This window comes from Streptosporangium sp. NPDC005286 (assembly GCF_040607515.1).
In the GTDB taxonomy this organism is placed as follows: Bacteria; Actinomycetota; Actinomycetes; order Streptosporangiales; family Streptosporangiaceae; genus Streptosporangium.
On sequence record NZ_JBEXGU010000029.1, the window covers coordinates 1 to 55,946 of the forward strand.

The window sequence follows — 55,946 nt, forward strand, 5'->3', positions numbered from 1 at the left end:
CCGGAGGGCAGGTCGAAGGCGACCGACCAGCCGTTGATCGTGGTGGTGCCGCCATTGGTGATCGTGTACTTGCCCTCGAAACCGGTCCCCCAGTCGGAGACCTTGGTGAAGACGGCGGTGGCCGAGGCCGCCTGGGCGGGTAGTGCGACCGTCATCGCCAGGACGAGGGCCGCCAGGGCGACGAGAGAACGAGCGATGGCGCGTAATTTCACGTTAACCTCATGCGTTCTGTGGGGGGTGTGACCGTACGGCCCGCGCCACGCGGGGAGGTGCGCGGGCGCGAACGTGGGCGCGAGCCGTACGGCGAGGTGGGTGCGGTCTCGCCGTGGTGAGACCGTTCCGTTGATCAGCGCGGTACGCCGGGGACCGCCGGGCTCATCGAGTCGCGGGTGCCTCCGCCGTCGCATGCTCCGGGCATCGCCGATCGGCGGGTGAGAGTGCGGCGACGGCGGCGCCGAGAGCGGCCGGGACGGGGGCGCCGGGCAGGGCCGGGGCGAGGGCACCGGGCGCGGGCAGGGCGCGACCAGGGTTTGCAACCGCAGTCAGGACGAGGAGGGGAAAGGTGCGCCGCATGATCGCTCCCATGGACGTGGAACCTGGGGGGGTGAGGCGTCCGGACGGTCGGACCTTCGGTTGCGGCGGCTCACGCCGCCGAGTTTTCGCAGCTCATGATCTGGTCACAGGGGGCGCACGAGCCAAGGGCACCCCCATTCGGCACTTCTTTTAGGAAAGTTTCCTAAGAGTTGTCGTGATCGTAGCCTTGACAGAGTCCTGCCACAAGGCCCAAAAACGTCAGCCGCCGCGCTATCGGACAGGAACGTTCCAAAGCGCGCGGCGATCACCTTGTCGGCCGTTCCCCGGCACGACTAAGGCGCCCGGTACGGCGAACCGCACCGGACGCCCGCTCACCCGACTCTCAGGCGATGTCGAAACCGCTGAAGAGCAGAAGCGCCAACCCGAGGGCGACCACCACGTTGACCAGGGTCGCGGCGGCGAAGACCCCTACCGGACGCCAGCCGGCCTCCCTGAGCGAGGCCACCCGGAACTCCAGGCCGATGCTGACGAAGGCCAGGATCAGGAACCAGACCCGCAGGTCGTTGACCACCCCGATGGTCGCCTTGCCGTCCGCAGCGGTCACCGTGGACAGCCACCAGGTGGCGATCACGGAGGCCGCGACGAAGCCGAGCACGAACTTCGGGAAACGCCGCCAGAACTCTCCCGGCCCTGGGCGCGCCGCGTCGGCGCGGCGCTCGATCCGGAAGGCGAAGTAGGCGGTCAGCGCGATGGTCACCACGCCGATCAACGCGTTCTGGGTGACCTTCACGATGCTCGCCACCGCGAGCGCGTCGTCCCCGACGATCGCGCCGGCGGCGGTCACCGCGGCGGTGGTGTCGATGTTGCCGCCGATCCACGCCCCCGCCACCTCCGGGCTGAGCCCGAAGACCCCGGCCAGCCAGGGCAGGATGAAGATGGACGGCAGGGCGAAGGCGATCACCAGGCTGGCGCTGTAGGCGAGCTGCTCTCGCCTGGCCTGGACGGCGCCCGCCGCCGCGATGGCCGCGCTCACCCCGCAGATCGACACCGCGGCCGACAGCAGCGCGCGGAGCCTGTCGTCCAGGCCGAGCCTGCCGCCGAGCCACCAGGTGAACAGGAAAACCGCGGTGATCAGCACGATCGCCTGGATGATCGCGGGACCGGCGGCCGTGACGATCACCTTGAGGTTGATCGAGGCGCCCAGCAGGACGAGGCCGGTCTTGATGAAGAACTCGGTGCGGAAACCTCCGGCGAGGCGGTCGCGCAGCCCGGTCGCGGTCAGGACCGCGTTTCCCGCCAGTCCCAGGATGATCGCGTACACCGGATACTCGACGGCGGCCCCGATGTCCCCGAGCGCGGTGCCCTCAAGCAGGTCCGGCACGTTCCTGTCCAGGTAACGGGTGGCCGCGGCCAGCAGCAGGACGACCAGGACCCCGAGCAGCGCCCACCCCAGGCCGCTCCCGGAGGCGGCCGCGGGACCGCCGGCCGCGCCGACCTCTACGTTCTCTCGCTTCCCGGTGCTCATCAGGGCACCAGCCCGACGGGGATGACGCCGACGAGCACCAGTGCCAGGAGCACGAGCCCGACGACCGTCGCCGCCCAGTCCTCGTTGATCGCCGTCCGGCCGTCGTCCGCGGTAGGGGGATCTGTCTCGCTCATCTCACGACCTCACTCGTTGTTTCGCGGTACACCCCCCGAGCGATTTCATGTTAAGCCGATAGGGATTAAAGGTAAACCGGTCGAGCTCGCCCGTTGACCATCGGACCCGCGGGTCGGCGAGCACACTTCCGGCGGTACGGTAGCGATGCATCCCGTAACGCCCCCTGGAGCACCACCATGTTCTTTGGCATCACCGACATCTGGACCTACGTGGTCGGCGCCTTCTTCATCATCCTGCTGCCCGGCCCGAACTCGCTGTACGTGCTTAGTACCGCCGCCCAGCGCGGGGTACACCAGGGGTACCGAGGGGTCATGGGGGTCTTCCTCGGCGACACCGTCCTGATGGTGCTCGCCGCGGCGGGGGTCGCGTCGCTGCTGAAGTCGACACCGATCCTGTTCAACGTCGTCAAGTACGCCGGGGCGGGTTACCTGGCCTGGATCGGGTTCCAGATGCTGCGGGGGGCCTGGCGCTCGTGGCGCTCCCCCGAGGCCGCGCGGGCCACGACCCCCGTGGCGGAGCGGATCGCGGAGAGCCCCTTCCGCAAGGCCCTGGTCATCAGCCTGATGAACCCGAAGGCGATCCTGTTCTTCATCTCGTTCTTCATCCAGTTCGTGGACCCCGCCTACGGCACCCCCGCGCTGTCGTTTCTGATCCTGGGCGCGATCTGCCAGTTGTTCAGCGTGCTCTACCTGTCGGCGCTGATCTTCGGTGGCACGTTCCTGGCCGGCCAGTTCCGGGCCCGCCGCGGCGTGTCGACGGCGCTGCGGACGGGCGTGGGCGCGCTCTTCATCGGCTTCGGCGTGCGGCTGGCTACCGCGACCCTTGGTTGACCTTGATCGCGACGCTGACCAGCGAGAGGAACAACTCGGCGTCGGCCCGCCCCTCGATGGTCATGGCCACCCACCCGGCGTCCGCGCCGGGAGTGACCCGCCGGCAGTCGGTGAGCACCCGGGCCCACCGGTCGATCACGTCGGTGGTGAGGAGCAGTTCCGCGGTGTGATCGCCGGACATCCTGACGATCTCCCGGCCACCGGACCGGAATCCCAGCCCCCTGCGGGTGCGTTTCAGCGCCAGGTCGGGCCAGCCGATGAGCTGGGCCGCCACATTCGCAACGCCCTCGGTGGAACGGCTGGACGCGCGCGTGCTCAGCACTGCCATGTCTCCCATGGTCGCGGACCGGACCCAATCGGGAAAGCTTCCGTTTCTCAACCGTTACCGGGCAAGTGATCCTCTTCATTAATCGTAATAATTCACACCTCCATCGCACCCGATTGAGATGGTAATAAGCGGTTTTCACGAGATGCTGGACCTCGGTCAGATACGGTGAGTGGCCGGTGAACAGCCGGAGACGGCAGTCTCCGCGATCGCCCTCGACATGGCCGGCATGCATACGGCGTGCCGGGGTAGGCGCGAACATCCAGCGCCCACCACCGCACCAGCCCGTGGAGCGTCATGAGCCATCAGCCCATCGTCCTCCCCCGCCTCGCCGCCCTGGCCAGACAGGCGGCGCCGAGACTGCTTGAGGGCGTCGTCGCCCCCCTGGCCGTCTTCTACGCCGCGCTGGCCGTCCTCGGCCTGCGGGGCGCGCTGGTCGCGGCGGTCACCTGGGTGTACGCGGGAGTGGGGTGGCGGCTGGTCCGGCGGATCCCGGTGCCCGGGACGATGATCCTCGCCGTCATCGCGATCACCGTCCGGGCGCTGCTGGGGTTCTGGACCGGGAGCGCGGTGCTCTACTTCCTCCAGCCCGAACTGGGGACGATCTGCATCAGCATGGTCTTCCTCGCCTCGGTCCGGCTCAACCGCCCACTGGTGCAGCGGCTGACCCTCGACTACATCCACCTGCCGTCGGCGGTGCTGAAACACGAGCGGGTCCGCCGGTTCTTCGCCCGTATCACCCTGCTGTGGGCCTTCGTGCTGCTGGCCAACTCCGCGGTGAGCATCTGGCTGCTGCTTCACGAGTCGATCGGCACCTACCTGCTGGTCCGTACCTCGACCGTGGCCGTGATCAGCGGCCTGGCCGTGGCCTTCTCGCTGTACGCCTTCCGCCGGGTGTTACGCCGCCTGCACTACGACCCCCTCGCCACCCCGCCCGCCTAGCGGGGCAACCGCCGTGCGGTGGACGCACGAAAAGAGGGCGGGGAGGTTCGCATGGTCATGGGTCGGATGCCAAAACGCTGGGCCGGGCTTCCGGTGTTCGTCATCGCGCTCGTGCTGGTGGCTGCGGTGGGGTCACTGGCGGCGGTCAACGCCGGCGGTGAGTATCTGTCACTGAAGCGCCCGCCGTGGGCGCCGCCGCAGTGGCTGTTCGGCCCGGCCTGGACGGTGCTGTACGTCATGATCGCCCTGTCCGGCTGGCTCGCCTGGTCGGCGCGCGGCCTGACCCCGGCGCTCGGTGTCTACGCGGTCCAACTGGTCCTCAACGCGGCCTGGACACCGCTGTTCTTCGGCGCCGGGCAGTACGGCCTGGCGTTCGCGGAGATCGTCGTCCTCTGGCTGGCCATCGTGCTCAACATCGTGCTGTTCTGGCGGATCAGCCGCCCCGCCGCCTGGCTCCTGGTCCCCTACCTGCTCTGGGTGACCTACGCGTCCTCGCTGAATCTCGCCATCTGGCAGCTCAACTGAGCATCCCCGCTTCGTGCGCGGGGACCTCGAGCCCGGTCACTCCCCGACGAAAGTCGGAGGTGGTGGGGGCCATTCGGAGGATGTGGCGGGCCCCGCCCGGTTCCTAGGGTCGGTGGGACGGATCTCGTGGTGATCTCAGGGACATGACCGGAGACCCCGGGGGTTCTCCCGGATACCCGGGGATCACCAGGGATGTCAGCGTTCCGTGCGAGACATCCCCGCCCCCGACTGGAGCCCGGTGTGACACAGGCAATCCTTGACACCCTGCACGATGCGATGGCATCTCCCTGGATCTATCTGGCGCTGTTCGCGCTGGCGTTACTCGACGGGTTCTTCCCCGTGGTGCCGGCGGAGACGTCGGTCATCACCGCCGGGGTGTTCGCCGCCGCCACCGGCGCCCCCGACCTGCCGCTGGTCATCGCGGCGGCCGCGCTGGGCGCGTTCGCGGGCGACCACGTCTCGTACGCCATCGGGCGCGGCGCCAACAACCGGCTGCGCAACGGCAGGCGCAGCCGCAAGACGTTCGCCTGGGCGGAGCGGGCGCTGGCGGAGCGGGGCGGGCTGATCCTCGTGGTGGCCCGCTACATCCCGGGTGGCCGGACCGCCTGCACCCTCACGATGGGCGCGGTCGCCTACCCGCGGCGCTCGTTCGCCCTCTTCGACGCGGTGGCCGCGCTGTCCTGGGCGCTCTACTCGGGACTGATCGGCTACGTGGGCGGCGCGGCCTTCGAGAACGACCCGGTCAAGGGCCTGCTGCTCGGTCTCGGGATCGCCGTGACGATCACCGCCGTGGTCGAGGCCGTCCGCTACCTGCGCCGGCGCCGGGTCCCGGCGGAACCGCAGGCGAGCCTGGTCACCTCCGGTGACTGACGGCGAAGGGAGCCCCCGGACGCCGAAGCCCCCCGGCGGCGGCGTTCATGATCGCTTCCAGATCAGGGTGTGCCACCGGCCGCCCTCCTCGGCCGCCAGCACCAGACGGTCGCCGTCGGCGTTCAGCTCGCGGATCTGGACGGTGCCGGCGAAGGCCGGGTTGAGCGACAGCTCGACGTCGTGGGCGACGTGCCCGTCGCGGATCTCGTAGCGGCCCGCGTAGGCGAAGAACGAGGTGAACGCCTCGGCCAGCGCCTCCGGGGGCGCCTTCCGCGGGCTGGCACCGGGTAGCGGGGATCGCCCGGCGCGCGCGATGGTCGCACTCATGTGGCCGTCGGGGGTGTAGCAGAGCAGCCCCACCGCGTCGGTGCCGAAGGGGTGCGAAACCCTTCCCCCGGCACTGACGATCCGCCACTCGACCAGGCGCCAGGCGCCCACGAGATCCATGCCCGTGAAACTATGATAAGAGAAGCCAGCCAGTCAACAGCCCCGATGCGAATCTCGGGGAATTCCCTGCGAAGTCAGGGTTAACCCCGATGGCTCCGGCACCTCCCGCCAGGGGACGCTTCCACTGTTCATCGCGAGACCCCCACCGGACGCCTTCCCGAGGCGATCCGGTCATCTCGCCATGGCTTCATCTGGTTGGGAGGAGTGCGCATGACCGTGCTGGCGGCAGGCCTGGCGTTGCTGGGCTCCCTGTTCTTCGCACTCGGCGCCGCGCTGCAGCAGTTCGAGGCGTCGAGCACCTCCCGCGCCATGCTGAGGCACCTTGTCCGGCGCCCCAGGTGGCTGCTCGGCGGCCTGGCCATCGCGGCGGGCACGGCCCTGCACGTCGTCGCGCTGAAGTACGGCCCGCTCACCGTGGTGCAGCCGATGGGCGTGGCCAGCCTGCTGTTCGCCCTGCCCTGCGCCGCCGCGCTGCGACATCGCAGACCGCGGCCGGGCGAGCTGGCCGCCGCCGCGGTGATCTCGATCGGGCTGATCGGCCTGGTGCTGGTCGTGCCCGATCAGAGCGGCGACCCACACCTTGGCACCGGGGAGGCGGTGGCCCTGCTCGCGGGGGCGGCCACCGCCTCCCTGGCACTGTGGGCCGCCGCCAGGCACGCCTCCCCCGCCGCGAGAGCCTGCCTGCTCGCCATGGGCGCGGGCGTGCTGTACGGCGCGACCGCCACGCTCACCCGGGTCCTGGTCGAGGGGGGCGGGGAGTTCTGGTTCCTGCTCGCCGTCCCGGTGCCCGCTCTGCTCGCACTGGCCCTGCTCCAGCGCGCCTACGCCGTCGGCCACTTCGGCGTCGCCTTCGCCGCCCTCCAGGTGTCCGACCCCCTCACCGCCGTCGTCTTCGGCGCCCTCCTGCTCGGTGAACCACTGCCGACCGGCGTGGCGGCGGTGCTCACCGCACTGGCGGCGTCGGCGCTCACCGCCGCCGGAACCGTCTCACTGGCCCGTACCACCCCGATGTCCCCGTCGCCCGACGCGACAGCACGATGAACAGCACGATGAACGGAGTCCTGATGGCCATGCCGTCCGCCACCGCCCTGCCGATCCCCGCGCGGGCCCCCGCCATCCTTCCCACCCGGCCTCGCCGGGTGCTGATCGCCACCGACACCTACCCGCCGGACGTGAACGGCGCCGCCTACTTCACGCACCGGCTGGCCCGGGGCCTGGCCGAGCGGGACAACGAGGTCCACGTGGTGTGCGCCTCGGACACCGGCCCGGCCAGGACCGAGCGGGTGGAGGGAGTGACCGTGCATCGGCTGCGCTCGGCGCCGGTGCTGGTCCACCCGACCATGCGCGTCTCGGTGCCGACCCGGCTGGACCGGCTCGTCGACGAGATCTCCCCGGACGTGGTCCACACCCAGGGGCACTTCATCGTCGGCCGCGCGGCGATCTCCGCCTCCCGGCGGGCCGGCATCCCCGTCGTGGCGACCAACCACTTCATGCCGGACAACCTCTTCCAGTTCGCGCACATCCCCGAGCGGCTCCGCACCAGGGCGGGCGCGCTGGCCTGGAAGGACTTCAACCGGATCTTCTCCCGGGCGGACCGGGTCACCACGCCCACCAGGATCGCGGCGGGACTGCTCACCGCGAAGGGCTTCGGCCCGCCGGTGGAGCCCGTCTCCTGCGGCATCGACCTGGCGAGGTTCCAGCCGCGCGCCGAGCCGAAGGCGTGGGCGCGCGGGGCCTTCGGCCTGCCCGACCGGGACACGATCCTGTTCGTCGGCCGGCTGGACGAGGAGAAGCGGCTGGACGAGCTCATCCGCGCCCTGCCGCACGTGCTCAACAACGCCGACGCGCAGATCGCGCTGGTCGGCACCGGCGGGCAACGGGCCGCACTGGCCAGGCTGGCCGACCGGATCGGAGTCGGCGACCGGGTGACCTTCCTCGGATTCGTACCGGACGAGGCGCTGCCCCAGGCGTACGCCGCCGCCGACGTCTTCGCCATGCCGGGCGTCGCGGAGCTGCAGAGCATCGCCACGCTGGAGGCCATGGCCACCGGCCTGCCGGTCGTCGCCGCCGACGCGATGGCCCTGCCGCACCTGGTACGGCCCGGCGAGAACGGCGCCCTGTTCTCACCGGGTGATGTCCAGGAGCTGGCGCGGCACCTGGGTGCCCTGCTCGCCTCACCCGGGCTGCGTGCCTCGATGGGCAGCGCGAGCCGCGCCATCGCGCTGACCCACGACCACCAGGCCTCCCTGGCCAGGTTCGAGGCGATCTACCGGGAAGTGGCGCGGTGATCCCGTGGGGTGTGCTCCGGGGCGGAGCGCCCGAGCGCACGGTGATCTACCAGGACATGGCGCGGTGAACTCCGAGGCGAAGCACCGGAGGCGATGCAATGAACCCCGAGACGATTCACCGGGAGGCGGGGCGATGAACTCCACAGCGATTCACCGGAAGGCTGCGCGATGAACAAGGACCTGCCGTCCCGGCTGCCGGGGATGGCCGGGCCGTTGCTCGCCCTGGCCGCGATGGGCTACGCGCACCTGACCTCGGCGGACGCGGTGAGCCCCTTGAACGGCCTGGTCAGCGAGTACGCGCTGCGCGGCGACAGCGCCTGGGCGATGACCGGCGGCACGATCGCCCTGACCATGGGCTGCCTCTGGGTCGCGTACCTGCTGGCCAGGGTGGACCCGGTGCGCGGCGCCGCGGCGCGCGCGCTGTTCGTCGCCTCGGCACTTGGACTCCTGCTCACCGCCACGTTCCCCACCGACGCGGCGCCCGGTGTCACCTCGATCGGCGGGGAGATCCACCGCTGGTCGGCGGCCGTTGTCTTCACCGCGCTGCCCTGCGCGGGGTGGATGCTCGGCCGCCGGTCCGGGAGCCGGGCACTGGCGGGGTCGGCCGTCCTGTCCGTGGCGCTGCTGGCCTGGTTCCTGGCCGCCCACCCGGGCTCGCTGATCTCGGACCTGATCGGCGGCCCCGACCACTACGGCCTGGCGCAGCGTCTGCTGCTGCTCTCCGAGATGACACTGGTCTTCCTCGCCGCCCTGCGGTCAGGCCACCTGGACGGCGACGGCGCGACCGGTCGCCTCGGCCACCGGCGGCCCGGGAGCGACCGGGGGATGACGGTCCCCATCCAGCCCGGCCCGGACGACGCCCGGCGCCCTCACCAGCCGATAGGTCTCGGCTGACAACAAAGCCATCCCCTCCGCTCGCTTACCGGCGAGCAAATGAGACGTGTCGCACGTACCCGGCAAGGTGTTACCTACGCTAACGTAGGTTACGGTTGCGTAGTCTTTGAGGGAGAGGCCTGATGCGAAAGTTCAGTGAGACCGAGCTGCTGCTCGAGCTTGAGCCCGTCGTCGCGGGGGAGCTGGACCGACACCACAAGGTGGCCAAGGAGTGGTTCCCACATGAGTACGTTCCCTGGGCGGAAGGCCGGAACTATGACGGCCTCTTCGACGGGGACGCCTGGGACGAGTCCGACACCAAGATCCCCGAAGAGGCCCGCGTCTCCCTCATCGTCAACCTGCTGACCGAGGACAACCTCCCCAGCTACCACCACGAGATCGCCACGACCCTGGGTCGCGACGCGGCGTGGGGCACCTGGGTGCACCGCTGGACCGCCGAGGAGGGCCGCCACGGCACCGCCATCCGCGACTACCTGACGGTCACCCGCGCGGTCGACCCGGTCGCGCTGGAGCGGGCTCGGATGGTGCACATGAGCGAGGGCTTCAGCAACTCCTACGAGGGCGTGCTCGCCTCGGTCGCCTACGTCTCCTTCCAGGAACTGGCCACCCGCATCTCGCACCGCAACACCGGTAAGGCATCCCAGGACCCGAACTGCGAGCGCCTGCTCGCCAGGATCGCCGCCGACGAGAACCTGCACATGCTCTTCTACCGGAACCTGCTCAACGCGGCCTTCCAGCTCGCCCCCGACCAGACCATGCGCGCCGTGACCGACGTCGTCACCACCTTCCAGATGCCCGGCACCGGCATCGAGGGCTTCACCCGCAAGGCCATGACCATCGCCAACGCCGGGATCTACGACCTGCGCCTGCACATGGACGACGTGCTGCAGCCGGTCCTGCGCCAGTGGGACGTGTTCAACATGAAGGACCTCGGCCCCGAGGGCGAGAAGGCCCGCGAGGAGCTCTCCGAATTCCTCGACCGCCTGGAGACCACCGCCTCCCGCTTCGTCGAGCGCCGCGAGGCCCGCCGCGCCCGCCAGGCCGCAGGCACCTGAACCACCTCCCCAGATGGACGCGGCGCGGTGTCCCAGCCCTCGATTGGATAACCCCAGCAGATGCGTCTCGGCCCCTTCGGGTTGAACGCGGTGGAGCCGATGAGCGCGTGGTTCGACTTCGGGGGCAGTGCACGAACATCCGCGTCGGCGGGCGACGTGTCCCGCGTCAGCCGGACACCGCGCGCAGCGCGCCCGGGCGGCGGCCGGTGAGGCGGTCGAGTGCGGCGGCGGTGGCGTCATCGGCGGGGAGATGGACGATGAGGCGCTGGTCGTCGTCGGCGGGCAGTTCGAGGGTCTCGTACGCCAGGCGCAGCTCACCCGCGTCGGGGTGGACCAGCCGCGTGACGCCGCTGGACTTCGGGAGGCCGGGCAGGGTGTCCACCCGCCCGGCGAAATCCGCCCCGGCGGTGACGGCCAGTTCGTCGGCCAACGTGGCGATGTGCCAGTCCGCCCTGAACGGCCCCTGCTTGAGGGCGGCGACCTGTTCGTCGGCGACATGGTCCCAGTCGGGGTAGGCGGTCCGCGCCCGGCTGTCGGTGAACACGAAGCGGGCGAGGTTCGGCGGGCTGTCGTCCAGCAGGCCGATCGGGCGCGCCAGCCGTTCGTACCCCGCCGTCCAGGCGAGGATCTCGCTCAGCCGGTTGACCAGCAGGGCGGGGGCGGGCTCCAGCCGGTCGAGCAGTGCCCGCACGGTGGGGCGGACCGCGCGGGCCGGCATCGTGGCGCCCGTGCAGGTGAAACCGCCGTCGGCCGACTTGGAGAGCCGGTGCAGGTGGACGCGTTCGCTCGTGGTCAGCCGTAGCGCGACGGCCAGCGCGGAGAGCACGGGGGCGGACGGGCGGCGGTCTCGTCCCTGTTCGAGCCGGGTCAGGTATTCGACGCTGACTCCGGCGAGCGTGGCCAGCTCGGCCCTGCGCAGGCCCGGCGTGCGGCGGCGTGGGCCGGTGGGCAGCCCCACCTGGGCGGGGGTGACGGCTTCACGGCGGATGCGCAGGAACATGCCCAGCTCGTTGTCGCTCACGTTTCGAACGTAACAGCCGTGACCGCCGGGGTCGTGGCCCTGTCACTACCAGCCTTGGCCCGGTCTTCCTGGTCTCCGTACCGCCCGGCAGGTTGGGGGGCGTGATCTTCCGGTCACTTCGGAACCCGTATCTCCAGCAGGGAGCACAGCCATGCCCAGTGAGACCCTCAACCTCGCGGTGATCATCGGTAGCGTCAGGGAGGGACGGTTCGGCCCGGTGGTCGCGAACTGGTTCACCGAGCAGGCCGAGCGGCACGGCCGGTTCGCGGTGGACCTCATCGATCTGGCGGACACGCCCCTGCCGCTCGAACTGCCGCCCCTGCCGCCGGTGCTCGAACCCAACATGGCCCGTCCTGCGGAAATGGCGGACCTCACCCGGCGGATCGACGCGGCCGACGCGATCGTCGTGGTGACGCCGGACTACAACCGCAGCTTTCCGGCCTCGCTGAAGGCCGCGATCGACTGGCACTACGCCGAGTGGGAGGCCAAGGCGATCGGCTTCGTCGGCTACAGCGGGGGGAGTGGCGGCCTCCTGGCGGTGGAGCAGTTGCGCCAGGTCTTCGGCGAGTTGCACGCTCACACGGTCCGCGACTACGTCAGCTTCCCCCGGTACTACGAGCTGTTCGGTCCCGACGGCGTCCTCAAGGACCCCGAGAGGCCCAACGAAGCCGCGAAGGTGATGCTCGACCAGCTTCTCTGGTGGGGCTCGATCCTCCACGACGCCCGGCGCGACCGCCCGTACGCCACGAGGCCATGATTCACATCGCCATGATCATGAACATGTCACGCCGGCTCGCCCGCACCGGCGACCGGTGACCCGGGTTTCCGGACGCTCACTCAGACGGCGGCGGCCAGCTCGCGAGGCCGGGAGCGGTGGGCGGCGGGCCGCAGGGTGCGGAGGAAGACCAGGACCAGCACGGCCGCCAGGCCGGTGGTGATCGGCGGGACCAGGAAGGCCAGGGTCTCGCCGAAGCGGTCCACGAGCTGACCGGCCACGGCGGCGCCGGTCGCGATGCCCAGGCCGATCGCGCCGGTGAGCCAGGTGAACGCCTCGGTCCTGACCTCGCTGGGAACCAGGGTCTCGACCAGTGTGTAGCCGGTGATCACCGCGGGGGCGATGACGAACCCGGCCAGGGCCGCCCCGCCGTACAGCATGGGGATGGACGTGGCGAACATCAGGACGGCCGTGGCGGCGGAGAGCAGTCCGACGCCCGCCACGAGACGGATCGGGGCACCCGCCCGCCAGCGGACGACGCCGTAGAGGATGCCGCCGACGAAGCTGGCCCCCGAGAAGGTCGCGTAGATCGACCCCGCAGTTCCGGCCTGGCCGAGTGCGGCGGTGTAGGAGGTGATGCCGACCTGGAGGCTGCCGAAGACGGTGCCGACGGCGACGAAGGCACCCGCGAGCACGGCCACCCCGCGCAGCCGGAGCACCCCGCGCTGGGCACGGACCCGGACCGGCATCGGCTCGGGAGCGCCCTTGCCGACCAGGGCGAACAGCAGCGTCCCGGCCACGATCATGACCAGCGCCAGCAGCAGCGCCCAGACCGGCGAGAACCCGGTCGAGATGGCCACCAGCAGCACCGGGGCGAGGGTGAAGGTCAGCTCGTCGGTGATGGACTCCAGGGCGAAGGCCGTGTCGAGCCTGCCGGAGCCGCCGAGCAGGTGCGCCCAGCGGGCCCGGACCATCGAACCGATCTGCGGCACCGTGGCACCGGCCAGGGCCGCGACGACCACCAGCGCCGGGGCCGGGGCACCGGCGGAGGCGAGCACGAGCAGCGTGCCCAGTGCGGCCGCATGCAGGGCGACCTGCGGGAACAGCACCTTCGGCTGACCGTACCTGTCGGCCAGCCGCCCGGTCTGCGGGCCGGCCAGCGCCGCCGCCACCGCGGCGGCGGCAGCGGCGACACCCGCCACGCCGTACGAGCCGGTGGACCACTGCACGAGCAGCAGGACGCCGAGCTGGAGCATCGCGTACGGCAGGCGCGCGGCGAACGCGGGGACGAGGAACCGCCAGGCTCCGGGCGTACCGAGCACGGCGAAGTACGACTTCAACAGATCTCCGTCCAACATCCAGACGGAGACTCCGCCCGGTTCGGGAGCCCACCGGGGGTGGTGGGCTTCGACCGGGGTGATACCGCTCTCGCGGCCGCCGAGCGGTCATTGCATGCGCCCCTGTGGAACGCAACAGCCATCTACCTTATGCCACGAACCGCCCTTCTCCCACTCGGCCGAGCACTACAAGCCCTCGCCGCCCCCTCCAGGCCGTCTCTTCAGACGAGGTCACGGGCACTCAATCGGCCGAACGGTCCAGGGGCTGTCGCCGGGTGGCGCCTATGCTGCCGAGCAGGGTGAGTGCCTGGGCGCTGGGGCTGCCGGGTTCGGCATGATAGATGATCAGCTGCTGGCCGGGCGCGTCACGCACGTCGAAGGCCTGATAGGTAAGGGTCAGGGGGCCGACGTCCGGGTGCATGAGTTGTTTGGCGTCCCGGGTCTTGCCCCGCACGCTGTGGGCGCTCCACAGGGCCGCGAACTCCCTGCTCTGCTCGGTCAGGGTCCGTACGAGCTCGCGGAGCCGGGGATGCTCGGGGTCGAACCCGGCCGCCTGCCGCAGGTTGGCCACGGTGGCCTGGGCGGCCCAGTTCCAGCGGGTGTAGAAGTGCCGTCCCGCGGGGTCGAGGAAGGCCATCCGGGCGAGGTTGTCGGCGGGCTCGAAGGGCGAGAACAGGGCCTCGGCCAGGGCGTTGGCGGCAAGGATGTCCAGGGTGCGGTTGATGACGAACGCGGGGGTGTGCGGGTAGCCGTCCATCAGCTGGCGCAGTGCGGGACCGACCGTGTCCCGGGTCTGGTCCGGCCGCTCGTTCGGCGCGGTGCCCGCCAGCCGGTACAGGTGCGCGCGGGCGTCGGCGTCCAGGTGCAGGGCACGGCTGAGGGCGTCGAGCACCTGGGGTGAGGGGTGGCGTTCGCGCCCCTGTTCCAGGCGGGTGTAGTAGTCGGCGTTCATACCGGCCAGAACGGCGACCTCCTCGCGGCGCAGTCCGGCGACCCTGCGTACCCCATGGGTCGCCATGCCGACGTCCTTTGGCAGCAGGCCCGAGCGGCGTGCGCGCAGAAAGTCTCCCAGCTCGTTGTCAGCCATACCCCCAGGTTAGACAGGCAGACGGCGGCCTGCCCGGGTGTGTCACACCCAGGCGGTGAGCGTCCTGGTCGGCGACCCGCGACCCGCCCAGACTCGGTGACGCGAGGCGATCGCGGACGCCGTCGCCTTCGCGATCGGCCGGTCCGTCGACGTCGACGTCAACGAGATCGTGGTACGCCCGGCTGCCAGCGCCCAGTAGCACTGCCGGAGCCTGGCCCGGAAGCGAGCGACCAGACTCCGGCACGCGGCCGACCGGATGGAGTCCCGGGTCGGCGGGTGTCCGGACCAAGGGGCGGCGCAGGGTCGGACCGGAACTCCCGAGCACCGTCCGGCCACCTCGAAATCTCGGCAGATCGAAAGGCTCACGTTCGGCAGATCGAAAACCGGCGTTGTTGTTTCCCCATGTGGCAGGGGATCGAACACACCCCCAGACGCGCGACGGAACTGGTCTGCGACGCGCTCCAGGACACGCGGGTCATCGTGTTCATCCGAAGCATCCCGGACGCCTTGCCAGGGCGGTCGGAGACGGTCGAACTATGGCCACTACCGGAAACAGCCGGTACGCAGGCCGCGTGGGAACCGGCCGGGCTGCTATGAGATGCGGCCGAAGGCTCGCTCCGCAGGGGGGAGGTCACCGGGATCCCACCAAGAGCCGGTGCGGGCGGCCGATCGCAGGGCGGGCCAGGACAGGGCCGCGAGGGCGGCGGCCAGGGCGGCGACGGCCGTCATCGCCCCCGACAGGCCGGTGGCCTCGGCCCAGCGCCCGACGTAGACGGGACCGGCGAGGAAGCCCAGGTAGGCCACGGTGGCCACCACGGATGTCGCCCTCCCCCTGGCTGCCTCGCCGACCTGGGCGGCGACGACGCCCATCAGCGTGGGGAAGAGCACCGCCGTACCGGCCGCGGCCAGGGCCAGCCCGAGCAGGACCACCGGGACGGACGGCGCGGCGGACACCAGCAGGGTTCCGGCGGCGGCCGTCACGGCGCCGGAGACCAGCACGATCGTGGCGTACCTGGAGCCGAACGCGCCGGCGGCGAAGCGGGTGAGGGCGACGACGGCGGCGAAGACCGCCGGACCGGCCGAGGCGAGCGCGGGGCCGGCGTCGGCCACGTCCGCCAGGTAGACCGCGCCCCAGCTCTGGTGGGCGTTCTCCACCGCGAAGGCCAGCGCGCCCAGCCCGCCGACCACGAGCAGCGGGAACAGACGCACCCCTCTCCCGCCTGCTCGGCTTACCGCGTCCCCGTACCGCTCGCCGTCCTGCACCTCCGCCCGGCCACTGTCCTTTCTCTCACCTGCCTGGCTCTCCGCGTACTTCGGCCGACCAGGCCCCCTGCTCCCACGCCGCTCGCCGCACCGGGCGGCCCCCGCCGCGACCGGGGCGACCCGCGCATCGGCGACGACGCTGAGCGCCGCACCGGTCGCGGCGACCGCGACCAGCAGGAACGGTACGACGACCGGCACTCCCAGGGCGCCGAGCAGCCCGGCGGAGAGGCTGCCGACCACCACCAGGGCGGAGAAGGTGCCGTGCGCGCGGGTGATGACCGGTCTGCCGGAGGCCCGTTCCGCCGAGCCCGCCGCGGAGTTGATCGCGACGTCCGCCGCGCCCGAGGAGGCGCCGAGCAGGGCCAGACCCGCCGACAGGCTCCAGAAGTCGCGTCCGGCCACGGCCACCAGCGTCCCCGCCGCGCCGAGCGTCACCAGCAGCAGCGCGGCGACCCGGAGCCCCCAGCGGTCGACCGCCCTGCCGGTGACCAGCATCGCGGGCAGCGCCCCCGCCCCGATGAAGAGCAGCGCCGTACCGAGTTCCCCGTCACCGAGTTCCGCCTGGGCACGGATAGCGGGCACCGAGGCACCCCACACTCCCCAGAAAGCACCGAACGCGGCAAAGCCCGCATAGGCCGTACGCGCCCGGGTACCGCCCTTATCCACTGACACGTGTGTAACGATACACAAACTCCTTGTGTATCGATACACAGATATCCTCGGCCCATGAGCGGACGGACGGCACGACGCCGGGTGACCATGGCTGAGGTCGCCCGCGCGGCAGGGGTGTCCGTAATGACCGTCTCGTACGCCTATGGCCAGCCGGGACGGGTCTCCGACGAGGCACGGGCCAGGGTCCGCGAGGCCGCCGAACGCCTCGGCTACCCGGGGCCACACCCCGGCGCGCGGTCACTGCGCCGGGGTCACACCGGCACCCTGGGCGTCGTCCTCGGCGAGCACCTCACCTACGCCTTCGACGACCCCCAGGCGACCCGCTTCCTGTCCGGCGTCGCCCAGGTCTGCGCCGACCACGGCATGGCGCTGACGCTCGTCCCGGTCACCGGAGCCCCCTCCGACGTCGACCGGGTCACCGAGGCCGCCGTCGACGCCTTCGTGGTCTGGACGACGGCCGACGACGACCCCGTCATCGACGCCATCACCGCCACCGGCCTGCCCGCCGTGATCCACGGCGGCCCCCACCGCGACGGCCTGTTCTTCGTGGCCGCGGACGACCGCGCCGCCGCCGCTGCCGTGGGCCGCGAGGTCTTCGCGGGGGCACGGCGCCCGGGAGTGCTGAGCTTCCCCCTCGACCGCGACCGGATCTCCCAGGTCGCCTTCGGTACGGCCGGTCCCGGCCCGCTCCCCGATCTCGGGCGTACTCCTACTCCAGATCGCGGTCGCGTTCCCGCTACCGCGCCCTCCGCCCCTGTCCCTGCTTCCGTCCCCGCGGCCCTCGACCCGAACGCCGAACCTCCCGGCACCACTCCGGCCAGCGCGTCTCCGGGAATCGACCCCGACGCCTCGACCTTCCGGGTCACCCGGCAGCGCCTGCGCGGCTACCGCGACGCCTGGGCCGAGACCGGCGGCGACTGGTCACAGGTCCTGGTCGCCGTCTGCTCCACCAACAGCGCGCACGAGGCCGAAGCCCTCGTGGCCGAACTGCTCACCGGCCCGTACGCCTGCGACGCGATCGCCGCGATGAGCGACGAGTTGGCCCTCGGCGCGCTGCGCACCGCCGCCCGGCTGGGCCTGAGCGTCCCCGGCGACCTCACCCTCAGCGGCTGGGACGACTCCGACGCGGCCACCCCCGCCGGGCTCACCACGATCGCCCAGTCCCTCCGCGACCAGGGCGCCCGCTGCGCCCGTACCGCCCTTGGCCACCCCGCCCCCGCCGACCAGAGCACCGACATCTCCTGGCACCTGATCAGCCGCACCTCCACCCGGCGGCCCGGAAAGACGGGCACGCACGGCGTCACCGAGCCACCGGCGTGAGAAACCGTTTCAGCAAGGGCGCCAGCGGGCGTTCGACCAGGATGTGGATGGCGTAGGCCGCCAGGCCCATCAGCGCCACCAGGCCGGCCAGCAGGAAGTACCGTGGCACGCTGCCGCCGAGCCGGTCGAAGATGACGAAACCGACGTGCGCGTGGACCAGGTACAGCGGGTAGGTCAGCGCTCCGGCGACGGCGAACCAGGGACGTCCGAGACGTTGGGTGGCGCGGAGCGCGACGAGGGTCATCACCATGAAGATCGCGATGATGACGGCCACCACGACGGCGGTCCCGATCTCGGTGTGGTAGCGGATGCTCACCTTGCCGGCGAACTCGATGCCCCGGTAGACGGCGTTGCCGAGGGAGACCACGACGATCGCGCCGAGCCGCCAGGACAGGCCGAACCGGTAGACCATGCACAGGGCCATGCCCGCGATGAAGTAGTGCGAGAACTGCGACTGCACCACCAGGTCGGCCACCGAGTGAACCGAGGAGGGAAGCACTCCGCTCTGCAGCAGGAAGGTCAGGGCCAACCAGCCCCACAGCACTCCGATGACCCGGCTTCGCGTGATGCCGATCCAGGCGAGCACAAGGATGAGCGCGTAGAACCTGATCTCGGCCCACAGAGTCCAGTAGACGACGTCGACATTGGGAATGTCGGGCAACGCGTTGAACATCGTCAGATTGGCCAGATACTGCCCAAAGGTGATGGGATATTTTCCCATACCCAGCGTGACCGAGACCACCGTCGTGATCGTGACCGCGACCCAGAAGGCCGGATAGAGGCGGACGATTCGCGAGACCAGAAAGGCTCCCGGGCGACGGTTCCAGGCACTGAGCAGCACGACGAAGCCACTGATCATGAAGAAAACGTCCACGCCCAGGTAGCCGAATCTGGCGATCTCACTCCCTGCGGGAAAACCGACCTGGATCGCACCGCCCGCGTACCCGGAAAAGACGTAGTGGTATATCGCCACGGAGACAGCCGCGGCGATACGGAGCGCATCGATTTCGTGGAGCCGGTCGCGATTCGGGGCGCGGTGCCGCCCGACCCCTGCAACCAGGCCGGGAGACCTGTGGCGCTCCACGGCCACACTCCGAGAGGGGGAAGGATTCACTTGACCTCGGTTACCGAACACCGGCTCTTCGTACGGACAGGCGAAGGGCAGCCTCAGCACCGATATCCCTCGGACGGCTCACCCCTACTTATCGATATCGGTTGGACACTTTGCCATATCAGCCAGGGATGCGCTGATAAACAGCAGATTCCGATGATGCCGCTGCCATTCGGAGTAACCATCGAATCAGCATCCGGCCCCGAATATCGACGAACCGTTCGAGATCTTTGACGACCCCTTTCCGGCCTATCAGACAAATCAGACCATAGAGATTACCGAACCCGAATATTGTTCTCAGAATCCCTGTCGGCCATACTTCCCGTAATTAAAAGTGAAAGATCTTACATAATTGCCCGCCGACGCAATGGTGTTGCCTTCCAGCGCCATGTACCGACGAAAGAGACCGATCGCCCCGGACGTCGCGGCCGACCTGCTGTCCGTCAGCGGACTTCTCGCCGCCGGCGGACACGACGCGCGGATTGCCTGCTCAGCGGCGGTCACGTTGGACAGCCGGTCGCGGAACCTGCAATCCGCGACCGTGTCAACCGGTTGCCCAAGCCATCGCAGAGAAGATGGATCTGGCCGAGCGTGAGCATCCGTGTCTTCGACGAGCATGATGATGGTCGTCTGCTCTTACAACGAGGATCGAGGGCCCGGCGGTTGAGCGTGTCCCTGGGCATGGGCTGTGCTCGATCCAGGACGATCCGGCGCGACATCAGAGGAGGACCCGGGCATGGCCTGGAGCACGCGACAGCTCGCCGACCTCGCCGGCACCACCATCAAGACGGTGCGGCACTACCACCAAATGGGGCTGCTCGAGTTGCCCGGCCGAGCGCCCAACGGGTACAAGCAATACCAGACGACGCACCTCGTCCGGCTGCTTCAGATCAAGCGGCTGACCGAGCTCGGCCTGTCGCTCGCCCAGATCCGGGCGATGGGGAGTGCGGACGAGGAGCCCGACGAAGCCATCCGCGTGCTCGATGCCGAGCTGGCATGCACAATCGAGCGCCTGCAACGGATTCGCGCGGAGCTGGCTGTCATCCTCAAGTACCGGGCCCCCTTGGACACCCCACTGCCGTTCGGTCCGGTCGCCGAAGGATTGTCGGAGCGGGACCGGGCCTTGCTGACCGTGTTCTCGGGGGTGCTCAAGGACAGCGCTCTCGACGACCTCCGTCAGCTCATGACAGAGGCCACCGAGGGCGAGGCCGACGAAGAGTTCTACTACCTCCCAGCGGACGCCGACGACGCGACGATCGAGACCATCGCGCGCCATCTGGCCGAGTCGATCCAGCGGAGCCAGGCCCGGTTCCCCTGGATGGCGGACCCCGGCTCCGCGGCGACGCGCGGCCCGAGGTTCGCCGAGGCCGCGATCGCATCCGCTTTCACCGAGCTGTTCAACGTCGCCCAGCTGAAGGTACTCGCTCGCGCCCAGGCGCTGGCAGGCGAGGCGAGTTGATCGAGGGCTCGTATCCAGCTGGTGGTGACGGCGCTTCGACGAGCCGGCCGGAGGCATTGCGCTTCTCGGCTGGCAAGCCCGCGCTCTTTCTCACGATCGCGGGCGCGTTCGTCCTCCGATGTTGCAGATCGCCAACCACGGCGTACCTCTCGCGGAGCGGAAAGGCCAGCGCCTCCTGTTTGGTCCCAGAGCATCCGCGCACACCAGGTCCACGTACAGCCACGCAGCGGTAAGAGGCGATCGACCGCCCTCGCGGCAATCATGCGTGAGTAGGGCTCGTGGGCCCCGGTCCAGGCGGTGCACACCCCCGTTGAGGCCGCCCGGGAGCCGGCCTGGGGTGGCCCCGATGATCCAGGGGCCTGGACCCTACCTTGCGTGCCAGGCTGTCGGCGAGACTCACTTAAGCTCCACTCCGGTCTCAGGACCGGTCCCATTGCGGCTCCGCTTCCGCGACCCGCGCATCTCGGTCTTTCTCTGACTCCATCCCGGTCTACGGACCGGTCCTATTGCGGGCAATGCTGGATGAGTGCATCACCGCGTTCGCGTACCCAGCCCCCCTGGTCTCCGGACCGATCTCATTGCGGCAACGAAAGGTGACCACTCAAGTTGTCAAGCCAGATCCGTGAGGTGGTCGCCCTTGATACTTACGAGGAAGACATCCCACTCCTCGGGAGTGAAGGCCAGCACCGGGCCGTCGGGGTCCTTGGAGTCGCGGACCAAGAGGAGGCGTTCGGCGTCGGCTGTAAGGCTGGGCGCGACCCGAGTGTTGTCAGCGAGCGCGACTTCTACGCAATTTTGGCCGCTCCCATTGAGGGAGTTCTTGTGCCAGACACCGACTTCAACGCACTGGCCGCCGTTGGCGTTGCTTTGGCTGGACTTACGCCAGGTCACTTGGGAGAGATCGATCATGGGCATGCTTCTCCATCCACTCGCATTTCCCGGATAGCCTGCTCGATCAAGCTGCGGGTCTGGTCTGGTCCGAGGGCTCGTGCGCGCAGATGATCGAAGAGCAGGACGTATGCGTCTACTTCTCGCGGATCCTCCAAATAGACGCTTCCCTGCCAATATTCAACATAAACAGTGTCTGGGTCGGACATTTTAGGGAAACTTAGAACGGTGAATCCGCCATCCATCGCGGGGTGAACACCAGCCGAAAAAGGCAGGACCTGAAGCGTGATATAGCTTCTCTCGGAGAGTTGGATCAATCGCTGGAGTTGGTCCTGCATGCTCTGGACTCCCCCGACTGGTCTGCGGATGACCGCCTCGTTGAGGATGCACCACATCATGGGTGGATCGGGCCGCTCCAGCGCTCGCTCCTGTCGCTTCATCCGAATCGAGAGGCGTCGCTCCATTTCTTCATCCGGCGGCAACACGGGCGCGGATCTCATGACAGCTCGCGCGTAACCTTCGGTCTGGAGCAGTCCGGGCACGAACTCCGACTGGTATTCCCGGAAGGTTGCCGCCTCTTCCTCCAGGCCGACATAGCTCTGTACCCATTCCGGGATTGCCTCGGACACCTTGTACCACCACCCGCGCTTGCGCGCATCGCGGGCGAGTTGCATGAGCGCTTCTTGGCGTTCGCCGGTGACTCCATAGAGATCAAGCATCATGGCCACGAGGGCAACCGTGGCTGCGCTCGTAGCCGATTCAATCCGCGTGATGGTGACAGGCGAGCATCCCGCATGCTCGGCCGCCTGGTCACGCGTCAGCCCCGCCTCCTTGCGGAGGCGTTGCAGTTCTGCCGCAAGGCGACGTCTGCGAACCGATGGGCTTCGCTGAGCACCCATGACACTCCTCTCCGTGACTGACCTATCGCAGTCTGTCGAAGTGATCTTCATTCATCAACATGCACGATGTTCATTTCGATTCTTATTGCCGACAGAGCAACGGTCATGCAGACTGAGTACTCAGAGTGACGGCTTGCTCATGGAGAGCAATCGGCAACTTTCGGCCGAACACCTTCAAATCGAAAAGGGGTGGCGGGGAGATGAGGGTGCGTGATCCTCAAGGGTGGGGCGGGCGGCTCGTGGAGCTGGCCTGGGAGTTGAGCGAGCTGGGGGTCGACTCTGTGGTCCGGCTCTCGCCCGGCCAACCGCCGAGCATGGAGATCCTTCTGGCGCCGGGGCGGCACGGGTCCACGGCCGGGCGGAGGGGCTGCGCTCCGGTCTTCGCCTGGAGCCGGGGTCGGGGTCGAGACCGGAAACGGGGCCAGAGCAGGTGCCGGAGCCGGGGTCAAGACCAGAAGCGGAACGGGAGTCGGGACGTTCGGAGCAGGGCACAGGCTCGGGAGCGGCTCGGGCGGATCGTACGGGGGATGCGATGAGCACGCTCGGACTGCTCGGGCAGGTCGAGCTTCCCGCGCAGGTCGCCTCCGTCCCGCAGGCCCGCAGCTACGTCCGCGACCTGCTCGACGGTGTGGGTCACCCGTACGCCGACGACGCGCTGCTCCTGCTCACCGAGTTGGTCACCAACTCGGTGCGCCACTCCGACTCCGGCCACGCTCCCGGCGGCCGGGTCATCATAGCCGTAGCCCACCACAATGGAACGCTCCATATCGATGTCATCGACGCCGGATCCAGCACCGGACAGCGACCCCGGGTCTGCCCGGACGCCGACCCCGACAGCGGCGGTGGACGCGGCCTCTGGCTGGTTCAGCAGCTGTCCTCGGACTGGGGCTGGTACGAGACCTCGGCCGGACGGGTCGTCTGGTTCCAGCTCGGCGGACGGTGACCACATGGTCCGCTGGGACTGCCCGCCCCGCTGCCTGAGCCCTCATGTGCTTCCCCCGCGATCCCACTGCGAGGCCCTGACCTGGGGTCCGTCACGCGGGGACGAAAAGGTGCGAGTCCTCAGATGGACCTGCAACTGCGGCCCGACCCTCTATGAGCTGTGCCAGGTGAACGAGCTGAGGCTCATCCGCCGCACGGAGCGCGTACCGGAAAAATCGTCCATCGGCGAGAGCGACCGGTGGCAGGCCCCCGAGGCGGACGCGATGTGGATCGCACTGCTGCACGGACTCGTGCGATAGCGACGGGAGGTGGTCTGCGCGCCACCTCACCCGCGACGCCCGACCCCAGAGCCGGGGCATCGTGGAGAGACACCCACTACTAGGGCCTGTTCGGCGGATCTTGCCGCGGTCGCGGGCCCTGCCACTTCCCCAAGCTCTCGGCCTCGCCCGAGCAGGAGAAACCCCGTTTTCTGCGGCGTTGTCGTCGGTTGCCTACGCTCCGCGTTGTCGCCCTCCTCCGCATGCGTCTCGACGCGCCAGTCCTCGCTCACCAGCACAAAGGCCCCCCTGACACGGCCTGATCCGCCAGACAGGCCACAGCTGATCCCTGTATGCCCCCGTATCGGACTTCAGCGCCGCGCCAGCGCCAGCACGCTCAGTCCGAACATCAGGACGCCCAGGGGGAGATGGACCGACGGTATGTGCGCGATGCCGAGCGCGACCTGGACCGAGGCGAGGACAAGGAAGCCGGACGCGTGCCAGATGGGCCGGGGCGAGCCGCCGCCCGGCTTCCACGCCAGCACCGCCGCGAGCACGTACAGCACCGACGCCCCGTACATCACGCGGGCTCCGGCACTGTGCAGCGTCTCTCCGTAGGGCGAGGTCAGCAGCAGTCCGGCGGAGACCGCTTGCAGGAAGATGGTCAGGGTCTGCAGGGTGATCGCGATCTGCAGAAACGAGAAGCGGCGCTGTGCCGCCGCCTGGGTTGCCATGCCACGGTCCCCTTTTCCGCCCGGGGGCAGTAGGTCGATATGGTCTCACCAGCCCGACGACGCGGGCCTGCGAAAGGTAAGGCGAGGAGGCGGTCGGGAGCATGGGGGCGGCTGGGGCGAGCACCGATGAGATGGCCGGCGAGCGACGCCAACTGCTCAATGTCGCCTACCGGTTGCTCGGTTCACTGGCCGAGTCCGAGGACGCCGTACAGGAGGCCTACGCGCGCTGGTACGCGCTGCCACGAAGTCGACAGGACGAGATCGTGTCCCCCGGCGCCTGGCTGACGACGGTGACCGGCCGCATCTGCCTGGACGTGCTCGGCTCGGCGCGGGCCCGGCGTGAACGCTATGTCGGCGCGTGGTTGCCCGATCCGCTGCCCGACCACACCGAGTGGGACCACGGCCATGGCACCGACCCCGCCGACCAGATGGTCCTGGACGAATCGGTGACCATGGCCTTCCTCGTCGTCCTGGAGTCGATGACACCCGCCGAGCGGGTGGCGTTCGTCCTGCACGACGTCTTCCGGTACCCCTTCGCCGAGATCGCCGGCATCCTTGGCCGGACCTCCGCGGCCTGCAAGCAGCTCGCGGCCTCCGCCCGGCGGCGGGTGCGCGTCGCGCGGGCTCCGGTGACGGCGGCCGAGCAGGCCGACGCGGTGCGGCATGTCAAAGAGGCATGGGAGGCCAAGGACATCGCGGCCCTCATCGAGCTCCTCGACCCGGCCGCCGTGATGACCGCCGACGGCGGCGGCATGGTCGGTACCGTCCTACGCCCGATCGAAGGCGGTACGCGCATCGCCCAGTACATGGTCGCCATCGCCGACAAGGCTCCGGGGTTCGAACTCCTGGAGCGGTCGGTCAACGGTGTGCCGGGCCTGGTGGCCCAGCATGCCGGCACCGTCATGACCGTAGCCTCGTTCGATGTCGCCGACGGCCGCGTCACCCGGATCTGGGCGGTCCGCAATCCGGAAAAGCTGCGGCCGTGGGTGCGGGACGGCGGATTTGTCCGGCCGGTCGTGTGACTGGTCCGTGCCCTGGTCGTCGTTGTGGACATGGGGAGGGGAGAGTCGAACCAAGCCCCGTCACGGGAGTCGCCCGCCTCCCGCCCGGCTCGCGGAACCTCGAACCGGCCGACAGCCGGACGGCATGACCGCGAGCCGTCACGTGTAGCGGAGGTGGGTGCCGCCGGCGCCTTCGATGACCGAGGTCGGGCCTTCCAGATCGCCCGAAGGACTTTTGGGTGCTCGGAAGAGCGTCACACCGGCACTATGGTCACCACGTTTTCGAGTCCTTTGAAGTCGGCGTCGTTACGTGTGTAGAGCGGTAGGCCCCGGGTGGAGGCCACCGCTGCGATCATCAGATCCATTCTGCGGGGGCGGGGATCACGATTGGCGGCGATGGTGAGGGCCACCAGGGTTCCGTAGCGGGCGGCGGCGTCGCCATCGAAGGGCAGTGGTTCGAAATCGGCGACGGCCGCTCCCAGCTTTTCCATGCGTGCGGCTCTGACTCCACCGTCTTTTGCCATGGCGACACCCTGGTGGAGTTCGGCGAGGGTGATCGCGGTGATCTCGGGGATGGTCGGCAGCCGCACTGGATCGATCAGATCGAGATCGATGTATGTGCAGGTGTCGAGTACTCCCGACCCGTCACGGTCAGGCATGATCGCGCTCCCAAGGATCGTCATCGCTGCCGACGCGATCTTCCGTGCCGAAGAACTCATCGGCCTCTTGACGCATGAGTTCGTGGTTCACGCGTGGGAGTCGACGGTGGCGGGCGACCAGTTCCTCCGCGGTCAGGCGCCGTCGGCGAGGCAGCGGCCGTAGCTCGGCGACCTCGATGCCGTTGCGAGTGATGTGGTAGATCTCACCCGTCTCCACCGCATCCATGACGGCTGCGGAGTTATTCCGAAACTCTCGCTGGGTAATCGTCTTCATATACCCAATGTAGCTCACCGTGTCCCAAGGTGCTACGCAATGGGAATGCTCTTCTCGCTGGCGGAACCGATGTCGTTGACCGCTCCCCACTCCGCCGCGATCGGGACACCGTCCAGCGCCCACCGAATCCGGCGGTGTCGCGAAGGCCGTTCGGTCCTCTTCGGCAGGCATGGGCCGGCACCCGTCATAACGGCCCTTGCCTGTCGACACCGGCTGGGTAGATTCATCGCCTACCGAGGCGACCTCAGTGAAGTGGACCGGCAAAACAGGCTGGGAGCAACGGCGTCCAGCCAGTTGTCCGGGAAGCGGGACAGCACCCGGCGCCCTCGTCGCGGAGCAAAGGATCACGTACGTGCCGTACGGATCCGGGAGTACGCGGCCGGCTGCCGGGGCACCACGTCCAGGTCGTACCGGGCGAACGGCAGAGCCCAGCGGCCGAAGACGACCTTCCCCCTGGCCGGTGACCGGTAGTGGCCCCACTCGTCGGTGCAGACGCCGACGAGTTGCAGGCCCCGGCCGCTCTCGTCGTCCTCCCCCGCCTCGGTGATCTGGGGCTCGCCGTCGCTGCTGTCCCAGACCTCCGCGAACAGGCCCACGGTGGTGAGGCGCAGCCGCAGCACGATCGGGTACGGGCCGGCGACCTGCGAGCAGGCACAGGGGGCCGAAGGGTGCGGGCAGGCGTAGCCGTCCGGGGTGTGCGGGACGGCGGTGGCCTTGATGGCGTTGGTGGTCATCTCCGAGACGACCAGCACGCAGACATCGGAAAGCTCCCGCAGGCCCCACCTGCGCAGCTGCGTACGGGTGAAGTCGCGGGCCTGGGACGCGGCGGTCGGCTGCGCCGCCAGCCGCAGCTCGGCCGCGTCCAGGGACAGCTCGTCGGGGGCGCCCAGATCGGGGTGAAACGGTGAGTGCATCGGTCCCGGCCGTTCGACGGGGAGCACGGTCATGTGATGGCTCCAGGGAGGTTCAACGGAGATTCGGTCGCACGTCCCCGGCGCAGATAGGGACGCCCCGCCCGAGCCATGAGATCACGCGAATCCGGTGGCTCCGGCGTTGTCTCAACCCTCCTGTGCGGAGCGTGCCGGAAACAGGCGACGAGACCACGTCTGTTGGTCGCTGTCGGATGTCGATTCGCCCCGCACGACGATGACACGACAGGGATCGGCGATCTGGTCGCTGATTTCTGCACTCTGCCGTCACCGAACGTGATCGACCAGTAACGTTCGGCCCGAAGAATCACCACCGGAGGACCCGCCGGGAGAGGCCGAGCCGATGCCACGTGCACCGCGCAGCGTCAAGCAGCAGATGGACATCTTCAGCGCTGAACTCCGCGAGCGTGGTTGCACGTGGGCGGAGGTCGCAGCGGAGTTCCAGCGACGTTGGCACCTGAACTCCCGTCAGGGCTTCCGGGAGGCGCATCGACTCACACAAGCCAAGGTCTGCCATCTATGGAACGAGTACTGGCCGAACGAGCCACTGACGACCCGCAAGCTCGGGTCGTGGGAGGCTTGGCCTGGCCCCACCGGCAACGAGCCGCCGATCGCCGGTCTGAACCGGCTGGCCCGTATCTATCACTGCCGCACCGCCGATCTGGTCGACGGTGAAGACCACCGCGATGCCGACGAGCACAACGCCCCGGCCGCCCGACTCCGGGGACGAGAACTGGTGGCCGCGGGAGCCGCGGGCAGCCTCTGCCACGAGGACATCCAGGGGGTGCTGGCGACCCTGCCGGCCCTGCCCGCCGGACCCGCGCCGGTCGGGTCGACCCGCGAGGAGGAGTACGACGCCCTCGTACGGGCTCTCGCCCAGTGGGCGGCGTCCATGAACCGGCGCGACGTGCTGGCCCTGGTCAGGGCCGCGGCGGCCGCGGCGGCGGCCTCTCCGCTACTGGACCGGCTGAACGACGACGAGCTCGACCGGCTCGCCCTGATCGCCGCCGAGCCGTCCCGGGTGGACCAGGCGACGGTCGACCACATCGACGCGGTGCTGCATCACTGCATGCGCCAGGAGGACAGTCTCGGCCCCCAGTCGGTGCTGGGGACCGTGCTGGCCCAGCAGCACCTGGTGCGATCGCTGATCCCGGCCGCGTCGACGGACGAGGTGCGCGAGAGGTTGCTGTACCTGCTGGCCAACATCTGCAGGTTCACCGCCTGGGTGCTGTTCAACCTCAACGACTTCAACGGGGCGAACTACTACTACGAGCAGGCCAAGTCGGCCGCGCACCGGGCCGACAACGACGCGATGAACAGCTTCGTCCTGGCCAACTGGTCGCAGCTGGCGACCTGGCAGGGCGATCCCCGCCAGGGTGTCGAGCACGCTCTGGGGGCGCTGGCCTGGGGGCAGCGGGCCGGTAGCAAGCTGCTGGTGTCGTACGCGTGCGACGTCGGCGCCCGCGCCTACTCCGCGGTGTTGCGCCGCTCGGCCAAGACCGATCGCCACAAGGACCACGCCCGGTGCATGAGGAGCCTGGACCGGGCCCTCCGCGAGCTCGGCCATGCGGGCACGGAGGACGTGGGCGGTAAGCTGCTCTACTTCTACGGCGACGGGCAGTATCTGTCGACCAAGACCAAGTGTCTGCTGGACATGGGCGACGCCCAGGCCGCCGTCGAGATGGCCGCCCGTTCCCTGGCCCGGATCGACCCGACGTTCGTCCGCAACCTGGCGTTCAGCCGGCTGGATCTGGCGCGTGCGCATCTGCGGCTGCGCGCCATCGACGAGGCGTGCGAGCATATCGGCGAGGCCGCCCGCCTCACCTGCCGGAACACCTCGCCGCGGCTGGCCCGCTCGGTGGTGGAGATCCGCGAGGCGCTGAACCCGTGGGCGAGAACCCGCCAGGTGGCCGCTCTGGACGAGAAGCTGCATGCCCTCCAGCTCATCGCCTGACGAATCACCTCGCGAATCGTCTGACGAGTCGGCTCACCGGCGGCGCGCCGTGGGTATTTTCTCCAGCACCAGGATGTCGAAGACCGGGGCGGGGATCGGCGGGTCCAGCAGCTTGTGGGACACCTTCCGCCACCCCCACCGCCGGTAGATCGCCCGGGTCCGCGCCGCCCTGGGCTGCACCGACAGGGTCGCCCGCTCGGCACCGGATCCGGCGATCAGCTCGTCGTGGATCCGGTGCCCGACCCCGAGGCCACGCCAGCCGGGCAGCACCCCGTAGTCGATGATGGCGAACGTCCTGGTCCCGGTCTCGGTCGCGAACTCCTCGTCGACCGGTTCGGCCAGCCCGGTCCACCAGCGGGCGTCGGCGGGCAGCAGGTACCCGTAACCGAATCCGACGAAGTCGGGGCCGGAGCGCGCGGTGGTCAGCCGGAATCCGGGCTGGTCCATCAGGTGGGGAAAGTAGGAGCGCTGGTTGGCGAACTCCGCGCGGTTCCCGTTGAAGGGAGGCAACGAGAACACCGCCTGGTAGAGGTCGCAGACGGTCTCGGTCAGCGCGAGCGACTCCCGGTGGCCTCGTGTCTCTATGGTCACGTTTTCGGTGGGGGTCATGCTCACCTCCTACGGCCCCTCTTCCCATGGCTCCTTACCCGTGGACGGGCGAGCGGCCGCTCCGGTTCCCGTACCGGGGGCGAGGCCGTGCGTGTCAGCCTTTCGTGACGTCGCTCAGCGGTACGGAGAGGTCGGCGAGCCGCTCTGGGCGGACGGTCGCACCGCTGCGGATCAGATCCTGGGCCGGTGCGATGCCCTCGTCCCACTGGTTGACGTGCATCCCCGCCACGACGCGCCCGTCGGCGAGCCAGAAGGCGTGGAAGGCGCCCGACTCCAGATCTCCGCGGATGACCACGGAGTCGTACCCGCCGGGCGCGAACCAGCCGGAGAACTCCATGCCGACGTCGTACTGGTCGGTAAAGAAGTAGGGCGGCCGGTCGTAGACGACCGGCCGGCCGAGCATGGCCTTACCCGCGGTCAGCCCTCCGTTGAGTGCGTTGGCCCAGTGCTCGACGCGGATGCGGGTGCCGTACAGGAGGTTGAACGCGTTCGCCACGTCACCGGCGGCGTAGACGTCGGGGTCGTCGGTGCGGAGTGACTCGTCGACGACGATCCCGTTCTCCACCACCAGGCCGGCCCGCTCGGCGAGTTCGGTGTTGGGGTTCACGCCGACACCGACGATCACCACGTCGGCCGCGACCTCCTGCCCGTCGTCGGTGGCGACCGCGTGGACGCGTCCGGAGCCCAGCAGCCCGGTCACCTCGCGACCGAGCCGCAGGTCGACGCCGTGCCGCCGGTGCACGTCGGCGAAGAAGGCGCCCAGTTCGGGGCCGAGCGCGGTGTGCAGCGGCACCGCCCTCGGCCCGATGATCGTCACCTCGCAGCCGTACTCCCTGGCGGCCGCGGCGGTCTCCAGCCCGATCCAGCCCGCGCCCACGACGGCCACCCTGCCCCCGCCGCGGATCGCCTCGCGCAGCCGCTCGGAGTCGTCGAGGCTGCGGAGGTAGTGCACGCCGTCCAGGTCGGCGCCGGGCACGCCGAGACGGCGCGGTGAGGCGCCGGGCACGAGGAGCAGCTTGTCGTACCGGATGCGCCGCCCGTCGTGCAGTTCCACCTGGTGCGCGGCCCGGTCGAGGTCCGTCACGCGGCGCCCGAGCAGCGGTTCCACGGAGTTGTCCGCGTACCAGCCCTCGTCGTGGACGTAGACCTTGGCCTTCTCCTCCTTGCCGAGCAGGTAGCCCTTCGAGAGCGGGGGCCGCTCGTACGGGAGTTCGGTCTCGGCGCCGATCAGCGTGATCCGGCCCGAGAAGCCCTCCTCGCGCAGGGACTCCGCCGCCTTGGCCCCGGCCAGGCCCGCTCCGACGATGACGAACGTCTGCTCGGTAGTCATGCTCTCCTTCCTATCCGATTCCCACGCCGGTTCCAACGATCGCGAGAGGCCCGGATCCGGTGCGCCAGGTCGGCGGACGCCGGGCCCGCCCGGGGATCGGCGGCTGATCGGCCTCGAAGCGGGACGCCGGAGTGACGGGCACCGGGCGATCCTCCCGGGAAACGAACAACCGGTTTCCGCGCCCGGCCCCGGTACCGGATTGAGCACGCTTGTCGGAACACGTCCCCCAAACGGGCGGTAAATCAGCGAAAGAAGTCTGGCCGGGGCACGATTCACTTACTCTCGGGAATTCCCAGGAAAGGCGCCCGAGCCGCCTGCCGGAAAAACACGCCGGTCCTTCATAATCCCTTTCGTACACGTCGTACTGGGTTCCCTGCGGCCTGGTCAGGCCCGTGAAATCACAGGCGGCGAGGTCACGCAAGACCTCCTGCCGATTACCCGGGGAAATTTTCGTTTACCCTGCCGGAAACCAGATTCCGCACTCCAGGAAAGGCGGGCTTATATATTTCCTACGCCATCAAGCTCGCCCCGTGGACGGGGATGCCTACGCCCCTGCCCACGGCGCGCCGTTTTGATAAGGAGCATGCCGCATGCCATTGAATCGACGATTCGCCCGAGTCACGGTCAGCTGCGCGTTCGCGGCGATCGCCGTCCTGAGCCTCGGAGCCTTCTCACCCGCCCCGCCGGCCGCCCCGGGCGGCTCGCCGGCCGCCCCGGTCCAGCGGGTCGACCCGCCCCCCAGGCCCACGGCGCGCGCCCTGACCGCCGACGAGATCCGCAGGAGGGGGCTGGACAAGTACATCGACATGTCCCGCCAGCAGGAAACCCCTCCCAGGATCATCGACACCAACCAGGGCAGGTTCGCCAGCGGCATCCTGTCGCCCGCCAGGCAGTTCTCCAACACCTCCGGTAACTTCACGTCGGGCTGCTGGTATCTGACGACCACGTACGGGGCTCCGGGCCTCAGCGGGTTCGGCTACCACACGTGGTGCGGCAACGGCACCCAGGTCACGTACACCTCGGCGAGCTGCACGGGAAGCACCAACCTGCCCACCTACATGTACGAGGGCTGCCAGAACATCCAGGCGTACGGGGTCGGCTGGAACGTCTGGGACGTCACAGACGGATGGCGTTTCTGCACCTCCTACAACCCCTACACGGGCGTGTGCTCCTCCCGGGCATACCCGTGGCAGAAGAACCGCTACGGGGCCAACGGCCAGGTCTGGCTCCTCGGCTGGGGCAACTAGGCACTGACCCCCGGACTCGCGTCTCGCGGCGGCGGCACCGGCCTCACCAGGCCGGCGCCGTCGCCGTTCCGTTTCCCGGGCCCCCGAGCGGTGGCGGGACAGGCATGACAAGCCCTGGCCGGGCGGGCGCGGCAGATAATTCATCACTTGTTGATTTATTGGCCTCCCCGGCCTAACGTTGCAGCACGCATCAGATGCAGCGACACAGGGAGCGGCCCGATGGACGGCGTGGAGCGTGACCGGCTGGCCGGCGACATCCCATCCCCGACACCTCCGGCGGGGTCTCGGCAGGAGGCGCCCCTGCCTCTCATCCTGAGATTCGAGGACATCGGGGCGGAGATGCTGCCCCTGGTCGGCGGCAAGGCGGCCAATCTCGGCGTGCTCACCACCGCCGGGCTCCCCGTTCCCCCGGGCCTGTGCGTCACCACCGAGGCCTACCGCAGGGTCACCGAACGGACCGCGCTGAAGGATCTGCTCACCGCGCTCGCCACCACGCCCGCCGAGGACGTCGCCGCCCTGAACGCGCTGGCCGCCAAGGCCCGTGAGACCGTGCTCGCCGCACCGATCCCCGATGACATCGCGGACGTCGCGAGGAGCGGCGCGAACGGCCCCGTCGCGGTCCGCTCCTCCGCGACCGCCGAGGACCTGCCGTACGCCAGTTTCGCCGGGCAGCAGGACACCTACCTCAACGTGATCGGCGCCGACGCCGTGCTGGACGCGGTCCGGCGGTGCTGGGCCTCGCTCTGGACCGACCGGGCCGTCGCCTACCGGGCCGCGAACGGCATCGACCACGGCGCCGTGCGCCTGGCGGTCGTCATCCAGGAGATGGTCCAGTCCGAGGTGGCCGGGGTGATGTTCACCGCCAACCCGGTCACCGGGCGGCGGCGCGAGGCGGTGATCGACGCCAGTCCCGGTCTCGGCGAGGCCGTGGTCTCCGGCGCGGTCAATCCCGACCACTTCGTGCTCGACACCGCCACCGGCCGGATCACCGAGCGCCGCCTGGGAGACAAGCAGGTGGCCGTACGGTCGCTGGCGGGCGGCGGCGTCGAGCACGTCGAGACCCCCGCGGACCCCGTGGAGAGTGCCTGCGTCACCGACGAGCGGCTGGCGGCGCTGGCCGAGCTCGGCGACCGGGTCGAGCGGCACTACGGGGCACCCCAGGACATCGAGTGGGCCATCGACGCCGCCGGTGTTCTCTGGCTGACCCAGGCACGTCCCATCACCACCCTCTACCCGATCCCCCACCACGCGGAGCCGACCGCGAGCCCGGCGGGCGGTGCTCCCGCCGTGACGGGCGGCACGGGAACCGCGGTGGAGATGCCGTCCGGAGGTTCCGGGCCCGGCGACACCCGGATCTACTTCTGCTTCAGTCTGGCCCAGGGTCTCCACCGGCCGATCACCCCCATGGGCATGTCGGCCTTCAGGCTGCTCTCGTCATCGGTGTCCGAGATGCTGGGGATGCCGGTGGCCGACCGGCCGGCCGGGGCCCCGCCCGTCGCCGAGGCGGGCGGGCGGCTGTTCTTCGACGTCACCGGCCTCATTCGCAGCCGGGTGGGCCGGGTGCTCTTCCCGAAGGTGCTCGACGTGATGGAGGCCAGGTCCGCGAGGGTGCTGCGCGGACTGTTCGACGACCCGCGGTTCGGCGTCACCCAGCCCTCGCTCCGGCCGCCGCTGCGCCGGGCGATGCGGATCGCGGCCCGCTTCCACATCCCGCGCCGCTTCGTACGGGCCCTGCGCGATCCCGCCTCGGCGCACCGGGACGTGGAGCTGCTCCGGGAGCGTCTGCGGGGACGGCTCCCGGCACCGCGGGGCGCCACCCCGGCCGAGCGTCTCGACCATGTCGAGCGGATGCTGGGCGGCCAGATCTTCCCGCTGCTGCCGACCATCGCCCCGGCCGCGGCCGCCGGGTTCGCGATGCTCGGCCTGGCCGCCCTGGTGCTGGGCGACCGGGCCCGGCCCGGTGAGCTGGAGACGGTGCTGCGCGGGCTCCCGCACAACGTGACCACCGAGATGGACCTGGCGCTGTGGCGGCTGGCCGCCCGCATCCGCGAGGACGGCGAGGCCGCCTCCCTGCTGCTCGGCACCCCCGCCGCCGAGCTGGCCGAACGCTTCCACGCCGGGACGCTGCCCGGCGTGCTGGGAGACGGCCTGGCGGACTTCCTCTCCGGCTACGGCGTCAGGGCGGTCGCCGAGATCGACCTCGGGCTGCCGCGCTGGTCGGAGGAGCCGACCCACATCCTCGGCGTCCTCGCCAACTACCTGCGGCTGGAGGACCCGGCCCTGGCCCCCGACGCGCTGTTCGCCAGGGGCGCCACCGAGGCCACTGCCATGATCAAGACCTTGAGCGGGCGTGCCGGAGGGCCGCGCGGGCCCCTCGTCCGCTTCGCGCTCGGCCGGACCCGCGCGCTGGCGGGCCTGCGTGAGATGCCCAAGTACGTCGTGGTGACCGCCCTGGCCGCGATGCGGGCCGAGTTGCTGGCCGTCGGTGCCGAGCTGGCCTCCCGTGGCCTGCTCTCCCGCGCCGACGACGTCTTCTTCCTGACCTTCCACGAGGCCAGGGCGGCCCTTGGCGCCCCGTCCTCGCCAAGGGCCATCGCGCCGGCGGAGGCCACACTGGGAGAACTCGTGGCGCGGCGGCGTGCGGAGGCCGCCCGCGAACTACGCCGCAGGCACGTCCCCCGCGTCCTGCTGTCCGACGGCACCGAACCGGAGGCCACCGCCGTACGGGCACCGGTGGACGGCGCGCTGACCGGCACCCCGGCCTCGGCGGGCACCGTCACCGGTGCCGCCAGGGTCGTCCTCGACCCGGTCGGCGCGCACCTGGAACCCGGGGAGATCCTGGTCTGCCCCTCCACCGACCCCGGCTGGACCCCGCTGTTCCTGACGGCGGGCGGCCTGGTGATGGAGATGGGCGGCGCCAACTCCCACGGCGCCGTGGTGGCCCGCGAGTACGGCATCCCGGCCGTGGTGGGCGTGAGCGGGGCGACCGAGCACATCGTCACCGGCCAGGAGATCACCGTCGACGGCGCCTCCGGTGTCGTCACCGCCGCCTGACCACAGGCACGGAATGTCGGTCAGGGGCTCACGGGGTGACGGTGAGGGAGAGGAAGGTGGCCGCCGGGCGCAGGGTCTGGACCGAGGGGCGCGTGGCGGTCGCCGACCACGGGTCCTCGGCGGTGCCGGGGTGCGGGGCGAACAGCGGGTAGTCGCTGCAGGAGAGCACGAGCCGCAGCCGGTGGCCTGACCTCAGCCGGTAGCCGGTGTGGCCGAGATCGACCTGGACGCCCGCCGACCCGGTGATCAGCGCCTGCCCGCGGGAGATCATGTGGGCGGAGCCGTCGGGGGCCACGTCGTGGAGCTTGACGAACAGGTGCATGCTCGGCGCGTCGGTCTCGACCGCGACCAGGGCGTTGACCGGCCCGGTCAGGTCCAGCGGGCGCCCGGCGGGCTCGCCGGTGAAGACCACCACGTCGGGCCGGTCGTGCAGCGGGCTCTCGTCCGGGTACTCGTGCAGGAAGACCCACGGATCCTTCACCATCGACGGGACCGGATCGGCCGGGTCGTGCGTCCACCTGACGACGCGCGCACCCGTCTCCGGCGTGGTGGCCAGCGCGTTCCCCGACGGGTGCAGGAGCAGTTCCACCGCGTCCCGCGGCGGCCACTCGCCCGCCGTGCGCTCGCCGTCGTGCCCCTGGAACCACGTCGCCCGCGACAGCGAGGTGACCGGCCGCAGCCCTCGTACGAACACGTCGAAGAAGTCCAGCGTCCGGCCGAGGTAGCGGGGCAGGATCCGGTCCAGCAGGGCGGCGTCGAGCGCGTGGTCGTCCGCGGGGACGACGGGGGCCTGGGCGAGATGGTAGGTGTGGTGGTCGCAGGCGTCGGCGTCGAGGTAGGCGAGGTCCCGCCAGGCCGGTACGGCGAGTTGCGCCGAGTGGTCGCGCATGGACAGGTCGATGAGGTTGTCGAACCAGCCGACCCGGTGCAGCACCGGGACGGGGCGTGCGGTGAACGGGTGCCGGGAGGCGAACGGGTTGACGGGCGGCCAGCCGGCCAGCATCGCGTCCACGGCCGCGGAGCGGGCTCCGATCGCGGAGAAGGCGGGTTCGAAGACCTCCCTCAGCGGCCGGACCGACCAGTCGGTCTCGTAGTAGTGGACGTCCCGGTCCACCCACATGTGCGCGAAGTAGGCGGCCTGATACAGGCAGCTCACCCGGCCGACGAGGAGCATGTCCGAGATGCCGGTACCGGTCACCCGGGGCGCGACGGCCCGCAGCGCCGGGTGGCCGCCGGCGACTCCCGCCCACTGCGTGTAGCCGTGGTAGGAGTCGCCGGTCATCGCGACCGCCCCGTCCGACCAGGGCTGCCCCACCACCCAGTCGAGCGTGTCGTAGGTGTCCTCGACCTCGTGGACGAACGGCATGGTCTCGCCTTCCGAGCGGAACTTGCCGCGTACGTCCTGGGCGACGAAGACGTAGCCGCGCTCCAGGTAGCGCGGCGCGATCCTGTCGACGGCCATCCACGCGCTCGCCTTGTCGTACGGCATGCGCGAGACGACGACCGGGTGCCTGCCGGGTGCGGGCGGCAGGTAGACGTCGGTGGCCAGCCGGGTGCCGTCGCGCATGGGCACCATGAACTGTTCGGCTCCCGGGTGGAGAGGGGCCGGGCCGATCCTGAGGGTTTCCATCAGGGATCCTCTCTTGAGGTTGATCCGGTGGTCTTCGGCGAGGTCGTCACCGGGAGGGCGCTCTGGGTCGCCCGCCCGGCCCCGGTCGTGGTCATCGGGAGGTCCGCTCGTGAACCAGGACGCCCTCGACGAAGGTGAGGTCCACCCGCGCGTCCGCGACCTCGTGGGCCGGTTCCTCGAACGGGTCGCGGTCCAGCACGGTCAGGTCCGCGTACTTTCCGACGGCGATCGTGCCGGTGAGGTGGTCGAGGTGGTTGATCCACGCTCCCCCCGCGGTGTAGGCGCTCAGCGCGTCGGCCAGCGCCAGCCGCTGCTCGGGCAGGAAGGGCTCGCCCTCGCGGTCGCCGGGGATGAGCCGGTTGACCGCGCCGTGTATCCCCCACAGAGGGTTGGCACTGGAGACGGGCCAGTCGCTGCCCGCCACCATCGTGACCCCCGCCTCCCGCAGCGCGCCGAAGGCGTACTGCCGCCGTGACCGCTCCTCGCCCAGGAACGGGATCGTCAGTTCGGCCATCTGCTCGTCGCGAACCGCCCAGAGCGCCTGCATGTTGGCCGCGACCCGCAGCCGCCGCAGGCGTGGCACGTCATCGGGGTGGACCAGTTGCAGATGGGCCAGGTGGTGACGGTTGTCTCCCCGGTGGCCGCGCCCACGCGACGGCTCCGGATCGGCGGTCCTGCCCCGTGCACCCTCGATCGCGTCGAGGGCCTCGCGCACCGCGCGGTCGCCGATCGTGTGGAAGTGGATCTGGAAACCCTCGGCGTCCAGCAGGCGTACCGCCTCGCCCAGCGCCCCCGGGTCAAGGTAGCTGTGCCCCCGCCTCTCCCCTGCCCCGCCCGGCGACCGGTACGGCTCCAGCAACGCGGCGGTGAAGTTCTCGCACACGCCGTCCTGCATGATCTTCACCGAGGTGGCGGCGAACCGGCCGACCGTGCTCGTGGCCCGGCGCCTGACCAGGTCGTCGAGCTGTGCCACGCCCGCGTCCCTGTCCCACCACAGCGCACCCACCACCCGGGCCGTCAGCCGCCCGTCGGCCGCGGCCGCGCGATAGGTCTCCAGCGCGTCGGGGTAGCTCAGGTAGTCGCCGACCAGGGCGTCCTGCCAGCCGGTGACGCCAAGGGAGTGCAGGTGGCGCTGGCCTTCCATGAGCGCCTGCGCGTACTCCTCGGGCGAGACGGCGGGCAGCAGCCGGGAGACCAGCTCGGCCGCGTTCTCGTGCAGCGTCCCGGTCGGGGTGCCGTCGGGGTCGCGCTCGATCCGGCCGTCCGGCGGGTCGGAGGTGTGCCGGTCGACACCGGCCAGCTCCAGTGCCCTGCTGTTGACCCACGCGCCGTGCCCGTCGCGGTTGAGCAGGAACACCGGCCGGTCGGGCACGACGCGGTCCAGGTCCTCCCTGCGCGGCGTGCCGCCGGGAAAGTGGTCCATCGACCAGCCGCCGCCGACGACCCAGGGGCGGCCGGGGTGCGCGGCGGCGTAGGCGGCGACACGGGCCAGCGTTTCGGCCGCGCCCGCCGAAGCCGGGGCGGCCAGGTTCCCCTCTCCCGCGAGCAGGTCGCACCTGGCACGTCCCAGGCCCCCGAAGACCGGGTGCGCGTGGGCGTCCACGAATCCGGGGATCGTCAGGGTGCCCGCCAGGTCGACCACCTCGGTGGTGCGGCCGATCAGCTCCCTGACGGCCGGCGCTCCCAGCGCCACGATCCGTCCCTGGCGTACGGCGACCGCATCGGTCCACGACCTGGCGGCATCGGCGGTGAAAACCGGGCCGTCGATGAGAACCAGGTCCGCCGGCTTCTCGTTCATGACCCCTGAGCAAACACCCAGGACACAGTGATGTCAATGCCTTGGACTATAGTTTGGTCCATGGCTTTGAATTCCAGCCGGACGCGGAGGCGACCTGAGATGATGACCCGGTGAGCAATCCTCAGCGACGTCCCCGCCTGCCCCGCGGGGCACTCACCCCCGACCTCATCGTGAGCACGGCGCTGCGCCTGCTCGACGAGGACGGGGCGGCCGCCTTCAGCATGCCCCGGCTGGGCAGGGCGCTCGGCGCCGACCAGACCGCCGTCTACCGGCACTTCAGTGGCCGTGACGACCTGCTGCTCGCCGTCGCCGACCGGCTGCTGCAGGAGGCGTTCGAGGATTTCACCGCGGCCCCGTACTGGGCGGACACCCTCGCCGAGCTCTGCCGCAGGATCCGCGCGACCTACCTCGCCCACCCCGCGGCCGCGGCCCTGTCCGGGCCGCGCACGACCAGGGGAACCGCGGAGATGCGCGCGGCAGACACCATGATCGGCGCACTGATCGGCGCCGGTTTCGACGGCACCCGGGCGGCGATGCTCTACCGGGTCGTCGCCGACTTCGCGCTCCTGTGGTCGGGCGGGGAGGCCGCCTTCCACAGCCTCGCCCCCGAGACCAAGGCGGCCGAGGTCGCCGGGGCGAGCCTTGCCTACCGCGCGGCCGACCCCGACTCCCACCCCCACATCCACGCGATCCGCGACCATCTCCCCAAGGTCGATCCGGACGAGCTGTTCGAGACCGCGCTCGGGCTCCTGCTCGACTCCATCGTCCGGGAATCCGGTGATGACGGGAAACGGCCGTGGAGCTGATCGCCAGGGGCAGGACCGCGGACGTGTACGCGCTCGGCGACGATAACGTCATCCTCACCGGCCGCGGACCGAGTGTCATCGACTGGTGCAACGCCGCCGCCGGGGATCCCGCGGCGGACGTGGCCCAGACCCTCGTGCTGGTGGGGAGCAGTGACGCCTCGGGGTTCGCCGCCCGGCTTCGCAGGCGTGCCCTGCTACGGGCGTTCCAGCGGGAATGCCGTACCGATCCGGCGTCGCGCACCGCCGAGGTCGTCACGGCGCGCCTGGCGGACCCGCTCGAGCCACACACACCCAGGTCAACCTCGGCGGCTGAGTTTCCGCACCCCACACCCCTTGCAAACGACAGGGGCCATCGCCGAGGCGGACCGTGACGCGGCGTGCAATCCGCATCAACGCTGGTAGCCGATCTCGGGGAACTGCGCCGAAGGGGCCTTGAGCAGGGCGGAGGGATGGCTGCGGAGGTGCTCGTCGAAGAAGGCCGCCGGGTACTCCCTCTGGAAGGCGAGCGCCTGTTCCACCGGGATGGTCCCCACCAGCTCCTCCAGCTCCGCCTTCTCCAACCCCAGCTGCGCGGCAGCCAGCCGGATCAGCACCACGTCGTCGCCCATGGAGTTATGCCCAGCGCCCTTGATCGTGAGGTGCAGCCGCCACCCGGTCAGCTTGTCCCAGAACTGCCGGACCAGGGGGTTCTTGTCCATGCCGCCCTTGCCCGTAGTGTCCACCACGACGAATGGGCGGTCCAGAGCCCCCCGGCCCTCGTCACTCTTGCCGAGTTTGGCGCCGTCCAGCCCGAACCCGGCCTTGATCCGCGTGTCGGCGAACATGGCGGACGCCGTGGTCCAGGCGCCGAGCGAGTGGCCGAACATCCCGATGCGCTCCAGGTCGAACGAGCCCGCCTTGTCGAGCGAAGGGAGCTGGTCGAGGACGAAGCGCACGTCGGCCACCCGGACGACGACGGCCTGGTCGAGGTCGGTGGGCTGCTTTCCGGCGACCACCCGGCCGCCGGGGAACTCCACGACGGCCGCGTCGTACGGATGGTCGATCGTGACCACGACGAAGCCGCGGCTGGCCAGCTCCTGCGCGACTCCGGTCCCGTAGGAGCGGGAGGCGTCGAGGCCGGGCGAGTACAGGATCACGGGCAGCTTGCCCAGCCCGGTGTCCATCGGCGCGCCCTCATATCCGCTGGTGCGGTCCAGGCGTAGCCCGGTGATGCCCTGGTCGCGCATATAGTGCTCGGCTGCTGCCTTGGGCATCCACGGTGCCACAGGAAGGCCGGCCGTCGTCTTGGCCGGGTACCACAGGCTGATCATCAGCTCCCGCCCGCGCCCCGTGTCCTCCAGGCGCGTCGCGGTCGTGCCCACCGGGTGGGGCCCGGACGGCTTGGGCAGCTCGAACGTGACCGACTGCCGCTCCGAGCACGCGGTGACCAGCACCAAGAGGCAGGCGAGGAGGAAGGTGGTTCGCTTCATGTCTCCAGGCTCGCCTCCGGCCGGGCCGCCCGCCTCGGCCGCGCGACCGAACCTGCTGTCAGCCCAGAAGGGTACGAAGGTCGAGGAGCTCGGTACAAAAGCAGCTATCAAGGAGCAGTTTCGCCCCCACTCGCCCACCCGTGGCGAGGTCTACCACTACTCCGACACCGGCTACACCCTGCTCGCTATGGCCGTGGAAAAGGTCGGCGAGGGGACCGTCTGGGGCCACGGCGGCTTCTTCGGTGCCTTCGAGTACGCTCGCGCGAGCACCGCATCTCGCTGACCGGCACCCTCACCCAGTCCGTCCAGGTCGCCTACCCGCGATGGAAGAAGCTCATCGCCAGCGCCCTGGCCGCGTCACTCGGGCGGCCCGTTCCGGGTTGTGAGTGACCTACCTGGTGTAGGTCACCTCGGGAAAGCGCGGCGTCGGCCTGTCCAGCAGCGGGGACTTCCGCCCGCGCAGGAACCGGTCGAAGAAGGCCAGCGGGTAGGCCCGCTGGAAGGCCAGCGCCCGCTTCTCCGTGATCGTCCCGACGGATCCTGCCAGCTCCTCCTTTGGCAGCCCGATCAGAGGCGCGACCTTCCTGATGAGCCGGGCGTCGTCGCCGAAGGAGTTGTGCGCCGCCCCCTTGACGGTGAGGTTGAGCCGCCAGCCGCGCAGGTTCTTCCAGAACGTCCGAAGGACGGGGTTGGTGGCCAGCCCGCCCTTGCCCGGGGTGTCGACCACCAGGTATGGCCGGTCCAGCCCGGCCTCCGCGACCGGACCGAGCACCGCGCCGTCGAGCCCGAGCCCGGCCTTGATGCGCTTGTCTGCGTACATGGCCGAGGAGGTGGAGGCGCCGCCGAGGGAGTGGCCGAACATCCCGATCCGCTTCATGTCCAGCACCCCCGACAACCCCGCCGGGAGCTTGTGCGCGGCCAGTTGGTCGAGCACGAACCTGGTGTCGTCGGCGCGCACCTTGGCCGCCTTGACGAAGTCGGTGATCTCACCCTTGGGGTTGGTGGCGACCCGGCCGCCGGGGAACTCCACGACGGCCGCGTCGTAGGTGTGGTCCATAGTCACCACCACGTAGCCGCGGCTGGCCAGCTCCTCGACCACCCCGGTCCCGTAGGAGCGCGAGGCGTTGGCGCCCGGCGAGTACAGCACCACCGGCAGCTTCCCGAGCCGCCGGTCGGCAGGGGCGCCCAGATGACCGTCCGTCGCGCCCAGCACCAGTTTGCCCGGCGGCACGCCGAGCGCGCGCAGATAGCGGTCGGCAGCCGCCTTCGGCATCCACGGCGCGACCGGGTATCCCGCCGTCTTGCGCGCCGGATACCAGATGCTGATCATCAGTTCGCGCTTGTTCCCTGCCACCCACGGGTCGGTCCTGGACTTGTCGACCAGGTGCAGCGCGACCGTGCCGATCTTGTGCGGGCCGGTGGGGGACGGCGGCTCGAACCGCACCGGGGCCGTGGCCGCGACTGCCGGGGCGGCGGCCACCGCCAGGAGCGCGACGACGCCGATCACGAGAGTTGTTCGTTTCATGCTCTCCACGCTGCCGTCCGGGCAGGCGTACGGCATCGCGCCGCGGAACGAATCTCGCCTCAACCCAGGACGCTACGCGAAAACCGCTGCTCCTCCTCGCGGACGATGTTACTTCCCGGCCGGTGACCTGCGCGGATACTGTCGGCTGGTGAACGAGACCCTGGTGGTGCACAGGCTGCGCCACGGCCACTGGGTGGCCCTGGACGTGGCGGCCGCGCTGCTGCTGGCCGCCGCCTTCGCCGCCGCGGCCCAGCTGAGGACCGGCCTGCCACCGGCGACCGCGCTGTCCGCCCTGGCCGCACTGCCGGTCGCGACCCGGCGCGGGTGGCCGCTGCCCTCGCTGGCGGTGTCGCTGGCCGCAGCCGTCGCCGCGCTGCTTATGGGCGTGGACTCCGCCTACCTGCCGGTCGCCGTCGTGCTCTACTCGGTCGGTGCGCAGAAGCCGCGCAGGCGGGCCGTCACCGGACTGGCCGCGTCCCTCGTCTGCGTGGCGGCCGCCCTGCTCGCCGCCGCCTGGCCGTCCTGGACGCAGGCGCTCGGCAGCGCTGGGTTCGGCCTGGCCCTCATGGGCCTGTCCTGGACGGCAGGCCTGGCCGTACGCGAGAAGAATCTTCTTGCCGCGCGTACGGCGGAGCGGGCCGTGGTCGAGGAGCGGCTGCGGATCGCCAGAGACCTGCACGACGTCGTCGCGCACAGCATGAGCCTGATCACGATGAAGGCGGGGGTTGCCGGGCTCGTCGCCGAGACCCGTCCCCAGGAGGCGCGCGAGGCGCTGCGGCTCATCGAGACCACCGGCAGGGAGGCGATGCTGGAGATGCGCGCGATGCTCGGCATGCTGCGCTCGCAGACCAGCACCCAGGGCACGGCGCCCGCGCCCCGGCTGCAGGACCTGCACGCGCTGGCCGCGCACGCGGGGGTCGAGGTGGACCTGCGCGTCGAGGCCGAGGATCTGCCCGAGGGGGTCGGCCTGGCTGTCTACCGGATCGTCCAGGAGGCGCTGACCAACGTGGTGAAGCACGCGGGAACCGGCTGTCGGGTGCGGGTCACCGTACCGAAGGCAGGGGTGGTGGAGGTCGAGGTGGCCGACGAAGGCCGGGGCACGCCGCGCGACGGGGGCGGCCACGGGCTGCTCGGCATGCACGAACGCTGCCTCATGTACGGCGGGCAGCTCACCGCCGGCCCGGACCCGGGCGGCGGCTTCCGCGTCCTTGCCCGCCTCCCCTACGCGCTGAAGGACACCCCGTGATCAGGGTCGCCATCGCCGACGACCAGCCGCTGCTGCGCGCCACCCTCACCAGGCTGGTCGGCACCGCCGACGACATGGTCGCCGTCGGCGAGGCGGGCACCGGCGACCAGGTCGTCGAACTGGCCGCGCGCACCAGGCCCGACGTCGTGCTCATGGACGTCCGCATGCCCGACATGGACGGACTGGCCGCGACCCGCAACATCCGCGCCGACCCGGCTCTGTCGCAGGTCCACATCATCATCCTGACCACCTTCGACCTCGACGAGTACGTCTACGAGGCGCTCCGCGCCGGGGCCAGCGGATTCCTGCTCAAAGACATCCCGCCAGCCGACCTGCTGGCCGCGATTCGGGTGGTCGCTTCCGGCGAGGCGCTGCTCGCGCCGACGGTCACGCGCCGGCTCATCGCCGAGTTCGCCCGCAAGGAGGCGGCCGAGCCCCTGATCGCGCGCGAGCTGGCGGCGGTGACCGGGCGCGAGCGCGAGGTGCTGACGCTCATCGCCCGCGGCCTGACCAACCCCCAGATCGCCGCGCACTTGGGGCTCAGCATCTCCACGGTTAAAACCCACGTACGCAGGCTGCTGTCGAAGCTGGACGTGCACGACCGCGCCCAGCTCGTCATCGTCGCCTACGAATCAGGCCTGGTCACCGCCGCCAAGCGGAGCAGGTAGACGAACGACGCACGCGGCTACGCGCCACTCTCGCCGCCCGCGACACCGGCAGCGGGGTGTACTTCGACTCACGCGCCTGGATCATCACAGCCCTGCGCCTGCCGAAAACTCTATCCATGCAGTTCAAGCGGCATGTGAATACTCGTGGAGGACTCCGCCGAGCCGGTCTCGTCGGCATACGTTCAGGTTGACGATTCCGGCTGGATCGATGATCGGATCCGGGACGGCACGTCGTGGAGCCGCCCGGTCCAGGGCTTGATGGGCCCGGTGGGCGTCTGGTCCACCGACTTCAGTGTCGGACGCTTGGACAGGGCCGGCGCCTACCGCGTGGGGATCTACAGCGACACCCCTGACTGCGAGTGTTTCGTCGCGATCGGCCCCTCCAAGGAGTTCTGGCCTCGACACCCGTAGAGTCCAGGCCCTCCGGTTTCCGACCTGAGTCGATAGGAGATGGACCGCCCCATCGCGTAGGGTCCGCCCATGAGCGGTGGGGACGTGCGCGGCAGCGCCACTTGGGGCCAGGTCGAAGAGTATTTCCGGCGGTTGCACGAGCCGGCGTTGGGACAGCCGTACAAGCTGCTGGAGCCGTCCTGCTCCGCCGACGGGTCGCGGATCGCCGTGACCGGCCTCGTGTACGACGAGCTGGCCGGCCTTCCACGCCAGGCCTGCTTCCTGGTCGACGGTGCGGACCTGCGGCCGCTGACGGGGCCGTCCGGTTCCTCGCGGCAGCCGCGCTTCTCCCCGGACGGGGCGACGGTGGCATTCCTGTCGGACCGTACGGAGGCAGGCCGGTTCCAGCTGTACCTGTTGCGCACCGGTCAGCTGGGTGAGGCGGAGGCGATCCCGGCCGTGCCCGGGACGGTGGAGTACTGTTCCTGGTCGCCGGACGGCACGAAGGTGCTGCTCGGGGTGGCGGGGCTCGGTGCCGATCTGGCCAGTGATCAGGGGAGCGGCACGACGTACAAGCCGAAGGAGGAGCTGCCGGATTGGCACCCGCGCGTCGAGATCGGCGTGACGGAGGAGTCGTGGCGGTCGTTGTGGATCCACGACCTCGCGGCAGGTACGACCACCAGGCTGTCGCCGGAGGGTCTCAACATCTGGGAGGCGGTCTGGCTCGGCCCCGACGCGGTCGTCGCGGTCACCAGCCCTGCTCCGGGCGAGGCCGCCTGGTACACGGCCGCGCTCTCCCGCCTGGGCCTCGACGGGGCGGTTACCGAACTGGCCCGCTCCGAGGTGCAGCTCGGCTGGCCCGCGGCCTCGCCTTCCGGGGGACGGTTGGCGGTGGTCGAGGCGGTGGGCAGCGACCGCGGGGCCATCGCGGGTGACCTGCTGCTGGGCGCTCCCGGTGCTGCCTTCGAGCGGGTCGACACCGGTGAGGTGGACGTCACCGCGACCCAGTGGATCGACCCTGATCGCCTGGGAATCCTGGGGATCCGCGGCCTGGAGACCGTCGCCGCGGTGTACGACGCGGTGACCGGGAAGATCACCGAGCTGTGGTCGAGCACGGACACCAGCTGCGGCACTGACTACCCGGAGGCGGCCTGGTCCGCCGACGGCCGCGTGGTGCTCGTCGAGGAGGGCTACTCGGTGCCGCAACGGGTCGTGGTGCTGGGTGACGACCGGGTCGAGCTCGCGGGGATCGGACACCCGGGCACCGAGTACCTGCTGTCGGTCGCGGGCAAGGCCGAGACGGTCGCCTGGACCGCACCGGACGGGCTGCGAATCGAGGGGATCCTATGCGTCCCCGCCGGGGACGGGCCCTTCCCGCTCGTGGTGAACATCCACGGTGGCCCGGTGTGGGCCTACCGGAACACCTGGTCGATGTCCTCCTCCTATACCCCGCTGCTGGTGGCCCAGGGGTACGCCGTCCTCAGCCCCAACCCGCGGGGCAGCTCCGGCCGCGGGCAGGACTTCGCCCGGCTGGTCTTCGGGGACATGGGCGGCGAGGACACGGCCGACTTCACGTCCGCGATCGACGCTCTCGTCGAGCGCGGGATCGTGGACCCGGCCAGGGTCGGCCTCATCGGCGGGTCGTACGGCGGCTACATGTCCTCGTGGCTGGTCACCCAGGACCAGCGCTGGGCTGCCGCCGTACCGTTCTCACCCGTGACGAACTGGTACAGCCAGCACTTCACCAGCAACATCCCCTACTTCGACGTGCTGTTCCTCAACGGGAACCCGGAAGTCCCCGGCGACAAGTTCCACTCCAGGAGCCCCGTCACCCACGCCGGCAAGGTGCGCACCCCGTGCCTGAACATCGCCGGCGCCCTGGACCGTTGCACTCCCCCGACGCAGGCCCAGGAGTTCCACCAGGCGCTGCTCGAGCACAGCGTCGAGTCCCAGCTCGTGATCTACCCGCAGGAAGGCCACGGCGTCCGTCAATTCCCGGCTCTGATCGACTTCTGCACCCGCGTCGTGGACTGGTTCCAGAAGCACATGCCGGCCCGCGGCTGACACCCTTCGTACCCGAAGGTCCGGCTATGGCGCAGCGTGCGATGATTGGCGGTAAGAGGGCTGATTCACCGCCCTCGACAAGGGGTGAACGGACAGGCCCGGGTTTCCATCCGCGGTCGGCCGGCGGACGTGGCGCACGCCACTTACCGTCCTGCCATGACGATCACCTTCCGTGCCGCTCGGCTCGCCTTCTGTCGAGCCCCTGACCGGCGACGTATCGACGCGCTCGCTCGTCCCCTTCGCGAGCGAGGATGGCAAAATCATCGTACGCAGGAGTGGTGGTGCGAGGTGGACGAGCTGCAGCGGGTCGCGCAGGCGCTCGCGGACCGGATCAGCCTGGCGGTGGCGATCGACGACCCTCAGATGAACCTGATTTGTCACACCGCCCACGACGACCACATCGACCGGCACCGGATCTCGAGCATCATGAAGATGCGCGCCCCGGACGAGGTCGTGGCACACGCCGTCGCCCAGGGCATCGCCACGGCCGAGGGGCCGGTGCGCGTGGCCGGGCGGCCTGAGATCGAACTGCTGCCCCGGATCTGCTTTCCTGTCCGCTGCCAGGGGCTCCTGTTCGGCTACCTCTGGATCATCGAGCCCGAGGAGGGGCTACCCGCGGACGAGGTGCAGGCAGCGGCGAAGGCCGCGGCGGACGCGGGCCAGCTGCTCTTCCGCGAGCGCCTCGTCGACGACCTGCGGGACAGCCGCGAGCGCGAGCTGTTGCGGGACCTCATCTCCGACGACCCCGCGGTCAGCTCCGCAGCCGCAGACCTGCTGGCCGACGAGGAGATGCTGCCCCCTGCCTGCTCGGTCGCGGTCCTCGTGGTGCAGGCGAGCTCGACCGAGCAGGAGGACCTGCGCACTACGTTGCACGCTGTGCTGCGCCGGGCGGGGCGACGGGCCACGCCGCTGGTGAGCCTGTCGATGGCACGCGCCGGCGGCCGTGGCGTGCTGCTCCTGGCCGGGCGACGTCCACCTGGGGCGGCCGACCTGCGAGGGGTGGCCGAGCAGGTGCAGGACGAGCTGGTCAAGCAGCTCGGTGACAGCGTCCAGGTGCGGGTGGGCATCGGTCCCGTCGTGGACGGGCCCACGCGCGCCTCGGTGAGCGCGCGGCGGGCGCGCGAGGCGCTCGACGTCACGCAGAAGGTGACCGGCTTCGGCACGGTGACCGCGTGGGATGACCTCGGCGTCTACCGGCTGCTCGTGCAGCTGCCGCTCTCCGACCTGCCGGAGGACGCCATCCCCGACGGGCTGCGCACCCTCATGGAGTCCGACCACGAGGGCACGCTGGCCGAGACCCTGGAGACCTGGCTGGACGAGGGCTGCGACTCGCGGCACACGGTGGCGCGGCTGCAGGTGCATCGCACGTCGCTGTACTACCGGCTGGGGCGCATCGAGGAGATCACCGGGCTATCCCTTAAAAGCGGCGGCGTACGGCTCGACCTGCACCTCGGGCTGAAGCTCGCCCGCCTGCAGGGGCTTCTCGGCAGGTGACGAACCGGGGACGGGGAGGCCTCGACAGTCGTCGGTGGGCCCTGCGTTGACACGAGGCGAGACTTTGCACATGAGTGTGACAGCAGACGTAGTGGTGGTCGGTGCCGGCGTGATCGGCTCCTCGATCGCCTTCGAGCTGGCCAAGACGGGCCGCTCGGTGGTGGTGGTCGACAAGGCGAGCGGGCCCGGCCAGGGGTCGACCAGCGCGTCCAGCGCTGTGATCCGGTTCAACTACTCGACCTGGGACGGCATTGCGCTGTCCTGGGAGTCCAAGCACTGCTGGGAGAGGTGGGCCGACCACCTCGAGGGCGTGGACGACGCCGGGATGGCGAAGTTCCACCGCGTCGGCAAGGTGTTCATGGACGTCGACATCGCGCCGATGGACCGTGTCCTCGAGATGTTCGACCGGGCGGGGATCCCGTACGAGGTTTGGGAGGCCGACGAGCTGGCCCGCCGAATGCCCGGGCTCGACCCTGGCCGGTTCTGGCCCCCGAAGCGCATCGAGGATCCGGCCTTCTGGGAGGACACGGACAAGCGCCTGGGTGCGCTGTGGACCCCGGACGCCGGCTTCGTCGACGACCCGGGTCTGGCTGCCGTCAACCTCGCCAACGGCGCGAAGCGGCGGGGTGCGCAGTTCCTGTTCAGGCGTCAGGTGATCGCCGTCCTCGGCGACGGTGCGGTGAGCGGTGTCCGGCTCGACGACGGCACGACCGTGAGCGCGCCCGTCGTCATCAACGCGGCCGGGCCGTGGTCCGGCAAGCTGAACGCGCTGGCGGGCGTCGGCGCAGGCTGGTCGGTCACCGTCCGGCCGATGCGCCAGGAGGTGCACCACATGCCCGCGCCGGCCGGCTACAACGGCGAGGGCATCGGCCCGTGCATCGCCGACCTCGACCTCGGCATCTATATGCGGGGCGCCCCGGGTGACGGGCTGTTGGTCGGCGGCACCGAGCCCGAGTGTGACGAGCTGCAGTGGGTCGACGATCCCGACGCCATCAATCCCAACCCCACCCGGCAGGTCTTCGAGGCACAGGTCACGCGTGCCGCCCGCCGCCTTCCCGACCTCGGTGTGCCCGGCAGGCCGACCGGCATCGCCGGCGTCTACGACGTCACCGAGGACTGGACCCCGATCTACGATGGCACGGAACGCGCGGGCTTCTACGTCGCGATCGGGACCAGTGGCAACCAGTTCAAGAACGCCCCCATGGTCGGGCGCCTGATGCGGGCCGTGATCGACGGTGAGAACCGCGTCGTCGGTGAGCACACCGGGTTGGAGATAGGGCTCGCCGCCTTCGGTCGTGCCCGGCCGCGCAACGCGGACTCGACGGGCACGGTGATGGGATGACCGAGCCCGCCTTCATGTCACTCCGCACGCGAGGGTCGGAGAGGGGCCTCGACCGGGCGCCCCCCAGGAGAGCATGATGGCCTGATGTCGTACGCTGACGCGTTTGCCCGCAGCATCACCGACCCGGAGGACTTCTGGGCCGAGGCCGCCGAGGCGGTCACCTGGAGCAGGCCCCCGCGCGAGGTGCTGGACTCCGGGGCGCCGCCCTTCTACCGGTGGTTCCCCGACGGGGAGCTGAACACCTGCCACAACGCGCTGGACCGGCACGTCGAGGCGGGCCACGGCGACCGGGTCGCGCTGATCTACGACAGCCCGGTGACCGGCACCGGCAGGCGCTACACCTACGCCGAGCTGCGCGACGAGGTCGCCAGGTTCGCCGGGGTGCTGCGCCACCTCGGGGTGGAGCAGGGCGACCGGGTGGTGATCTACATGCCGATGGTGCCCGAGGCGGTGATCGCCATGCTGGCGTGCGCGCGGCTGGGAGCCGTGCACTCGGTGGTGTTCGGCGGGTTCGCGCCCAAAGAGCTGGCGGCCAGGATCGACGACGCGCGCCCCAAGGTGGTCGTCTCGGCCTCCTGCGGGATCGAGCCCACCCGCGTGGTGCCGTACAAGCCGATGCTCGACGCCGCGCTCGACCTGGCCGGGCACCGGCCCGCGCACTGCGTGATCCTCCAGCGCGAGCAGGCACCGGCGGAGCTGGTGCCCGGGCGGGACGTCGACTGGGCCGACGCTGCGGCCGAACCCGCCGGGTGCGTGCCGGTGAAGGCGACCGACCCGCTCTACATCCTCTACACCAGCGGCACCACCGGGCTGCCGAAGGGCGTCGTACGCGACAACGGCGGGCACGCGGCGGCGCTGCTGTGGAGCATGGCCAACGTCTACGACATCGCGCCCGGCGATGTGTTCTGGGCGGCGTCCGACATCGGCTGGGTGGTCGGGCACTCCTACATCGTGTACGGGCCGCTGCTGCGGGGCGCCACGACGGTGCTGTACGAGGGCAAGCCGGTCGGCACCCCCGACGCGGGCGCGTTCTGGCGGGTGATCGCCGAGCACCGGGTGAACGCGCTGTTCACCGCGCCGACCGCGTTCCGCGCGATCAGGAAGACCGACCCGGAGGCGGCCCTGCTGCGCGGCCGTGACATCTCGTCGCTGCGGACGCTCTTCCTCGCCGGGGAGCGCCTGGACCCCGACACCTACCACTGGGCGGCGGAGAAGCTCGGCGTCCCGGTCGTCGACAACTGGTGGCAGACCGAGACCGGCTGGCCCGTCGCGGCCAACCTGCGCGGCCTGGAACCCATGCCGATCAAGCCGGGCTCCCCCACCGTGCCCGTCCCCGGCTACGACGTGCGCGTGCTGCGGTCCTCGGGCGCCGAGTGCGCCCCCGGCGAGGAGGGAGCGATCTGCATCCGGCTCCCGCTCCCGCCCGGCACCCTCCCCACGCTCTGGCAGGACGACGAGCGCTATGTGAAGTCCTACCTGTCGGCCTTTCCCGGCTACTACCTGACCGGCGACGGCGGCTACCTCGACGAGGACGGCTACCTCTTCGTGATGGGCCGCACCGACGACGTGATCAACGTGGCCGGGCACCGGCTGTCGACGGGGTCCATGGAGGCGGTGCTGGCCGCGCACCCGGCGGTGGCCGAGTGCGCGGTGATCGGGGTCGCCGACGAGCTGAAGGGGCAGGTCCCGCGTGGCTTCGTGGTGCTGAAGAGCGGGGCGACGGTCGAGGTCGAGACCCTGCGGGCCGAGCTGATCCTGGCCGTCCGCGAGCAGGTGGGCGCGGTGGCGGCGCTGAAACAGGTGGACGTGGTCCCGGCGCTGCCGAAGACCAGGTCGGGGAAGATCCTGCGCAAGACCATGCGCGGCATCGCCGAGGGCTCCGACGAACCCGTCCCCTCGACCATCGAGGACCCGACGGTGCTGGACGTGCTGCGACCCATCGTCGGGCGCGGCGCCACCGCCCCGGACGGCCGGGACGCCGATCCACTCCGCTCGGGTTCCGGCGACGGCTGACAGGTCTGCCCCGGTTCTCAGGCCGGTACGGTTCGTTCCGGAAACGAGCCGGTCTCCTCTCCGGTGGCGAGGGGCGACCCGGCCGAGAGCGCGTTCGCTCCCGGCCGACCGCCGGGATCAGTCGCCGGAGACGATGCGGGCGTGCAGCCGCGCGGCGGTCGCCGGGTCCCAGCCGAACGCCTCCCGCCCGGCCAGCCACGCCGCCGCGCCCGCGCCGTCACCCGCCAGGACCGTCGCGGCCCCCAGCTTCTCCCGTACCGCGGGGCCGACAGGTCCCTCGCCGGTCAGCACGCTCCCGGCCAGCACGATCGGGCTCGTCTCGCCCGCCGGGCGGACCTCCGCCACCGTCTCGCAGAGCAGCCGGGCAGCGGTGGAGGCGATCTCCAGGGCGACCGGGTCGCCCTGGGCCGCCGCCCGGCTGACGAGCGGGGCGAGCCTGGCCAGCTCCAGCGTGGGCCGCGACTGGGCGCGGACCACCAGCTTGATCGCCAGCACCCGCATCTCCTCCGCCGCCTCCGCCGCTGTCCCCCCGGCCCCGCCGCCCTGCTCGGCGGGCCCGTCCTGCCCAGCCGTTCTCCTCCCCCGCGGGAGCGGCTCGCCCTCCAGCAGGGCGTCGACGACGAGGCGGGTCAACGTCCCGCCCGCCTCCCCCCGGCTGAGGGCGTGGGCGGCGGCGCGGGCCGCCCGCCTGCCCAGCCAGAAGCCGGAGCCCTGGTCGCCCAGGAGCCAGCCGAGCCCGTCGGCGATCAACACGGGCTCGCCGTCCTCGATCCTGGCGGCGATCGCCCCGGTCCCGGCGATGAGCACGGTGCCGCGCGGCTCCGCCGTACCGGCGGCGAAGGCGATGCCCAGGTCGCCGGTGAGCCGGGGCCGGAAGCGCAGGCCGGCCGAGGCCCACATGGGGTCGAACACCAGGCGGTCCAGCGCCCCGGCGCCCGCCATCCCGATGACCGCCCCCGCCACCAGGCCCGGGCCGGTCCCGTGCAGGGCCTGCCGCAGGGCCAGGCCGATGTTGGCGACGGCGACGGCGTTGCCGTGGGCCGCCGGGTTGCCGCCCCCGGCCACGCCGTATCCGGCCCGCCGGCCGTCGGCGTCGATCAGGAGCGCCCGTGAGGACGTACCGCCGACGTCCAGTCCGAGGACGCACATCGCGTTCAGAGGTGCTCTCCGAAGAACGCGGCGACCGCCTCGACCGCCCCGGTGACGTGTGGCTCGGTGTCGTAGAGGTCGATATGGAGCCGGGTGTCCAGCCAGACCAGCCTCTTGGGGTCGTCCATCCGCCGGTAGGCCTCCTCGGCGCCCTCGGGCGAACAGAAGCGGTCGACCACACCGTGCACGACAAGGCCCGGCTTGGGTGACAGGAAGTCGGCACCCGTCATGTTGTCCAGGATGATCAGCTCTCGGACCGAGGCCCGGGTCACCGTGTTGCTCCAGTGCGCCGAGGCGCCTCGGGAGGTGCCGTAGTAGGCGAACGGCTCGTCGCCCGGCATGGCCGCCTCGCCCTCCTCGGCCACCGCGGGCAGGTACTCCACCTCACCGCTCCTGTCCTGCCGCTCCAGCACCTCCGTGAAGGAGGCCAGCGCCCGCTGGTATCCGTCGGGCGACATCCCCGCGCGCATGCCGTAGGGGTTGTTGTACGCCCCCGCGACGCCCGCGAACGCCTTCACCCGGGGGTCGAACGCGGTGAACCTGAGCGCGTAGCCCGCGCCGAGGCAGATCCCGACCGCGCCGATCCTGCCGACGTCCACCTCGGGCCGCGAGCGCAGCAGCGAGACCGCGGCCCGCAGGTCCTCCAGCTTGCCCTGCGCGTCCTCGTGGTTACGCGGCTCGCCACCCGACTCGCCCCAGTTGCGGTGGTCGAACGCCAGCGTCACATATCCCGCTCCGGCCAGCCGGGACGCGTACAGGCCGGTGACCTGGTCCCGGGTTCCGGTGAACGGGCCGGTGAGGACCAGGGCGGGGTGCGGGCCCGGTGCCACCGGGACCCGCAGGTCGCCGGCGAGGGTGACCCCGCCGGCGGTGAACTTCACCTTTTCCGACATGGTGCAAGTCTGTACGGCCCGCGTGCCGGAAGCCAACGACCGTCCCCGGCCGGGGCCGGGGACAGTCCCTAGGAGTCGAACCCGAGGCCCATCCGGTCCAGGGTGCGCAACCAGAGGTTGCGGCGGCCCTGGTGCAGGTCTGCCTGGGCGATCGACCAGCGGGTCATCTGGATCCCGACCGAGCGGACCGGCTCGGGCGGGAACGGGACGGGCTTCTCCTTGACCATCCGCAGCTCGGTCCGCTCGGTCCGCGTCCCGGCGAGCAGGTCGAGCATGACGTTCGCCCCGAACCGGGTCGCGCCGACGCCCATACCGGTGTATCCGGCGGCGTAGGCCAGGCGCCCGCCGTGCGACCGGCCGTAGAAGGCGCTGAACCGGCTGCAGGTGTCGATGACCCCGCCCCACCTGTGGGTGAAGCGCAGCCCGGACAGCTGGGGGAAGGTGGTGGAGAAGTGTTCGGCCAGCTTGACGAAGGTCTCGTCACGCTGCTCGTACTCGGGCTTGATCATGCCGCCGTTGTAGTAGACCGCGTCGTAGCCGCCCCAGAGGATCCGGTTGTCCTCGGTCAGCCGGTAGTAGTGGAACTGGTTGGCCGCGTCCCCGACCCCCTGCCGGTTCTGCCAGCCCACCGAGGCCAGCTGGTCGGCGGAGAGCGGCTCGGTCATCAGCGCGTAGTCGTAGACCGGCACGAGGAGGTGCCTCAGCCGCCGCAGCAGCGGCTGGAACACCCCGGTGCCGAGCGCGACGTTGCGCGCCCTGACCAGGCCGTGCGGGGTGAGCAGGTCCAGGCTCGTCGGGGTGTCCTTCATGGTGCGTACCGGCGTGCGCTCATAGATGCGCACGCCCACCGAGAGGCAGGCCTCCCGAAGCCCCCAGGCCAGCCGGGCGGGGTCGAGCATGGCGCAGCCGTCGCGATCCCAGTGGCCGCCGATGTAGGTGGGCGAGTTCACCTCCGCCCGGATCTCCTCCGCGTCGAGGACGTCGAAGCGGGCGCCCAGCTCACGGGCGATGTCGATACTCCGGTTCATCTCCTCCAGCTGCCACGGCTCGGCGGCCACGTGCAGCTCGCCGGTGCGCTCGTAGCCGCAGTCGATGCCGTACCTGGCTATGGCCTCGCCGATCTCGTCGAGGTTGTCGACACCGAGGCGTTCGAGCGTGGAGATCTCCTCGGGCCAGCGCTCCAGCCCGTTGGCGAGACCGTGGGTGAGCGTTGCCAGTGCGAAGCCACCGTTGCGACCGGAGGCCGCCCAGCCGACCCTCCGTCCCTCAAGCAGGACGACGTCAAGTGACGGGTCGCGTTCCTTTGCCATCAGGGCGGTCCAGAGCCCTGAGAATCCTCCGCCGACCACTGCCAGGTCGGCGCTCGTCTCACCGAAGAGCCGCGCCAGCGGCTCGGGTTTCGCCGGACTGTCGAGCCAGTACGGCTTGCGCTCCGCATCAGCAAGAGCCTTCAGCGGATCCACAAATCTCACTTCCCTACGTGAGTCAGGTTTTATCTGTGTGTATCGCGTGGTCGTGAAGATCACGCGCGGGTTCCCCCCGCCTGAATCCGATCTCGCCTCCCTGTTCTGTGCCGTGGATGTTCTGTCATGGATGTCCTTGCGGGCATCCGGATACACCGAAGCCCCGCGCCACCCGGTGAGGGCACGGGGCTTGACGGCGGCTAGGTGCGGCGGCGCGAGTTGACCGTGTTGAACACGGCGATGGCGACGCCTACCGCGAATATAAGCGTCCCGAGGATGTTGACCTGAGGCGGCACCCCGATACGGGTGGCACCCCAGATCCACAGTGGGAACGTCTGGGTGGCACCACTGGTGAACTGGGTGATCACGAAGTCGTCGATGGAGAGCGCGAAGGCCAGCAGCGCGCCGGAGACGACACCGGGCAGGATCATCGGGAAGGTGACCCGCCAGAACGTCGTCCAGGTGGACGCGCCCAGGTCGCGCGCCGCCTCCTCGATCGACCGGTCGAGCCCGATCACCCGGGCGCGCACGGTGATCGCCACGAAGGAGAGCGAGAAGAGCACGTGCGCGATGACCACCGTCGCGAAGCCGGTCTGCACGCCGGCGCTGATGAACAGCGAGAGCAGCGAGGCGCCCATGACGAGTTCGGGCGAGGCGATCGCGGCGAACATCACCAGGTTGGTCGCGCCCTGCCCGCGGAAGCGGTAGCGGCCCAGGGCCAGGCCCATGAGCGTGCCGATCAGCGTCGTGATCACCGTGGCCAGCACGGCGATCTTGAGCGAGTTGACCACCGCTGTGACCAGCTCCGGATACTCGTCCAGGCGGCCCCACCACCTGAGGGTGAAGCCCTGCCAGGTCACGTTC

At 70.4% G+C, this 55,946-nt stretch carries 53 protein-coding genes and 1 pseudogene (1 of these 54 running past the window's edge); 27 read left to right on the forward strand and 27 right to left on the reverse strand.

What is annotated here, in order from left to right; genetic code table 11:
- From ABZU75_RS13615 to ABZU75_RS13625, 3 genes are all read right to left on the reverse strand, one after another.
- On the reverse strand, window positions 1-212 hold a 212-nt coding region (locus tag ABZU75_RS13615; protein WP_355553369.1), incomplete at its 3' end, for a cellulose binding domain-containing protein.
- Between the two features lie 704 nt (window positions 213-916).
- Window positions 917-2,059 carry a putative sulfate exporter family transporter gene (locus ABZU75_RS13620; RefSeq protein WP_355553372.1) on the reverse strand — a complete coding sequence of 381 codons (1,143 nt, stop codon included), beginning with the start codon at window positions 2,057-2,059 and terminating at the stop codon, window positions 917-919.
- Window positions 2,059-2,193, reverse strand: coding sequence for a hypothetical protein (locus ABZU75_RS13625; RefSeq protein ID WP_350924263.1), 135 nt, complete (start codon window positions 2,191-2,193; stop codon window positions 2,059-2,061). Before ABZU75_RS13625 ends, ABZU75_RS13620 begins: the two co-directional genes overlap by 1 nt.
- 177 nt (window positions 2,194-2,370) lie before the next feature.
- Here ABZU75_RS13625 and leuE point away from each other — a divergent pair, with 177 nt between their 5' ends.
- Window positions 2,371-3,024, forward strand: a complete 654-nt coding sequence (gene leuE / locus ABZU75_RS13630) for a leucine efflux protein LeuE (RefSeq protein WP_355553376.1) — start codon at window positions 2,371-2,373, stop codon at window positions 3,022-3,024.
- Here the strand turns inward: leuE and ABZU75_RS13635 are convergent.
- Window positions 3,005-3,352: a luciferase family protein gene (locus tag ABZU75_RS13635; RefSeq protein ID WP_350924259.1), complete on the reverse strand. Its 348-nt coding sequence runs from the start codon at window positions 3,350-3,352 to the stop codon at window positions 3,005-3,007. The genes leuE and ABZU75_RS13635 overlap by 20 nt on opposite strands.
- A 294-nt stretch (window positions 3,353-3,646) precedes the next feature.
- Here ABZU75_RS13635 and ABZU75_RS13640 point away from each other — a divergent pair, with 294 nt between their 5' ends.
- From ABZU75_RS13640 to ABZU75_RS13650, 3 genes are all read left to right on the forward strand, one after another.
- Entirely contained in the window at window positions 3,647-4,291 is a 645-nt protein-coding gene (locus tag ABZU75_RS13640; protein WP_350924257.1) for a VC0807 family protein, read from the forward strand.
- Between the two features lie 66 nt (window positions 4,292-4,357).
- Window positions 4,358-4,816, forward strand: coding sequence for a TspO/MBR family protein (locus ABZU75_RS13645; RefSeq protein ID WP_355553381.1), 459 nt, complete (start codon window positions 4,358-4,360; stop codon window positions 4,814-4,816).
- 240 nt (window positions 4,817-5,056) lie between these two features.
- Window positions 5,057-5,686 carry a DedA family protein gene (locus ABZU75_RS13650; protein WP_350924253.1) on the forward strand — a complete coding sequence of 210 codons (630 nt, stop codon included), beginning with the start codon at window positions 5,057-5,059 and terminating at the stop codon, window positions 5,684-5,686.
- A 45-nt stretch (window positions 5,687-5,731) separates the two neighbouring features.
- On the opposite strand, the gene ABZU75_RS13655 is transcribed toward ABZU75_RS13650, so the two are convergent.
- Window positions 5,732-6,133, reverse strand: a complete 402-nt coding sequence (locus ABZU75_RS13655; RefSeq protein ID WP_355553385.1) for a lipocalin-like domain-containing protein — start codon at window positions 6,131-6,133, stop codon at window positions 5,732-5,734.
- A 210-nt stretch (window positions 6,134-6,343) separates the two neighbouring features.
- Here ABZU75_RS13655 and ABZU75_RS13660 point away from each other — a divergent pair, with 210 nt between their 5' ends.
- The 4 genes from ABZU75_RS13660 (at window position 6,344) to ABZU75_RS13675 (ending at window position 10,370) form a co-directional block, all read left to right on the forward strand.
- On the forward strand, window positions 6,344-7,174 hold the full coding sequence (locus tag ABZU75_RS13660) for a DMT family transporter (protein WP_355553388.1): 831 nt from the start codon (window positions 6,344-6,346) through the stop codon (window positions 7,172-7,174).
- 8 nt (window positions 7,175-7,182) lie between these two features.
- On the forward strand, window positions 7,183-8,421 hold the full coding sequence (locus tag ABZU75_RS13665; RefSeq protein ID WP_355553391.1) for a glycosyltransferase: 1,239 nt from the start codon (window positions 7,183-7,185) through the stop codon (window positions 8,419-8,421).
- A 168-nt stretch (window positions 8,422-8,589) separates the two neighbouring features.
- Complete coding sequence (locus tag ABZU75_RS13670) at window positions 8,590-9,315, forward strand: DUF998 domain-containing protein (protein WP_355553394.1); 726 nt, start codon at window positions 8,590-8,592, stop codon at window positions 9,313-9,315.
- A 122-nt stretch (window positions 9,316-9,437) separates the two neighbouring features.
- Complete coding sequence (locus ABZU75_RS13675; protein WP_355553397.1) at window positions 9,438-10,370, forward strand: acyl-ACP desaturase; 933 nt, start codon at window positions 9,438-9,440, stop codon at window positions 10,368-10,370.
- Window positions 10,371-10,536: 166 nt separating this feature from the next.
- On the opposite strand, the gene ABZU75_RS13680 is transcribed toward ABZU75_RS13675, so the two are convergent.
- On the reverse strand, window positions 10,537-11,391 hold the full coding sequence (locus ABZU75_RS13680) for a helix-turn-helix transcriptional regulator (protein ID WP_355553400.1): 855 nt from the start codon (window positions 11,389-11,391) through the stop codon (window positions 10,537-10,539).
- Between the two features lie 151 nt (window positions 11,392-11,542).
- On the opposite strand from ABZU75_RS13680, the gene ABZU75_RS13685 reads away from it, so the two are divergent.
- On the forward strand, window positions 11,543-12,148 hold the full coding sequence (locus tag ABZU75_RS13685) for an NAD(P)H-dependent oxidoreductase (protein ID WP_355553403.1): 606 nt from the start codon (window positions 11,543-11,545) through the stop codon (window positions 12,146-12,148).
- An 80-nt stretch (window positions 12,149-12,228) separates the two neighbouring features.
- On the opposite strand, the gene ABZU75_RS13690 is transcribed toward ABZU75_RS13685, so the two are convergent.
- The 3 genes from ABZU75_RS13690 to ABZU75_RS13700 all read right to left on the reverse strand — a co-directional run bounded on the left by ABZU75_RS13690 (window position 12,229) and on the right by ABZU75_RS13700 (window position 16,465).
- Entirely contained in the window at window positions 12,229-13,446 is a 1,218-nt protein-coding gene (locus tag ABZU75_RS13690) for an MFS transporter (protein WP_355553406.1), read from the reverse strand.
- Between the two features lie 238 nt (window positions 13,447-13,684).
- Window positions 13,685-14,530 (reverse strand): helix-turn-helix transcriptional regulator, encoded by an 846-nt coding sequence (locus ABZU75_RS13695; RefSeq protein ID WP_355553409.1) that lies wholly within the window; start codon window positions 14,528-14,530, stop codon window positions 13,685-13,687.
- Window positions 14,531-15,121: 591 nt separating this feature from the next.
- Entirely contained in the window at window positions 15,122-16,465 is a 1,344-nt protein-coding gene (locus tag ABZU75_RS13700) for an MFS transporter (protein ID WP_355553412.1), read from the reverse strand.
- A gap of 54 nt (window positions 16,466-16,519) precedes the next feature.
- Here ABZU75_RS13700 and ABZU75_RS13705 point away from each other — a divergent pair, with 54 nt between their 5' ends.
- On the forward strand, window positions 16,520-17,785 hold the full coding sequence (locus ABZU75_RS13705) for a LacI family DNA-binding transcriptional regulator (RefSeq protein ID WP_355553415.1): 1,266 nt from the start codon (window positions 16,520-16,522) through the stop codon (window positions 17,783-17,785).
- Here the strand turns inward: ABZU75_RS13705 and ABZU75_RS13710 are convergent.
- The gene (locus ABZU75_RS13710) at window positions 17,766-18,959 is read right to left on the reverse strand and encodes an acyltransferase (RefSeq protein ID WP_355553418.1); all 1,194 of its coding nucleotides are present in this window, start codon (window positions 18,957-18,959) and stop codon (window positions 17,766-17,768) included. The genes ABZU75_RS13705 and ABZU75_RS13710 overlap by 20 nt on opposite strands.
- 673 nt (window positions 18,960-19,632) lie before the next feature.
- Here ABZU75_RS13710 and ABZU75_RS13715 point away from each other — a divergent pair.
- Window positions 19,633-20,355, forward strand: a complete 723-nt coding sequence (locus tag ABZU75_RS13715) for a MerR family transcriptional regulator (protein WP_355553421.1) — start codon at window positions 19,633-19,635, stop codon at window positions 20,353-20,355.
- On the opposite strand, the pseudogene ABZU75_RS13720 reads toward ABZU75_RS13715, so the two are convergent.
- The 3 genes and pseudogenes from ABZU75_RS13720 to ABZU75_RS13730 form a co-directional block, all read right to left on the reverse strand.
- Window positions 20,346-20,493 (reverse strand): annotated as a pseudogene (locus tag ABZU75_RS13720) (IS256 family transposase); the annotation flags it as partial. The gene ABZU75_RS13715 and the pseudogene ABZU75_RS13720 sit on opposite strands and share 10 nt — an antisense overlap.
- Before the next feature lie 471 nt (window positions 20,494-20,964).
- Window positions 20,965-21,264 carry a DUF397 domain-containing protein gene (locus ABZU75_RS13725; protein ID WP_355553424.1) on the reverse strand — a complete coding sequence of 100 codons (300 nt, stop codon included), beginning with the start codon at window positions 21,262-21,264 and terminating at the stop codon, window positions 20,965-20,967.
- Entirely contained in the window at window positions 21,261-22,142 is an 882-nt protein-coding gene (locus tag ABZU75_RS13730; RefSeq protein ID WP_355553427.1) for a helix-turn-helix transcriptional regulator, read from the reverse strand. The genes ABZU75_RS13725 and ABZU75_RS13730 overlap by 4 nt, the downstream gene beginning before the upstream one ends.
- Before the next feature lie 532 nt (window positions 22,143-22,674).
- Between ABZU75_RS13730 and ABZU75_RS13735 the strand changes: the two genes are divergently transcribed.
- Complete coding sequence (locus tag ABZU75_RS13735; RefSeq protein ID WP_355553430.1) at window positions 22,675-23,085, forward strand: ATP-binding protein; 411 nt, start codon at window positions 22,675-22,677, stop codon at window positions 23,083-23,085.
- A gap of 109 nt (window positions 23,086-23,194) precedes the next feature.
- On the forward strand, window positions 23,195-23,383 hold the full coding sequence (locus tag ABZU75_RS13740) for a hypothetical protein (RefSeq protein WP_355553433.1): 189 nt from the start codon (window positions 23,195-23,197) through the stop codon (window positions 23,381-23,383).
- 329 nt (window positions 23,384-23,712) lie between these two features.
- On the opposite strand, the gene ABZU75_RS13745 is transcribed toward ABZU75_RS13740, so the two are convergent.
- The gene (locus ABZU75_RS13745; protein WP_355553436.1) at window positions 23,713-24,075 is read right to left on the reverse strand and encodes a hypothetical protein; all 363 of its coding nucleotides are present in this window, start codon (window positions 24,073-24,075) and stop codon (window positions 23,713-23,715) included.
- A gap of 101 nt (window positions 24,076-24,176) precedes the next feature.
- On the opposite strand from ABZU75_RS13745, the gene sigJ reads away from it, so the two are divergent.
- Entirely contained in the window at window positions 24,177-25,097 is a 921-nt protein-coding gene (sigJ, locus tag ABZU75_RS13750) for an RNA polymerase sigma factor SigJ (protein WP_355553439.1), read from the forward strand.
- 233 nt (window positions 25,098-25,330) lie between these two features.
- Here the strand turns inward: sigJ and ABZU75_RS13755 are convergent, their stop codons facing one another.
- The 3 genes from ABZU75_RS13755 to ABZU75_RS13765 form a co-directional block, all read right to left on the reverse strand.
- Window positions 25,331-25,735, reverse strand: a complete 405-nt coding sequence (locus ABZU75_RS13755; RefSeq protein WP_355553442.1) for a type II toxin-antitoxin system VapC family toxin — start codon at window positions 25,733-25,735, stop codon at window positions 25,331-25,333.
- Window positions 25,728-26,009, reverse strand: a complete 282-nt coding sequence (locus tag ABZU75_RS13760) for a type II toxin-antitoxin system prevent-host-death family antitoxin (protein WP_355553445.1) — start codon at window positions 26,007-26,009, stop codon at window positions 25,728-25,730. Before ABZU75_RS13760 ends, ABZU75_RS13755 begins: the two co-directional genes overlap by 8 nt.
- Before the next feature lie 344 nt (window positions 26,010-26,353).
- Complete coding sequence (locus ABZU75_RS13765; RefSeq protein WP_355553448.1) at window positions 26,354-26,956, reverse strand: ATP-binding protein; 603 nt, start codon at window positions 26,954-26,956, stop codon at window positions 26,354-26,356.
- A gap of 325 nt (window positions 26,957-27,281) precedes the next feature.
- Between ABZU75_RS13765 and ABZU75_RS13770 the strand changes: the two genes are divergently transcribed.
- Entirely contained in the window at window positions 27,282-28,892 is a 1,611-nt protein-coding gene (locus ABZU75_RS13770) for a hypothetical protein (RefSeq protein ID WP_355553451.1), read from the forward strand.
- A 33-nt stretch (window positions 28,893-28,925) separates the two neighbouring features.
- Here ABZU75_RS13770 and ABZU75_RS13775 read toward each other — a convergent pair whose 3' ends face one another.
- Window positions 28,926-29,501 carry a GNAT family N-acetyltransferase gene (locus tag ABZU75_RS13775; protein WP_355553454.1) on the reverse strand — a complete coding sequence of 192 codons (576 nt, stop codon included), beginning with the start codon at window positions 29,499-29,501 and terminating at the stop codon, window positions 28,926-28,928.
- A 94-nt stretch (window positions 29,502-29,595) separates the two neighbouring features.
- Window positions 29,596-30,831: an FAD-dependent oxidoreductase gene (locus ABZU75_RS13780; RefSeq protein WP_355553457.1), complete on the reverse strand. Its 1,236-nt coding sequence runs from the start codon at window positions 30,829-30,831 to the stop codon at window positions 29,596-29,598.
- A gap of 590 nt (window positions 30,832-31,421) precedes the next feature.
- Between ABZU75_RS13780 and ABZU75_RS13785 the strand changes: the two genes are divergently transcribed.
- Window positions 31,422-32,078 (forward strand): hypothetical protein, encoded by a 657-nt coding sequence (locus ABZU75_RS13785; RefSeq protein ID WP_355553460.1) that lies wholly within the window; start codon window positions 31,422-31,424, stop codon window positions 32,076-32,078.
- 219 nt (window positions 32,079-32,297) lie between these two features.
- Window positions 32,298-35,132, forward strand: coding sequence for a PEP/pyruvate-binding domain-containing protein (locus ABZU75_RS13790; protein WP_355553463.1), 2,835 nt, complete (start codon window positions 32,298-32,300; stop codon window positions 35,130-35,132).
- Window positions 35,133-35,160: 28 nt separating this feature from the next.
- On the opposite strand, the gene ABZU75_RS13795 is transcribed toward ABZU75_RS13790, so the two are convergent.
- Entirely contained in the window at window positions 35,161-36,762 is a 1,602-nt protein-coding gene (locus ABZU75_RS13795; protein ID WP_355553466.1) for a CocE/NonD family hydrolase, read from the reverse strand.
- Window positions 36,763-36,853: 91 nt separating this feature from the next.
- Window positions 36,854-38,560, reverse strand: a complete 1,707-nt coding sequence (locus ABZU75_RS13800) for an amidohydrolase (RefSeq protein WP_355553470.1) — start codon at window positions 38,558-38,560, stop codon at window positions 36,854-36,856.
- Window positions 38,561-38,670: 110 nt separating this feature from the next.
- Between ABZU75_RS13800 and ABZU75_RS13805 the strand changes: the two genes are divergently transcribed.
- Complete coding sequence (locus ABZU75_RS13805) at window positions 38,671-39,366, forward strand: TetR/AcrR family transcriptional regulator (protein ID WP_355553473.1); 696 nt, start codon at window positions 38,671-38,673, stop codon at window positions 39,364-39,366.
- Entirely contained in the window at window positions 39,357-39,737 is a 381-nt protein-coding gene (locus ABZU75_RS13810; protein WP_355553476.1) for a phosphotransferase, read from the forward strand. Before ABZU75_RS13805 ends, ABZU75_RS13810 begins: the two co-directional genes overlap by 10 nt.
- Window positions 39,738-39,755: 18 nt before the next feature.
- On the opposite strand, the gene ABZU75_RS13815 is transcribed toward ABZU75_RS13810, so the two are convergent.
- Window positions 39,756-40,835 (reverse strand): lipase, encoded by a 1,080-nt coding sequence (locus ABZU75_RS13815; RefSeq protein ID WP_355553479.1) that lies wholly within the window; start codon window positions 40,833-40,835, stop codon window positions 39,756-39,758.
- Between ABZU75_RS13815 and ABZU75_RS13820 the strand changes: the two genes are divergently transcribed.
- Window positions 40,834-41,118 (forward strand): hypothetical protein, encoded by a 285-nt coding sequence (locus tag ABZU75_RS13820; protein ID WP_355553482.1) that lies wholly within the window; start codon window positions 40,834-40,836, stop codon window positions 41,116-41,118. The genes ABZU75_RS13815 and ABZU75_RS13820 overlap by 2 nt on opposite strands.
- 108 nt (window positions 41,119-41,226) lie before the next feature.
- Here the strand turns inward: ABZU75_RS13820 and ABZU75_RS13825 are convergent, their stop codons facing one another.
- Window positions 41,227-42,360, reverse strand: coding sequence for a lipase (locus ABZU75_RS13825; RefSeq protein WP_355553485.1), 1,134 nt, complete (start codon window positions 42,358-42,360; stop codon window positions 41,227-41,229).
- 148 nt (window positions 42,361-42,508) lie between these two features.
- Between ABZU75_RS13825 and ABZU75_RS13830 the strand changes: the two genes are divergently transcribed.
- The 7 genes from ABZU75_RS13830 (at window position 42,509) to ABZU75_RS13860 (ending at window position 51,577) form a co-directional block, all read left to right on the forward strand.
- A complete protein-coding gene (locus tag ABZU75_RS13830) occupies window positions 42,509-43,606 on the forward strand; it encodes a histidine kinase (RefSeq protein WP_355553488.1) in 1,098 nt (365 codons plus the stop codon).
- On the forward strand, window positions 43,603-44,274 hold the full coding sequence (locus ABZU75_RS13835; protein ID WP_355553491.1) for a response regulator transcription factor: 672 nt from the start codon (window positions 43,603-43,605) through the stop codon (window positions 44,272-44,274). Before ABZU75_RS13830 ends, ABZU75_RS13835 begins: the two co-directional genes overlap by 4 nt.
- 144 nt (window positions 44,275-44,418) lie before the next feature.
- Window positions 44,419-44,685, forward strand: coding sequence for a hypothetical protein (locus ABZU75_RS13840; protein ID WP_355553494.1), 267 nt, complete (start codon window positions 44,419-44,421; stop codon window positions 44,683-44,685).
- A gap of 69 nt (window positions 44,686-44,754) precedes the next feature.
- The gene (locus ABZU75_RS13845; protein ID WP_355553497.1) at window positions 44,755-46,728 is read left to right on the forward strand and encodes a S9 family peptidase; all 1,974 of its coding nucleotides are present in this window, start codon (window positions 44,755-44,757) and stop codon (window positions 46,726-46,728) included.
- A gap of 288 nt (window positions 46,729-47,016) precedes the next feature.
- Window positions 47,017-48,222 (forward strand): helix-turn-helix domain-containing protein, encoded by a 1,206-nt coding sequence (locus ABZU75_RS13850; RefSeq protein WP_355553500.1) that lies wholly within the window; start codon window positions 47,017-47,019, stop codon window positions 48,220-48,222.
- A gap of 70 nt (window positions 48,223-48,292) precedes the next feature.
- Window positions 48,293-49,564 carry an FAD-dependent oxidoreductase gene (locus ABZU75_RS13855; protein WP_355553503.1) on the forward strand — a complete coding sequence of 424 codons (1,272 nt, stop codon included), beginning with the start codon at window positions 48,293-48,295 and terminating at the stop codon, window positions 49,562-49,564.
- Between the two features lie 84 nt (window positions 49,565-49,648).
- Window positions 49,649-51,577 carry a propionyl-CoA synthetase gene (locus ABZU75_RS13860; protein WP_355553506.1) on the forward strand — a complete coding sequence of 643 codons (1,929 nt, stop codon included), beginning with the start codon at window positions 49,649-49,651 and terminating at the stop codon, window positions 51,575-51,577.
- A gap of 117 nt (window positions 51,578-51,694) precedes the next feature.
- On the opposite strand, the gene ABZU75_RS13865 is transcribed toward ABZU75_RS13860, so the two are convergent.
- From ABZU75_RS13865 to ABZU75_RS13880, 4 genes are all read right to left on the reverse strand, one after another.
- Window positions 51,695-52,726, reverse strand: coding sequence for a BadF/BadG/BcrA/BcrD ATPase family protein (locus ABZU75_RS13865; RefSeq protein ID WP_355553509.1), 1,032 nt, complete (start codon window positions 52,724-52,726; stop codon window positions 51,695-51,697).
- 5 nt (window positions 52,727-52,731) lie between these two features.
- Window positions 52,732-53,619, reverse strand: coding sequence for an alpha/beta hydrolase (locus tag ABZU75_RS13870; RefSeq protein WP_355553513.1), 888 nt, complete (start codon window positions 53,617-53,619; stop codon window positions 52,732-52,734).
- A gap of 68 nt (window positions 53,620-53,687) precedes the next feature.
- A complete protein-coding gene (locus ABZU75_RS13875) occupies window positions 53,688-55,082 on the reverse strand; it encodes an FAD-dependent oxidoreductase (protein WP_355553516.1) in 1,395 nt (464 codons plus the stop codon).
- Window positions 55,083-55,282: 200 nt separating this feature from the next.
- A protein-coding gene (locus ABZU75_RS13880) for an ABC transporter permease (RefSeq protein WP_355553558.1) crosses the window boundary here: on the reverse strand, window positions 55,283-55,946 show its 3' portion. Its footprint extends 122 nt past the window's final position; 664 of the gene's 786 nt are visible here — the last part of the coding sequence; the start codon falls outside the window, past its right edge; its stop codon occupies window positions 55,283-55,285.

What these genes read in the sequence shown, in the direction of transcription:
- ABZU75_RS13620 (WP_355553372.1), bottom strand. Translation starts at nt 2,059, where the DNA reads ATGAGCACCGGGAAGCGAGAGAACGTAGAGGTCGGCGCGGCCGGCGGT.
- ABZU75_RS13625 (WP_350924263.1), bottom strand. Translation starts at nt 2,193, where the DNA reads ATGAGCGAGACAGATCCCCCTACCGCGGACGACGGCCGGACGGCGATC.
- leuE (WP_355553376.1), top strand. Translation starts at nt 2,371, where the DNA reads ATGTTCTTTGGCATCACCGACATCTGGACCTACGTGGTCGGCGCCTTC.
- ABZU75_RS13635 (WP_350924259.1), bottom strand. Translation starts at nt 3,352, where the DNA reads ATGGCAGTGCTGAGCACGCGCGCGTCCAGCCGTTCCACCGAGGGCGTT.
- ABZU75_RS13640 (WP_350924257.1), top strand. Translation starts at nt 3,647, where the DNA reads ATGAGCCATCAGCCCATCGTCCTCCCCCGCCTCGCCGCCCTGGCCAGA.
- ABZU75_RS13645 (WP_355553381.1), top strand. Translation starts at nt 4,358, where the DNA reads ATGCCAAAACGCTGGGCCGGGCTTCCGGTGTTCGTCATCGCGCTCGTG.
- ABZU75_RS13655 (WP_355553385.1), bottom strand. Translation starts at nt 6,133, where the DNA reads ATGGATCTCGTGGGCGCCTGGCGCCTGGTCGAGTGGCGGATCGTCAGT.
- ABZU75_RS13660 (WP_355553388.1), top strand. Translation starts at nt 6,344, where the DNA reads ATGACCGTGCTGGCGGCAGGCCTGGCGTTGCTGGGCTCCCTGTTCTTC.
- ABZU75_RS13665 (WP_355553391.1), top strand. Translation starts at nt 7,183, where the DNA reads ATGAACGGAGTCCTGATGGCCATGCCGTCCGCCACCGCCCTGCCGATC.
- ABZU75_RS13670 (WP_355553394.1), top strand. Translation starts at nt 8,590, where the DNA reads ATGAACAAGGACCTGCCGTCCCGGCTGCCGGGGATGGCCGGGCCGTTG.
- ABZU75_RS13675 (WP_355553397.1), top strand. Translation starts at nt 9,438, where the DNA reads ATGCGAAAGTTCAGTGAGACCGAGCTGCTGCTCGAGCTTGAGCCCGTC.
- ABZU75_RS13685 (WP_355553403.1), top strand. Translation starts at nt 11,543, where the DNA reads ATGCCCAGTGAGACCCTCAACCTCGCGGTGATCATCGGTAGCGTCAGG.
- ABZU75_RS13695 (WP_355553409.1), bottom strand. Translation starts at nt 14,530, where the DNA reads ATGGCTGACAACGAGCTGGGAGACTTTCTGCGCGCACGCCGCTCGGGC.
- ABZU75_RS13705 (WP_355553415.1), top strand. Translation starts at nt 16,520, where the DNA reads ATGAGCGGACGGACGGCACGACGCCGGGTGACCATGGCTGAGGTCGCC.
- ABZU75_RS13715 (WP_355553421.1), top strand. Translation starts at nt 19,633, where the DNA reads ATGGCCTGGAGCACGCGACAGCTCGCCGACCTCGCCGGCACCACCATC.
- ABZU75_RS13725 (WP_355553424.1), bottom strand. Translation starts at nt 21,264, where the DNA reads ATGATCGATCTCTCCCAAGTGACCTGGCGTAAGTCCAGCCAAAGCAAC.
- ABZU75_RS13730 (WP_355553427.1), bottom strand. Translation starts at nt 22,142, where the DNA reads ATGGGTGCTCAGCGAAGCCCATCGGTTCGCAGACGTCGCCTTGCGGCA.
- ABZU75_RS13735 (WP_355553430.1), top strand. Translation starts at nt 22,675, where the DNA reads ATGAGCACGCTCGGACTGCTCGGGCAGGTCGAGCTTCCCGCGCAGGTC.
- ABZU75_RS13745 (WP_355553436.1), bottom strand. Translation starts at nt 24,075, where the DNA reads ATGGCAACCCAGGCGGCGGCACAGCGCCGCTTCTCGTTTCTGCAGATC.
- sigJ (WP_355553439.1), top strand. Translation starts at nt 24,177, where the DNA reads ATGGGGGCGGCTGGGGCGAGCACCGATGAGATGGCCGGCGAGCGACGC.
- ABZU75_RS13755 (WP_355553442.1), bottom strand. Translation starts at nt 25,735, where the DNA reads ATGCCTGACCGTGACGGGTCGGGAGTACTCGACACCTGCACATACATC.
- ABZU75_RS13760 (WP_355553445.1), bottom strand. Translation starts at nt 26,009, where the DNA reads ATGAAGACGATTACCCAGCGAGAGTTTCGGAATAACTCCGCAGCCGTC.
- ABZU75_RS13765 (WP_355553448.1), bottom strand. Translation starts at nt 26,956, where the DNA reads ATGACCGTGCTCCCCGTCGAACGGCCGGGACCGATGCACTCACCGTTT.
- ABZU75_RS13770 (WP_355553451.1), top strand. Translation starts at nt 27,282, where the DNA reads ATGCCACGTGCACCGCGCAGCGTCAAGCAGCAGATGGACATCTTCAGC.
- ABZU75_RS13775 (WP_355553454.1), bottom strand. Translation starts at nt 29,501, where the DNA reads ATGACCCCCACCGAAAACGTGACCATAGAGACACGAGGCCACCGGGAG.
- ABZU75_RS13780 (WP_355553457.1), bottom strand. Translation starts at nt 30,831, where the DNA reads ATGACTACCGAGCAGACGTTCGTCATCGTCGGAGCGGGCCTGGCCGGG.
- ABZU75_RS13785 (WP_355553460.1), top strand. Translation starts at nt 31,422, where the DNA reads ATGCCATTGAATCGACGATTCGCCCGAGTCACGGTCAGCTGCGCGTTC.
- ABZU75_RS13790 (WP_355553463.1), top strand. Translation starts at nt 32,298, where the DNA reads ATGGACGGCGTGGAGCGTGACCGGCTGGCCGGCGACATCCCATCCCCG.
- ABZU75_RS13795 (WP_355553466.1), bottom strand. Translation starts at nt 36,762, where the DNA reads ATGGAAACCCTCAGGATCGGCCCGGCCCCTCTCCACCCGGGAGCCGAA.
- ABZU75_RS13800 (WP_355553470.1), bottom strand. Translation starts at nt 38,560, where the DNA reads ATGAACGAGAAGCCGGCGGACCTGGTTCTCATCGACGGCCCGGTTTTC.
- ABZU75_RS13820 (WP_355553482.1), top strand. Translation starts at nt 40,834, where the DNA reads ATGTCTCCAGGCTCGCCTCCGGCCGGGCCGCCCGCCTCGGCCGCGCGA.
- ABZU75_RS13815 (WP_355553479.1), bottom strand. Translation starts at nt 40,835, where the DNA reads ATGAAGCGAACCACCTTCCTCCTCGCCTGCCTCTTGGTGCTGGTCACC.
- ABZU75_RS13825 (WP_355553485.1), bottom strand. Translation starts at nt 42,360, where the DNA reads ATGAAACGAACAACTCTCGTGATCGGCGTCGTCGCGCTCCTGGCGGTG.
- ABZU75_RS13845 (WP_355553497.1), top strand. Translation starts at nt 44,755, where the DNA reads ATGAGCGGTGGGGACGTGCGCGGCAGCGCCACTTGGGGCCAGGTCGAA.
- ABZU75_RS13855 (WP_355553503.1), top strand. Translation starts at nt 48,293, where the DNA reads ATGAGTGTGACAGCAGACGTAGTGGTGGTCGGTGCCGGCGTGATCGGC.
- ABZU75_RS13860 (WP_355553506.1), top strand. Translation starts at nt 49,649, where the DNA reads ATGTCGTACGCTGACGCGTTTGCCCGCAGCATCACCGACCCGGAGGAC.
- ABZU75_RS13865 (WP_355553509.1), bottom strand. Translation starts at nt 52,726, where the DNA reads ATGTGCGTCCTCGGACTGGACGTCGGCGGTACGTCCTCACGGGCGCTC.
- ABZU75_RS13870 (WP_355553513.1), bottom strand. Translation starts at nt 53,619, where the DNA reads ATGTCGGAAAAGGTGAAGTTCACCGCCGGCGGGGTCACCCTCGCCGGC.